Below are 54427 nucleotides of genomic sequence, written 5' to 3' on the forward strand. Positions count from 1 at the left end.
AATGGCCGCATGCCCCAGCGCGATCAGCAACAGGGCCGTGCCGAACAGCCCATGCACATCGCCGTTGTCCATGCCCAGGAACCAGATGCTGATCCCGCCTAAGGGCACCGCGATCATCAGCAGATAGAGGATCCGGTGCCCCCAGTCCGCGGCCCGCACGGCCAGACTGCCCGGCACGCCCGGCGCGGCAGGGGCACCGCGCCGCAGCCGGATCACCAGCCGCAGCAGCACCAGCACCAGGACGGCCATGCCGAAGGCCACATGCGGCACGAAGCCGACGGTCCCGCCCTTCTCGAGCGTCTCCATCGCCGCCTCTGCACCGTCGTGGCTGAACCAGGCGGCGACGATCAGGATGGCGACCAGCCAGTGCAGGGCGATCTGCACGCCCGAATATCCGGTGGCGGTCTTCTCGGTGACCTCCGTCTGCAAGCAAAGCATTCACGGCCCGGCTTGGCGGCTCCGTCGCGGAAGGCTGGCCAGTGCAGGCTGGCGGCCCCGGAAATCAGTGCACGCTGACCGGCGTGTAGTCATGCTCGCGCGCCAGATGGAAAGCAAGCCTGCGGTCGGCGACCAGGGCCAGCTGGCGCCCGTCCGCGCCGTGAACCGACCAGATCACCTTCAGCCCGTCCATCTGCTCGCGCACCTCGTCCGGCAGGTCCGCCACCGGGATCTCGCGGACATAGACGATGCGATCCGCGCCCTGCGGCAATCCTTTGTATGGCGTATTCATCATTTGCCCCCTTTCTGGCTGGCATCCTTGCGACCGATCCGGATCGTCTGCACCACGGGTTCCGGCACATGGCGGCGCAGATCGACGTGCAGAAGCCCGTTCTCCATCGTGGCCCCGGCAACCTCGACCCCATCCGCCAGCACGAAACTGCGCTGAAAGGCCCGGGACGCGATCCCGCGATGCAGGAACACCCTTTCCCCCGCGTCATCCGCCTGGCGGCCGCGCACGACAAGCTGCCGGTCCTCGACGGTGATCGACAGGTCCTCCTCGCGGAAGCCCGCCACCGCGAGGGTGATCCGATAGGCGTTGTCGGCCACCGCCTCGATGTTGAACGGAGGATAGCCCTCGGCCCCCGATTTCGCGGTGCGTTCGACCAGCCGTTCCAGCTGCTCGAACCCCAGAAGATACGGGTGGGCCCCAAAGCTCAGTTTCGTCATCGGACAGTCCTTGGCATAAGCGACGGTTCGGTTTTCGCGGCCCTGTCACAGGCACCGCATGTGCTGAATATGGGGCCCTGCGTTCCGCCCCGCAAGCCCCGGAAAGTCCGTGAAATCCGGCAATCTCTGCACGAATTTGCGCAGAAACCTTCACGCTGGGGCCGGGCTTCCTATATTCTGTCGCAAAGGCAGGAACCGATTCGTCACAGCCATGAACGCCCCCACCGAACTCAGCCATGAAGAGATGCTGGGCATCCGTCTGGAAGTCTTGCGTCGCGAACACCGCGACCTGGACGAGGCCATTCATGCCCTGGAACAGACCGGCCGCCCCGATCAGCTGACCCTGCGCCGCCTGAAAAAGCAGAAGCTGGCGCTGAAGGACCAGATCGTGAAGATCGAGGACATGCTGATCCCCGACATCATCGCCTGACGGTCCGCTCTGGCAGCGCGGCGGCCTCCGGGTCTGCCATCAGCTGCCGCAGCATTGCGCAATCCGTCACTCCGGTCTCGCAGGCAGACGCAAGGTCCGCCAGCGCCGCCTCAAGCCGCAGTAGCTCCTTGACCCTGCGGCGGATCGCGTCACCCTGTGCCCGCGCGATCCGGCCCGCTTCGGAGCAAGTCCCCTGCCCCTCGGCCAGCGCCAGCAGCGCGCGCACCTCGGCGATGGGAAACCCCAGATCCCGGCAACGCCGGACAAAGCGCAGCCGGTCGATCTCCGACCTGGCATACAACCGCCGCCCCGAGGCCGACCGGCCAGGCCGCGGGACGATGCCCTCGCGTTCGTAGTAGCGGATGGTCTCGACCGCCACCCCGCTTTGCCGTGCGGCCTCTCCGATCGGGAACACGGGGCTTGCTCCTGTAGTGGCTACAGGATGCATAAGCATTTCCGACGCGAATCGCGAGAGGTTCGACGATGACGGAAATGCAAGAAGACCCCACCGCCGACAGTGTGACAAAGCCGCCGGCCCTTCTTCTGGGCGGGGCGGCGCTGCTGGCCCTGTTTTCGGCCTCGTGCTGCGTGCTGCCCATCGGCCTGTCGATCATCGGCCTTGGCGGGGCCTGGCTGACGCAGCTTGGCCCCTTCGTCGCCTGGCGTGTGCCGATCCTTCTGGTCCTTGGTGCGCTTCTGGCCTGGGCCTGGTTCGCCATCCTGCGCCCGCGGGCCTGCAAGACCCGTCGTCGGCGCGGTGCAATCCTTGCGGCCCTGGCAACGGCTGCCTTCCTGATCGCCGCCAGCGCCCCGCTCTGGGAGGCGCAGGCCGAAGCGGCGATGTGGTCGCTGTGGCAGGACCTGCGCTAGAACCCGCCCTTTCCCCAAGTCCACGGACCTTCCCGATGACCCCTTCCCCGGCGACACCGATCCTCACCACGGTCCTGACCTGCCCCGCCTGCGGGCACCGGGCGACCGAAACCATGCCGACCGACGCCTGCCAGTGGTTCTACGCCTGCCCGGCCTGCGCCACGACGCTGCGGCCCAGGCCGGGGGATTGCTGCGTCTTCTGTTCCTACGCCACGGTGCCCTGCCCGCCGATGCAGGTGCCCGGCGGCTGCTGCGGCGCCTGACCGGGGCTCTGCCTTGCCCCGCCCGCCCGCTTGCGTATAAGCGGCAGGCAGGGTGACGGCGGGGCGCGCGGGACATGACACAGGTCGGGATCATCATGGGGTCGCAAAGCGACTGGCCCACCATGAAGGCCGCCGCCGAGATCCTCGACGACCTCGGCATCGCCTATGAGACGAAGATCGTCAGCGCGCACCGCACGCCCGACCGGCTGTGGGACTACGGCAAGACCGCCGTCTCGCGCGGGTTGAAGGTCATCATCGCCGGGGCCGGCGGCGCGGCGCATCTGCCGGGCATGATGGCCTCGAAGACCCGGTTGCCGGTGATCGGCGTGCCGGTGCAGACCCGGGCGCTGTCGGGCGTCGATTCGCTCTATTCCATCCTCCAGATGCCCAAGGGCTACCCGGTGGCCACCATGGCCATCGGCGGCGCGGCCAATGCGGGCCTCATGGCCGCAGCGATCCTGGCAACCTCCGACCCCGCCGTCGCCGCGAAACTCGACGCCTGGCGCGACGCCCTCTCCGCCTCGATCCCCGAGGAGCCTTCGGATGACTGACCTCCCGCAAGGGTCCACCATCGGCATCCTCGGCGGCGGGCAACTGGGCCGGATGCTGTCCGTGGCGGCCAGCCGTCTGGGCTACCGCTGCCACATCTATGAACCCGGAGCCGCACCCGCTGGTGACGTGGCTTACAAAGTGACCACCGCCCCCTACGAGGACGAGGCGAGCCTCCGCGCCTTCGCCGCATCGGTCGATGTCATCACCTACGAATTCGAGAACGTCCCGACCTCTGCCCTCGACCTTCTCGAAAGCCTGAAACCCATCCGCCCCAACCGCCGTGCGCTGGCGATCAGCCAGGACCGGATCAGCGAGAAAAGCTTCCTCAACGACCTCGGCCTTCAGACAGCCCCCTGGGCCGCCGTGAACTCCGAGGCCGACCTGAAGGCCGCCGCCGACAGCCTCGGCCTCCCCGCTATCCTCAAGACGACGCGGCTGGGCTATGACGGCAAGGGCCAGGTGAAGCTGGACGACGCGGCCGCCATCCCCGCCGCCTGGGCCGCCATGAACGGCGCCGCCTGCATCCTGGAAGGCTTCGTCGCCTTCGACCGCGAGGTCAGCGTCATCGCCGCCCGCTCCCTCGACGGATCGGTCGCCTGCTTCGACCCCGGCGAGAACGTCCACCGCGACGGCATCCTGCGCACGACCACCGTGCCTGCGCACCTCACCCCCGCTCAACGCTCCGACGCGATCCTCCTCGCCGCCCGCATCCTGAACGCGCTGGACTATGTCGGCGTGATGGGGGTGGAGCTGTTCGTCACCCCGCGCGGCCTTCTGGTGAACGAGATCGCGCCGCGCGTCCACAACTCCGGTCACTGGACGCAGGCAGGCTGCACCGTGGACCAGTTCGAACAGCACATCCGCGCCGTGGCGGGCCTGCCCTTGGGCGACGGCAACCGTTACGCCGATGTGGTGATGGAGAACCTGATCGGCGACGATGTGCTGCGGGTGCCGGAGCTGCTGAAAGCCCGCGACACCGCCGTTCACCTCTACGGCAAGGGCGCCCCCCGACCGGGGCGCAAGATGGGCCATGTGAACCGGATCACCCGGGGATAGCCTCCTCGTGCGCCTTCGGCTTCTCGTCGGATGACCCCAGCGAGGAGGAACGAAGTTCCCGACGAGCGGCCCCTATCTCTCGAACCGCCCGTGCCGCAGGAAGTGGATCACCTGCCGGATCACCGTCGGGTTGACCATCATCCAGGTATGGCTGACCGGAAGCTCCAGATGATCGGCCATCCCCTCCAGCCGCGTGCTCGCCACGGTCACCTTGCCGTCGTCCGGCCCCGGCAGAAGCTGGCTGAACCAGGGGCTGAGCGACCGCGTCCCGGCGATGATCCCCAGCGGATAGTCCGCGGGCGGCAGCCGGTTCGGCCAGCTGTCCGGCCCGGTGCCAAGGCTCATACCCGCCGGGCCGTTCACCATCTCGAAAACCTTCCAGTCGCCCAGCCGATCCACCAGTTCCGACCCGTGGTTCGGCGGCGCCAGCATCACCACGCGGCCCAGCCCCGGCGGATGCCCCCGCGCCAGCAGGTCCCGCACCAGGATGCCGCCCATAGAATGGGTCACGAAATGCGTCCTGCCCGCGAAGGGCACCGCGACCGCCTCGGCCACATGGGCCACCAGCTGATCCGGCGACAGCCTGGTCGAGGGATAGGCCGCATGGCTGACCGCATAGCCCGCGCCGCGCAGGGCCAGCCCCAGCGCCGCCAACGACCGCGCCGACCGTGCCAGCCCGTGGACCAGGATCACCCTTTCGGACGGGGCGCTCCCGGCAGCAAGGTCCGCAGGCAGGCGAAAGGGCAGGTGCAGCTGCATGGCCGGACCTTGCCCCCTTGTCCCCGCCTTGGAAAGGTGCCGCAGACCTGACCCTGCGTCGTGCGGCCACTGGACAAAGCCTTCCGCCCGCGCAAGCCTTGCCCGCATGGCTCGCTTCAGACCCCGCATCGCCGCCCGCGCGCTGATCCTGCATCAGGACCGGCTTCTTCTGGTCAACGCCTATCCCGGCGCGCGGCTTGGCCTCTGGTGCGCCCCGGGCGGCGGTTGCGAGGCCGGGCAGTCGCTCCCCGAAAACCTCGCCCGCGAGGTGAGGGAGGAAACCGGCCTCACCATCTCCATCGGCCCGCCGGTCCTTGTGAACGAATTCCACGACCCCGAGACCGGCTTTCACCAGATCGACCTCTTCTTCCGCTGCACGCTTGTGTCCGGCGACCTCGACCCCCGCTGGACCGACCCCGAAGGCGTCGTCACCGACCGCCGCTTCTTCTCGCGCAGCGACCTTGCCACGGTCCGCTTCAAGCCCGACAGCCTGCTGAAGGCCGCCTGGGGCACCGGGGCCGCGCTCTACGACCCGCTGGAAGTGATCCTGAAATGAGCCGCGCCTTCGTCAACGAGGATGCCGGGAACGACCGCCCCGACCTGCTGGAACTCCCCGTCCCCCCCGGCCCGAACATCGTCACCCCGCGCGGGCTCGCCGCCTTGCGCGAAAGGCTCGCCCAGCGCCAGGCCGACCTTGCGGCCCTGAAAGCCCGCGCCGACCGGCTGGACAAGCTCCCCGAAGCCGCCGCCGAGCGTGACCTGCGCTGGCTGGAGGCCCGGCTCAAGGCCGCCGTCGTGATCGACCCTTCGACTCACGACCTTACCGAAGTCGCCTTCGGTCTGGCCGTCACCGTCGCCGACGAGGACGGGCGCGAGACCACCTACGAAATCGTCGGCGAGGACGAGGCCGACGCCACCCGAAACCGCATCGCGCCGAACTCTCCCCTTGCCCGGGCCCTCCTTGGTGCGCGGGTCGGCGATGTCGTGACCTGGCACCGCCCCGCCGGGGCCGTCGAGCTGGAAATCCTCAGGATCGCCCATGCGCATCCGTGAGCTTTTCCCCTCCGAGACCGCCCTTGTCGCGCAGTTCTACCGCGAGGCGCCGGACTACTGGCTTCTCGCCGAGGGCCGCTGCGACCCCGCCGCCCGGGCGCAGGACTTCTTCACCGACGCCCCGCCGAACTGCGACCCGGCGACCAGCGACCGGCTGGGACTGTTCCTCAACCACCGTCTCTCCGGCGTGGCCGAACTCTCCTACGGCTTCCCCGAACCCTCCGACGCCTATCTCGGCCTGATGATCCTCGGCCCCTGGGCGCAGGGCGCGGGCCACGGCCGCGCCTTCCTTGCCCATGTCGAGACGCTGGCCCGCCGACGCCACGCCCTGCGACTTTGCCTTGCCGTCCTCGATGTCAATCCGCGCGGGCGGGCCTTCTGGGAACGTGAGGGCTTCCGCGGCACCGGCCTGACCCGGAAGGACGGGATCACCGGCCATCTGATCGAACGGCTGGTCAAAAGGCTGTAACGCAAGGCGGCCATGAAAAAGGGCGCCCGAAGGCGCCCTTTCCCCTGATCTTGAGGCGTTGGATCAGAAGTCCATCCCGCCCATGCCGCCACCCGGCGCCGCGGGGGCCGCCTTGGGCTCGGGCCGGTCGGCGATCATCGCCTCGGTGGTGATCAGCAGCGACGCCACCGACGCCGCGTCTTCCAGCGCCGTCCGGGTCACCTTGGCCGGGTCGATCACACCGAACTTGAACATGTCGCCATATTCTTCGGTCTGGGCGTTGAAGCCGAAGTTCTTGTCGTTCGACTCGCGGATCTTGCCCGCGACGACCGAACCGTCCACGCCGGCGTTGTCGGCGATCTGACGCAGCGGAGCCTCCAGCGCGCGGCGGACGATGGCGATGCCCGCATCCTGGTCGCTGTTGGCGCCCTTCAGGCCTTCCAGCGCCTTGGCCGCCTGCACCAGCGCCACGCCGCCGCCGACGATCACGCCTTCCTGCACGGCCGCACGGGTCGCGTTCAGAGCATCGTCAACGCGGTCCTTGCGCTCTTTCACCTCGACTTCGGTCATGCCGCCGACGCGGATGACGGCAACGCCGCCCGCCAGCTTGGCCACACGTTCCTGAAGCTTCTCGCGGTCGTAGTCGCTGGTGGTTTCCTCGATCTGCGCACGGATCTGGGCGACGCGCGCCTCGATCTCCTTCTTGTCGCCGGCGCCGTCGATGATCGTGGTGTCATCCTTCTTGATGACGACCTTCTTGGCGCGGCCCAGCATGTCAAGGCCGACATTCTCCAGCTTCATGCCCAGATCGTCGCTGATGACCTGACCACCGGTCAGGATGGCGATGTCCTGCAGCATGGCCTTGCGGCGGTCGCCGAAGCCCGGGGCCTTGACGGCGGCGATCTTCAGGCCACCGCGCAGCTTGTTGACCACGAGGGTCGCCAGGGCCTCGCCTTCCACGTCCTCGGCCACGATGACCAGCGGCTTCTGCGACTGGATGACGGCCTCCAGCAGCGGGACCATCGGTTGCAGCGACGACAGCTTCTTCTCGTGCAGCAGGATGAAGGCGTCTTCCAGCTCCGCGACCATCTTGTCGGCGTTGGTCACGAAATAGGGCGACAGGTAGCCGCGGTCGAACTGCATGCCTTCGACGACCTCGACTTCGGTCTCCATGCCCTTGTTCTCTTCGACGGTGATGACACCCTCGTTGCCGACCTTCTGCATCGCATCGGCGATGAAGCGGCCGATCTGGGCCTCGCCGTTGGCCGAGATGGTGCCGACCTGGGCAACCTCGTCGCTGTCCTTCACCGGACGGGCCATGGCCTTGATCTGCTCGACGACCTTCGAGGTCGCCAGGTCGATGCCGCGCTTCAGGTCCATCGGGTTGAGGCCCGCGGCGACCGACTTCATGCCTTCGCGGATGATGGCCTGGGCCAGAACGGTGGCGGTGGTGGTGCCGTCGCCGGCCTCGTCATTGGTGCGCGAGGCGACTTCCTTCACCATCTGCGCGCCCATGTTCTCGAACTTGTCGGCCAGTTCGATTTCCTTGGCGACGGTCACGCCGTCCTTGGTGATGCGCGGGGCGCCGAACGACTTGTCGATCACCACGTTGCGGCCTTTCGGGCCGAGCGTGACCTTCACGGCATCGGCCAGGATGTTGACGCCGCGCAGCATGCGGTCGCGGGCGTCGGTGTCGAACTTGACGTCTTTAGCAGCCATTATGACAGCTCCTTGAATGGGTTGATGTCAGGAAAGGCGTAGGTCGGGCTTCGGCCCCACTTCGCCTCAGGAGATGATCCCGAGGATGTCGCTTTCCTTCATGATCAGCATCTCTTCGCCGTTCAGCGTCACTTCGGTGCCCGACCATTTGCCGAACAGCACCCGGTCGCCGGCCTTGACCGACGGCGCGATCAGTTCGCCCGAATCCTTGCGGGCGCCTTCGCCCACGGCGATCACTTCGCCCTCGGCGGGCTTTTCCTTGGCGGTGTCGGGGATGATCAGCCCGCCCTTGGTCTTTTCGTCGGACTGGACGCGCTTGACCAGAACGCGGTCATGCAGGGGTTTGAAAGCCATCTGGAGGTTCTCCCTTGAGTCACCAGGTTTGATCTCGATTAGCACTCAGGTCGCTTGAGTGCTAACGGCGTTCAGTTAGGCAATCCCTCCCGGCCTGTCAACTCCCCTGCCCCTGCGTCAGGCACGGAATTTCGCATTGCCTTTTGCCGGCCCGATGCCACGATGCGGGTGAACTGCCGCAACTGCCCGAAGGTGCCCATGCCCCGTCTTGCCGCTGCCGCCCTTGCCTTTGCCCTGGGCGTTCTGACCGCGCTTCCGGCCGCCGCGATGTGTGGCGGGCGCAACCTGTTCGAAGAGATGGATCCCGCGATGCGCTCCAGCATCGCAGCGGCGGCGGATGCGGTCCCGTTCCCGCGCGGCAACTTCTGGCAGGCGGTGCGCGGGGACGAGGTCATCACCATCGCCGGGACCTACCATTTCGACGACCCGCGGCATCAGGCGAATCTCGACAGGTTGCAGCTGTTCATCGGGGATGCCTCGACGGTTCTGGTGGAATCCGGCCCCGAGGAGGAAAAGGCGCTGATGGACCTTGTGGCCCGCGATCCGTCGCGCATGTTCATCACCACGGGGCCGACGCTGTTCGAACAACTGCCCGCCGATGTCTGGAACAAGCTGTCGGATGCCATGTCCCAGCGCGGCATCCCCGGCTTCATGGCCGCGAAGTTCCGGCCCTGGTATGTGCTGGCGGTCCTTGCCATCCCGCCCTGCGCGATGGCGCAGATGACCGATCCCAAGGGGCTGGACGGCATGGTGATCGACGCCGCGCTTGCGGCGGGCAAGCCGGTGCGCGCGCTGGAACCGTTCGACACGATCTTCCGGATGTTCGACAGCATGTCCGAGGAAGAGATCCTGGCCATGCTGCAATCCTCGCTTGCGCTGGAGGACCGGTCCGAGGATCACGCCGTCACCCTTGCCGACAGCTATTTCGCCGGCCACAGCCGCGAGATCTGGGAATTCATGCGCCACATCAGCTATGATCTGCCCGGCTATACCCGCGAGCAGGTGGATGCCGAATTCGCGCGGATGGAAGAGCTCCTGATGAACGCGCGCAACCGGGCCTGGATCCCGGTCCTGACCGGGGCGGCGGCGGAAGGTCCGGTCGTCGCCGCCTTCGGCGCGCTGCACCTGTCGGGAGAAGAGGGCGTGCTGAACCTGCTGAAGCAAGAGGGGTTCAGGCTGACGGAGCTGAAATGGTGATCCTTCCGGGCCGGATCGAACGGCTGTTCATCCTGGACCTCGGCCTGTTCGAGGTCCGCGGCGGCGAACGGATCATCGGCATCCCCGCCTATCTGATGCAAACCGACCGCGGCCAGCGCATCCTGATCGACACGGGCTTTCCCCCCGCCTATCTGACCGACCCTGACCGCCCCGCGGCGGACGGCCTGCCCGGCTTTGGCCGCCTGCTCGACTTCCGCCCCGACCAGACCGCCGAGGGTGCGCTGGCCCTCCTCGGCCTGAGGCCCACGGACATCGACCTGGTGATCCTGACCCATGGCCATATCGACCACGTCGGCTCGCTGCCGCTGTTCGCCCACGCCCCGGTCGTGCTGACCGCCATCGAACGGGCCGAGCCCGCGCCGCTCTACTTCGGCAGCCTCCGCCCGATCGCCTGGCCCGACACGACCTATCACCGGATCGACACCGACACGGCCGTCTGCGAGGGCCTGACCCTGATCCCCACCCCCGGCCACACCCCCGGCCATCTCTCGGCGCTTGTCGCCCTGCCCGACGGACGCCGCGTGATCCTGGCCGCCGATGCGATCAACCGCGCCTCGGAACCGGCCGAAGCCTTCGCCGATGCGATGGACCCCGCCGCCGCGCAGGCCTCGGCGGCCCGCCTCATGGCCCTCGTCACGCCCGGAACGACGCTGATCTACGGCCACGAACCGGCGCAATGGCCGCTCCTGCCCAAGGCCCCCCGGCCCTGGTGAAGGCTCGCCGCCGCGCCCGCGCGTGACAATCGGCCCGGCCTCGCCTATACCGCGCGCGAACCGCATCGTCCCAAGGGCATCCCATGACCACCCTCGTCTTCGGCCACAAATCCCCCGACACCGATTCCACCGCCAGCCCGATCATCTGGGCCTGGTATCTGACCGAAACCGGCACCCCTGCGAAACCCGTCCTGCTGGGAGAGCCGAACACCGAAGCCGCCTTCGTGCTGCGCCACTGGGGTCTGGACAAGCCCGAGATCATCGCGGACGTGACCGCCGATGACCGCGTGGTGATCGTAGATACCAACAATCCGGCGGAACTGCCGGCCTCGATCAACGAGGCGAAGATCCAGGGCATCATCGACCACCACATGCTGGTCGGCGGCCTCAAGACCCGCGCGCCCATCGACATCACCATCCGCCCGCTGGCCTGCACCGCCACCATCCTGCACGACCTGATGGGCGATGCCCTGACGCGCGCCCCGAAGGCGATCAAGGGCGCGATGCTGTCCTGCATCCTGTCCGACACGCTGCAGTTCCGCTCGCCCACCACAACGCCGCACGACCAGGCGGTGGCCGAGAAGCTTGCCGCCGATCTCGGCGTCTCGATCCCCGATCTTGCCGCGCAGATGTTCGAGGCCAAATCCGACGTCTCGGCCTTCTCGGATGCCGAACTTCTGCGGATGGACAGCAAGGAATACACCGTCGCCGGCAAGGAACTGCGCGTCTCGGTGCTGGAGACCACCGCGCCGAAGGTGCTTATGGACCGCAAGGACAGCCTGATGCGCTCGATGGTCGATGTGGCGCAGGAGGACGGCGCCGATCAGGTTCTGCTGTTCATCATCGACATCCTGAAGGAAGAGGCCACCCTTCTGGTCCCGAACGATCTGGTGAAGCAGCTGGCCGAGGCCTCGTTCGGCTGCACGGTCACGGGGGACACGGTGGTCCTGCCCGGGATCATGAGCCGCAAGAAGCAGATCATCCCGGCGCTGAAACTCTGAACGGGCGCGGCATGTGTCGGGCCTTCGTGCCCGACGCATGCCAGACGCCTGCCAGACAGATGCCAGACGCTTGACCTTTCGTTCACCATGGCCGTTCCGGCCCATCCCGAAGGCCCCGAATGACCGACATCATCCGCTCCCTGTCCGATCTGACCGGCCGCTACGACGCGGTTTTCTGCGATCTCTGGGGTTGCCTGCACAACGGCCAGACCGCTTACCCGGCCGCCGTGTCCGCCCTGCAAGCTTTCCGCAGCACCGGGGGCAGGGTCGTGCTTCTGACCAACGCGCCTCGGCCGAAATCAAGCGTTATCAGGCAGTTGGATGGCCTTGGCGTGCCCCGAGACGCCTATGACCTTGTGGTCACCTCGGGCGATGCCGCGCAGATGGGCATGCTCTCGGGTGCCGTGGGCCGCCGCGTCCACCACATCGGCGCGCCCAAGGATGAGGTCTTCTTCACCGATTTCGCCGAGGATCTCGCCGCCTACGCCGCCACGCAGCCCCCGATCACCCGCGTCCCGCTTCGGGACGCCGAAGGCATCGTCTGCACCGGCCTGCGCGACGACCTGACCGAAACCCCCGACGATTACCGCGCCTCATTGCTGCTTGGAAAAACCCTTGGCCTGCCCATGCTTTGCGCCAACCCGGACATCATCGTCGATATGGGCGACAAGCGGCTCTACTGCGCCGGGGCGCTGGCCAAGGCCTATGAGGACATGGGCGGCACCGCGCTTTACTTCGGCAAGCCGCACCCCCCGATCTACGACCTCGCCCGCCGCCGCCTGGCCGAGACCGGGCTGACCGACGCGCAGATCCTCTGCATCGGCGACGGAATTTTCACGGATATTCAAGGCGGTATCGGTGAGGGTCTCGATACCCTGTTCATCACCGGGGGGCTTGAGGCCGACCGCTTCGGCCCGGATGTCGAAAACCCCGATCCGGCGCGTCTCGACGCCTGGCTTGGGGCGAAGGAACTGTCGCCGACCTTCGCCATGGGCCGCCTGCGCTGATCCACTCGGTAATTTTCAGTCTCAGACTATCGTCTGATTGAACAATTCTTGCGCAAACGATTGTGCCGCAGCGCAGCATGTGCTAGCGTCTCGCCACGCAAGGTAGGGAATCGAAAACCATGCTGGACAACATGCCCCGTGGGACGATCTGCATCGAGGACATCGAAATCGGCATGTCCCGTCATCTGATGAAGGTCGTAACCGACCGGGATATCGAGCTTTTTGCCGAGGTGTCCACCGACCGCAACCCCGTGCATCTGGACGAGCAATACGCCCAGGACACGATCTTCGAGGGCCGCATCGCCCACGGCATGCTGACCGCGGGCCTCATCTCCGCCGTCATCGGCGAGCAACTGCCCGGCCACGGCACCGTCTATCTGGGCCAATCCTTGCGCTTCATGGCCCCCGTCCGCCCCGGCGACATGGTCCGGGCCGAGGTCACCGTCACCGCCATCGACCATGCCAAACGCCGAGTCACCCTTGAAACCCTCGCCTCGGTCGGTAAAACCGTTGTGGTGAAGGGTGAGGCGCTGGTTCTGGCGCCCAGCCGCAAGTTCGACTGACGGGGCAGACGCCCCCTTGAAGGGCGCGGATGCAGATTCATCAGGATTTCCAGTGGCTTGACCCCTCTGCCCGGGGTGCATCCTGCGCCATGGGCAATTTCGACGGCGTTCATCTGGGCCACGCTTCCGTCATCGACCTCGCGCGTGGCCGTGGCCCGTTGGGCGTCATCACCTTCGAACCCCATCCGCGCCAGTTCTTCGCCCCCGACGCCCCGCCCTTCCGCCTGATGAACGCCGAAGCGCGGGCGAACCGGCTGGCCAAGCTGGGGGTCGAACACCTGTTCCAGCTGCCCTTCAACCGCGCGCTCGCCGCCCTGACGCCCGAGGAATTCGCCCGCGACGTGCTGGCCGAAGGTCTTGGCATCTCTCATGTCGTGGTCGGCGCCGACTTCTGCTTCGGCAAGGGCCGCTCGGGCACGGCCCATGACCTCCGCGCCCTGGGCGAACGCTTCGGCTTTGCCACCACCATCGCGCCGCTGGTGCAGATCGCCGGGCGCGAGGTCTCCTCGACCGCCATCCGCCAGGCCCTGACCGAAGGCCGCCCACGCGACGCCGCCGCCATGCTGGGCCACCTGCACCGGATCGAAGGCGAGGTGATCCATGGTGAAAAGCGGGGGCGGGAACTGGGCTATCCCACGGCAAACATGTCGCTTTCCGGCCTGCACCTGCCGCGTTTCGGTGTCTATGCCGTCAAGGTCGATGTCCTGACCGGCCCGCACTCCGGCGCCTACATGGGCGCGGCGAGCCTTGGCGTCCGGCCCATGTTCAGCGGCGAGGTGCCGAACCTTGAAACCTACCTCCTCGACTTCAAGGGCGATCTTTACGGCCACCACCTTTCGGTCGCGCTGGTCGAATTCCTGCGGCCCGAGATGAAATTCGACGGCCTTCCCGCCCTCATCGCCCAGATGGAGGCCGACTGCGCCCAGGCCCGCGCCATCCTGGCGACCGCATGACGCTCCGCCCCCGGTTCTGGGAAACCGTCCCCCTGGCGAAGATGACGCAAGCCGAATGGGAGGCGCTGTGCGACGGCTGCGGCAAGTGCTGCGTGAACAAGCTGGAGTATGAGGATACCGGCGAGGTTGCCTACACCCGTATCAGTTGCCGCCTGTTCGACGGCGACACCTGCCGGTGCCGCGACTATCCCAACCGCAAGCTGCACGTCCCGGAATGTGTGGTCCTGACGCCGAAGACCCTGCCGAAGATCGCCTACTGGATGCCCGCGACCTGCGCCTACAAGCTGCTGTTCCAGAAGAAGAAACTGCCCGACTGGCACCCGCTTGTGACCGGCGACCCGGACAGCACGCACAAGGCGGGCGCGTCGATCAGGGGGTTGACGCTCTCGGAAGCCGACATCCCCGAGGACGACTGGGAAGACTACCTGATCGAGGAAACCCCCTGATGCGCTTTGCCTCGGACAACACCTCGGGTGCGGCCCCCGAGATCATGGCCGCGATCCTGAAGGCCAATGAAGGCTATGAGCGCAGCTATGGCGCCGATGCGGCGATGGCGCGCGTGACCGATCTGGTGCGCGAGATCTTCGAGGCTCCGCAAGCCGAGGTTCGCCTCGTCGCCACAGGCACCGCCGCCAATGCGCTGGCCATCGCGACCCATGTCCACCCCTGGGACGGCGTGTTCTGCCATGCCCACGCCCATATCGCCGAAGACGAATGCAACGCGCCCGAGTTCTATGCCGGCGCCAAGCTGGTCCTGATCCCGGGCGAACACGGCAAGATCACGCCTGACGCCCTGGCCGAGGTCCTTGCCACCACCGGCGAAAGCGGCGTCCACGGCGTGCAGAGGGGCATGCTGTCGCTGACCAATGTGACCGAGGCCGGCACCGTCTACACCCCCGCCGAGATCGCGGCCCTGACCGCGCTGGCCAAAGCCAAGGCCATCCCCTGCCACCTGGACGGCGCGCGGTTCGCCAATGCGCTGATCGCCACCGGCGCGACCCCGCCCGAGATGACCTGGAAGGCGGGGATCGACGTCCTGTCGCTGGGCGGGACGAAGAACGGCTGCCTGGGGGTCGAGGGCGTGGTGCTGTTCAACCCGGCAAAGGCCTGGGAGCTGGAGCTGCGGCGCAAGCGGGGCGGGCACCTGTTCTCCAAGCACCGGTTCCTCTCGGCGCAGATGGAGGCTTACCTCACCGACGGTCTCTGGCTGCGCCTCGCGGCGCAGGCCAATGCCATGGGCCAGCGGCTGGTGCAGGGTCTGCGCGACCGTCAGGCGCATGTTCCCCCTGCCGACGCCAACATGCTGTTCCCCGAATGGCCCGCCGGCCACCATGACCGGCTGGAGGCCGCGGGCGCGCAGTACTACCGCTTTCCCGCGCCCGAGGGCCGCGAGAGGGCGCGCCTTGTCGCGTCGTGGTCCACGACCGAGGCCGATGTCGACGCCTTCCTGAACGCCTTCTGATCTGGCGATTTCACTACCTTCCGCCTCACGCCGGGTTGCATTCGCTTGGCCGGGTGATAAGCGGTGCCCATCTCGAATCCGCTGCCCGGAGCCGCCATGCCCGCTGTCACCGAACCGAAGCTCATCGCCGGTAACGCCAATCTTCCCCTTGCCAAGGCCATCGCCCGGCGGATGTCGATGCACCGGGGGATGAGCGTGAACCTGGTGGACGCGCGGGTCGAACGGTTCAACGATCAGGAAATCTTCGTCGAAGTGTTCGAAAACGTCCGGGGCGAGGACATGTATGTCATCCAGCCGACCTCGAACCCGGCGAACGACAACCTGATGGAGCTGCTCATCATGGTCGATGCGCTGCGCCGGTCCAGCGCCAGCCGCATCACCGCCGTGATCCCCTATTTCGGCTATGCCCGCCAGGACCGCCGCGCCAAGGCCCGCACGCCGATCAGCGCCAAGCTGGTGGCGAACCTGATCGAGACCGCCGGGGTGGACCGCGTCCTGACGCTGGACCTGCACGCCGCGCAGATCCAGGGCTTCTTCGACATCCCGGTGGACAATCTTTACGCCGCACCGGTCTTTGCGCTGGACATCGAGCATCACTTCAAGGGCCAGATGGACGACATCATGATCGTCTCGCCCGACGTGGGCGGCGTGGCGCGCGCGCGCGAACTGGCCAAGCGGATCAACGCGCCCCTCGCCATCGTGGACAAGCGGCGCGAGAAGGCGGGCGAGGTCGCGGGCATGACCGTGATCGGCGACGTGAGGGGCCAGAAATGCATCATCGTCGATGACATCTGCGACACCGCCGGCACGCTGTGCAAGGCTGCCGAAACACTGATGGAGGCCGGCGCGACCGAGGTGCACAGCTACATCACCCATGGCGTCCTGTCCGGCCCGGCGGTGGAGCGGGTGGCGAATTCGGTGATGAAGTCGCTGGTCATCACCGATTCCATCGAACAGGGCGAAAAGGTGAAGGGGGCGAAGAACATCCGCATCGTCCCCACCGCGCCGATGTTCGCACAGGCCATCCTGAACATCTGGGGCGGCATGTCCGTCTCCAGCCTGTTCGAGACCGATACGCTGGTCCCGATCTACGAAGGGCTGTATCAGCGCCCGTGAAGGAAGCGGCGCAGAGCCGCGCGGCTCTTGCCATGACCTCGGGCGGGCCCTGCCGAAGGCAGCGTGAACCCGCCACGGTGTCCCCCGACTGCACGGCTAGGGCACGTCCACGTCCCAGTCCTCTTCGTCGCGGATCGTGCCGATGGCCAGCCAGTCGGCCCGGATGCGCGCGATGCGGGTGTCGGCCCAGGTGCGGAACACGATCTCGAAGCCGGTGGCCGTGGTATTTTCGGCGGTGATGTCAACGCGGCTGTTCGTCTGGTTGGCGATGTCCCACATCGAGATGCTGACCGTCACCACGGGCGGAGACAGGAAGGGCTCGCCGAATTTCTGTTCCTGGCGCACCTCGCGCGGTCCGGACCCGGTCCACATGGCGCCGTCATGGGCGAAATCGGAAAACAGTATCCTCGAACCCTGATCGATGCCGACTACCCCGGAAAACCAACGCATCGTGACTATACCTGCAACTCAAGCTGGCCGGATCATGCCCAAGCATTGGGCAAAGGACCGGACAAATGCAAGAGGCCCCGCCGTGGCGGGGCCTCTGTGAAGGGCTCGGGGCCAGGGCGCTAAAGTCCCGCTGCGGCACGCATGGCGTAAAGATCGGCGACCGCCTTGTCCGCGGAATCCTTGTCCGGATTGACCGCCGCCGCCTCGCAGGCGTCCGCCACCAGGGCGTCCAGCTGCGCGGGCGTCAGTTCGGTCAAGGGCACGGCCTGCTCGGCCAGGACCGAAACGCCACGGGCGCTGATCTCGGCAAAGCCGCCGGTGACGACATAGGCTTTCATCCCGTCCGCCGCCGCCACACGCAGGACGCCCGGCCGCAACGAGGTGATGGTGGGGGCATGCCCCTCCATCGCCGTCAGATCGCCGTCCGCGCCGGGGATCTGGACCTCGGTTGCAGGAAACGACGCAAGGCGCCGCTCGGGGCTGACGAGGTCGAATTGAACCGTGCTGGCCATGTCGCCCCCTTACGCCGCAGCTGCCGCGAGTTTGGCCGCCTTGGCTTTCACGTCCTCGATGTCGCCGACCATGTAGAAGGCGGCTTCCGGCAGGTGGTCGTATTCGCCGTTCACCACCGCCTTGAAGGATGCGATGGTTTTCTCCAGCGGGACCTGCACGCCGTCCGAGCCGGTGAACACCTTCGCCACGTCGAACGGCTGCGACAGGAAACGCTGGATCTTCCGGGCGCGCGCCACGGTCAGCTTGTCCTCTTCGCTCAGTTCGTCCATGCCCAGGATGGCGATGATGTCCTGAAGCGACTTGTAGCGTTGCAGGATACCCTGCACGGCGCGGGCGACGTTGTAGTGCTCTTCCCCGATGACCGCCGGGTCCAGCAGGCGCGAGGTCGAATCGAGCGGGTCCACCGCCGGGTAGATGCCAAGCTCCGAGATCGCGCGCGACAGAACCGTGGTCGCGTCGAGGTGGGCGAAGGACGTCGCAGGCGCGGGGTCGGTCAGGTCGTCGGCCGGCACATAGATCGCCTGCACCGAAGTGATGGACCCCGCCTTGGTCGAGGTGATGCGTTCCTGAAGCGCGCCCATGTCGGTCGCCAACGTCGGCTGGTAGCCCACGGCCGAGGGGATACGGCCGAGGAGAGCCGACACTTCCGAACCGGCCTGGGTGAAGCGGAAGATGTTGTCCACGAAGAACAGAACGTCGGTCCCCGACTGGTCGCGGAACTGCTCGGCCAGCGTCAGGCCGGTCAGCGCCACGCGGGCACGCGCCCCCGGGGGTTCGTTCATCTGGCCATAGACCAGCGCCACCTTCGAGGCGGTCAGGTCGTCGATCTTGATGACGCCCGATTCGATCATCTCGTGGTAAAGGTCGTTCCCTTCACGGGTCCGCTCACCAACGCCCGCGAACACGGAATAGCCCGAGTGCACCTTGGCGATGTTGTTGATGAGCTCCATGATAAGCACGGTCTTGCCCACGCCCGCGCCACCGAACAGGCCGATCTTGCCGCCCTTGGCGTAGGGAGCCAGCAGGTCGATGACCTTGATTCCGGTGACCAGAACCTGCGACTCGGTCGCCTGCTCGCTGAAGGACGGCGCAGGCTGGTGGATCGGGCGCATTTCCTTGGCCACGACCGGGCCCTTTTCGTCCACCGGCTCGCCGATGACGTTCAGGATGCGGCCCAGCGTCGCGTCACCCACGGGAACAGAGATCGGCGCGCCCAGGTCCTTGACCGCAGCGCCGCGAACCAGACCTTCGGTCGCGTCCATCGCGATGCAGCGGACGGTGTTTTCGCCCAGGTGCTGGGCCACTTCCAGGACCAGACGCTTGCCGTTGTTGTCGGTTTCCAGCGCGTTCAGGATCGCGGGAAGCGGGCCGTCGAACTGCACGTCGACGACCGCGCCGATGACCTGGGTCACCTTGCCAGCGCCAGCAGAGGCTTTCGGGGCTTTTGCCATTGTTGTCTACTCCGGGTTCGTCAGAGCGCCTCGGCGCCCGAAATGATTTCGATAAGCTCTTTGGTGATCGCGGCCTGACGGCTCCGGTTGTACTGGATCGTCAGCTTGTTGATCATCTCGCCTGCGTTGCGGGTGGCGTTGTCCATCGCGGACATCCGCGCGCCCTGTTCGCTGGCGCCGTTTTCCAGAAGGGCGGTGAAGATCTGCGTGGCAACCCCGCGCGGCAGAAGGTCGGCAAGGATCGCCTCCTCGCTGGGTTCGTAATCATACAGCGCAGTCGCGCCGGTGGCTTCGAACCTGGCCGGGATCACCTGCTGTTCGGTCGGGATCTGGCTGATGACCGACTGGAAGCGGTTGTAGAAGATCGTGACCACATCCGCCTCGCCCGCCTCGAAGGCCGCCATGACTTCGCGCGCGATGTTCTGCGCATTGGCATAGCCGATGCGCTTCACCTCGCTGAGATCCACATGGCCGACGAAGGCATGGCCCCAGTCGCGGCGCAGCTGCTCTCGGCCCTTCTTGCCGACGGTGAGGATCTTCACAGTCTTGCCCGCCGCAACCAGTTCGTTGGCGCGCGTGCGCGCCAGCTTGACGATCGACGAGTTGAAGCCGCCGCAAAGGCCGCGCTCGCTGGTCATGACCACCAGAAGATGCACCTGATCCCGGCCGTTCCCGGCCAGAAGCTTCGGCGCACCTTCCCCGGTGCCCACGCCCGCCGCCAGCGCAGTCATCACCGCCGTCATCCGCTCGGCAAAGGGCCGGGCAGCCTCGGCGGCCTCTTGCGCGCGGCGCAGTTTCGCCGCCGCGACCATCTGCATGGCCTTGGTGATCTTCCGCGTGCTCTTTACGCTTCCGATCCGGTTCTTGAGGTCCTTCAGGCTGGGCATTTTAGTCCTTCCCCACGGCTTCTACAGCTTCTTGCACTGCTCGGCGGTAGGCCAACGGTGACGAAATAAACCGCGCAGGTGAAGCTGAAAGTCCTGAACCGTTCACAGTCACCGTGCCGTAACCGAACAGGCGACCCAGAATGCTTTGTTGGACCGAGATCGAGTCGACCTTATCCAGTCGCTGCTCAATCGTTGTTCTGCTCACAAGTCCCCACTTTCCCACTACTTTCTTGTTCGTAACCGCCAGTTCTGTTGTCAGATAAGCGATCAAACCGCTCAAAGCAAAGAGCAGTAGCAAAACAAAAAAGAGGCCGTAAACCACAGGGGTGTCTCCAGGTCCAGCATATACAAGGATGGCTAGGGCCGCTGATGGCCAAACGAATGTCATCCAGTGCGCTTTGGCGTGGTGCCTTACCTTCTCACCTTGGGTTAGAGTTTTCTCGACGTAACTCATTGTGAGAAGCTCAAGCGAAGGTCTTGGCGAAGGCGTCAAGTTCCGCGCGGATCGCTTTCTCCAGATCGCCCGCCACCTTGCGGTCGTTCTTGGTGATGTCCTCCAGAAGCGCCTTCCCATGGGTGCGCAGGTGCTTCAGCAGCCCCTGCTCGAAGCGGCCCACGTCCTTGACGGCGATCTTGTCCAGATAGCCGTTGGTGCCGGCATAGATCACGCAGACGATTTCCGCGTTGGTCAGCGGCGAATACTGCGGCTGCTTCATCAGCTCGGTCAGGCGCGCGCCGCGGTTCAGCAGGGCTTGCGTCGAGGCGTCGAGGTCGGAGCCGAACTGCGCAAACGCCGCCATCTCACGATACTGCGCCAGTTCCAGCTTCACCTTGCCCGCCACCGACTTCATCGCCGCAGTCTGGGCCGAGGAGCCCACGCGCGACACCGACAGACCGGTGTTCACGGCCGGACGGATGCCCTGATAGAAGAGTTCGGTTTCCAGGAAGATCTGCCCGTCGGTGATCGAGATCACGTTCGTCGGGATGAAGGCCGACACGTCGCCGCCCTGCGTCTCGATGATCGGCAGCGCGGTCAGCGACCCGGCACCGAAATCCTCGTTCAGCTTCGACGACCGCTCCAGAAGACGCGAGTGCAGATAGAACACGTCGCCCGGGTAGGCCTCGCGCCCCGGCGGACGGCGGAGAAGCAGCGACATCTGACGATAGGCCACGGCCTGCTTGGACAGGTCATCGTAGATGATCAGCGCATGACGGCCATTGTCGCGGAAATACTCCGCCATCGCGGTCGCGGCATAGGGCGCCAGGAACTGCAGGGGCGCCGGGTCCGAAGCGGTCGCGGCGACGACGATGGTATAGGCGTCGGCGCCGGTTTCCTGCAACTTCTTCACCAGCTGCGCCACGGTGGACCGCTTCTGCCCGATGGCGACATAGACGCAGTACAGCTTCTTCGATTCGTCCGAACCGGCCGCGTCGTTGTAGGACTTCTGGTTCAGGATCGTGTCCAGCGCCACGGCGGTCTTGCCGGTCTGGCGGTCGCCGATGATCAGCTCGCGCTGGCCGCGGCCGACGGGGATCATCGCGTCCACGGCCTTCAGGCCGGTCGCCATGGGTTCATGCACCGACTTGCGCGGGATGATGCCCGGAGCCTTCTGGTCGGCGATCCGCCGCTCGGTCGCCACGATCGGGCCCTTGCCGTCGATCGGGTTGCCCAGGCCGTCCACGACCCGGCCCAGAAGGGCGTCGCCCACCGGCACGTCCACGATGGACTTGGTGCGCTTTACGATGTCGCCTTCCTTGATGTCGCGGTCGTCGCCGAAGATCACGATACCGACGTTGTCGATTTCCAGGTTCAGCGCCATGCCCCGGATGCCGCCGGGGAATTCGACCATCTCGCCGGCCTGCACGTTGTCAAGGCCGTGCACACGGGCAATCCCGTCGCCGACCGACAGCACGCGGCCAACCTCGGCCACTTCCGCGTCCTTGCCGAAGTTCTTGATCTGCTCCTTCAGGATCGCAGAGATCTCAGCAGCCTGGATTCCCATCACCCAACCTCTTTCATTGCATTTTGCAGGGCCGCGAGCTTTGCCTTGACCGAAGTGTCGATCATGGTCGAGCCCAGCTTGACGACAAGACCGCCGATGAGGCTTTCATCGACAGTCGTTTTCAGCTTCACGGTCTTGCCGACGCGGGCCTTCAGCGTCTCGGCAAGTTTCTTGGTCTGGGCGGCCGTCAGCGCGCGGGCGGCGGTCACCTCGGCGGTCACTTCGCCCTTCTCCTTGGCGATCATGTCGGCAAGCTGGGTGACCAGCTGCGGCAGCACGAACAGGCGGCGCTTCTCGGCCATCAGGGCCAGGGTGTTCGACATCAGCGTGCTGAGACCCAGCCGGGCGGCAATCGCGGCGATCACCTTGCCCTGGTCCTCGCGGCTGACCACCGGAGAGGCGATCACGCCGCGCAGGTCGTCGCTTGCGGCCAGGGTCTCGGCCAGGGCGGTTGCGTCCGATTCCAGTTCCTTCAGCGCGCCGCCTTCCTTGGCCAGATCGAACAAGGCCGACGCATAGCGTGCGGCAATACCCAGAGAGATCGAAGCTGGTTCTGACACGTCAACCCTTCCGCTGTCTCGTGCCCTGGGCTCTTGCGAACCGGGCGGTCCATCGGCACACACCTCGACCCTGCGGCCGTGGCGAAAGCCATCCGTCGCGGGCGTCCTTAGCAGAGCCTCATCCACCCCGCAACCGAGTTGCACACGCTTTCTTGACCGCGCCGGGACGCAGATCGTCGCTGTTTGCGCAAACGCAGCAAAAGCCGGGAACCCCGATCCCGCTCTGCCCGTCCGGGGCCGCCAACGCGCGCCCCGATGCGGCTGTCAAAGCCGCCCGCCACAGCCCCGGATTCGCCCTCTCGACCGGCCTCACGCCGGCTCGCATGCGTGTCAGCCGGCCGCTTTCGCGCTTGCCGCCGCGCGCGCGGTCGCCGATCACCGTGCCGGACGGGCCGCAGACTGGAAGGAAGAAAGCCGATGACGATGTCGCGACGCAGCATGATCGGGGCCGCCGCCGGGTTCCTCGCCCTGTCCACCCGCACGCGGGCAGAAACCGCTGCGCCCGAAACCGCCGCACCCGTGCGCAGCAACACCTCGGCCTTCGTGATGCACCTTCGTGATGCAGGACTGGCGCGACCACTTCGACGGCCTCGGTGTCGCGACCATCGTCGCCGACACCGGCTCGCGCGCGTTGCATTTCTGGAGCGCGGACGGCACCGACCACCGGGTGTTTCCCACCTCGGTCCCCCTGACGGACGAACTGACCAAGCGCGGCTATACCCGGATCGTGCGCAAGAAGGTCGGCCCCAGCTGGACGCCCACGCCGTCGCAGATGCAGCGCTATCCCGACTGGAAGCCGATCGGTCCCGGCCCGGACAACCCGCTGGGCACCCATGCGATGTATCTCGGCTGGCCCGCCTGCATCATCCATGGCACCCAGGACACGCGAAAGATCGGGCGGCGTTCGTCGGACGGCTGCATCGGGCTGTTCAACGAGAACATCGCCGAGCTTTTCGCGCTCTGCCCGATCGGCACCCGGGTCCGGGTGATCTGACGGCGCATCGGCCCGGGGCTTGCCGCCCGCCGTGCCTATTCCCGGTTCATCGCCGGTTCGGGCGACCCCTTGCCCACCCCTTCCAGCACGCGCAGCGGCTTCTTCACCGCGGCCCGCAGCCCGCCCTGCGTCGGCGCATAGACCTGCTTCGAAGCCTCGACCATCAGCACGCCCCCGGCCAGCCAGGGCATCCGCCGCCCGAAGCCTTCCCAGAAATCCGCCGACCGCAGCCAGAACCGGGTGGCCGACGGCGGTGCGAACAGGACCGAGCAGCTGCGTTCCGGCGTGAACCCGTGCCGCTTCAGCTGCGCCTCGAGCTGCGCCACCGAATAGGGGCGGCCGAAGCCGAACGGCGTCACGTCACGGCGCGCCCAGAGGCCCGACCGGTTCGGCACGATGAACAGGGCCCGCCCCCCCGGCCCCAGGACGCGGCTGGATTCGTCAAGCACCGCCGAGGGGTTTTCCGAGGTCTCCAGCCCGTGCATCAGCACCAGCCGGTCGACCAGCCCCGTCGGCAAGGGCCAGGCCGTGTCCTCGCAAAGAACGCTCACGTTCTCCATGCCCGCAGGCCAGGGCATCACCCCCTGCGGCCCCGGCATCAGCCCGATGACCCGCCGCGCCTCGGACAGATAGGGCCGCAGAAGCGGCACCGCGAAGCCGAAGCCCACCACCGTCTCGCCCGACTGCGGCGGCCAGAGCCGCACGACCTGATCTCGGATCGCCCGCTGCGCCACGCGGCCCAGTTGCGTCCGGTAGTAGAAATTCCTCAGGTCCAGCACATCAAGATGCATTGCGGCGGTCGCCCGTTGCGGTCAATCCTGTGCATCATACGCACGGGGGGACCAAAAACCATGCCGCTTCAGCTTGTCACCGTCCCCTGCCTGGCCGACAACTACGCCTACCTGATCCACGACACTGACACCGGCCACACCGCCGTCATCGACGTGCCCGAACCCGGCCCCGTCCTCGCCGCGCTGGAAGCGCACCAATGGCGGCTGACCGACATCCTGATCACCCACCACCACGACGACCACATCCAGGGTGTCGATTCCCTGCGCGCCCGGACCGGAGCCAGGGTGACGGGCGCCGCCGCCGATGCCCACCGCCTTCCCCGCCTCGATCTTGCGCTGGCCGATGGCGACAGCCTCTCTGTTGGTTCCGAACAGGGCAAGGTGCTCGACGTCCCCGGCCACACGCTCGGCCACATCGCCTTCCATTTCCCGCAAAGCCGCCTCTGCTTCACCGCCGACAGCCTGATGGCCGCAGGCTGCGGCCGCCTGTTCGAGGGCAGTGCCCGCCAGATGCACGCCTCGCTGCAAAAGCTGGCCGCGCTGCCCCCCGACACGCTGATCTGCCCTGGCCACGAATACACCGCGGCGAACCTGCGCTTCGCCGCGACCCTTGAACCCGGCAATCCCCGCCTTATCTCACGTAGCGCCGAGGTCGCCGAACGGCGCGCCAAGGGCATCCCGACCGTCCCCGTTCCGCTTGCAGAGGAACTGGCGACGAACCCTTTCCTGCGGGCGCATCTGCCCGCGCTCAAGACAGCGGTCGGCCTGCCAGATGCCGACGATGTCACGGTTTTCGCCGAAATCCGGGCCAGAAAAGACAGGTTCTAGGCGTCCCGTATCACAAATGGCGTGATGATCCGGGGGAAACCCCGAAATCTGGAAGATTGCGCTTGAAGTGCGGTGAAGAAAACCGAACTTTAAGCATATGAGGCCACGGTTGGTGACGGGCGCTCGTGCCCGGCCGACCCGCAGGACAGGAGCACTGAACGTGCCATCGTTTTCGACCACCCTTGAACAAGCCATCCATAGCGCGCTGGCCCTGGCCAACTCGCGCCGCCACGAACTGGCGACGCTGGAACACCTGCTCCTCGCCCTGATCGACGAACCCGACGCCGCCCGCGTGATGAAGGCCTGCGCGGTGAACCTTGACGAATTGCGCAAGACCCTGACCGACTTCATCGACGACGACCTGTCCACGCTGGTCACGGATGTCGAGGGGAGCGAGGCGGTGCCCACCGCCGCCTTCCAGCGCGTCATCCAGCGCGCGGCGATCCATGTGCAAAGCTCCGGCCGCACCGAAGTGACCGGGGCCAATGTGCTGGTCGCGATCTTCGCCGAACGCGAATCGAACGCCGCCTATTTCCTTCAGGAACAGGACATGACCCGCTATGACGCGGTCAACTTCATCGCGCATGGCGTGGCGAAGGACCCGTCCTATGGCGAATCGCGCCCGGTGCAGGGGGCCGAGGAACAGCAGGAAACCCCCAAGGCCGAGGCCGGAGAGGCCAAGGAATCCGCCCTGTCGAAATACTGCGTCGATCTGAACGTGAAGGCGCGCAAGGGCGACGTCGATCCCCTCATCGGCCGCGAGGCCGAGGTGGAGCGGGCCATCCAGGTCCTCTGCCGCCGCCGCAAGAACAACCCGCTGCTGGTGGGCGATCCGGGCGTGGGCAAGACTGCAATCGCGGAAGGTCTGGCCCGCAAGATCGTGAATGGCGAAACGCCCGAGGTTCTCTCGCGGGCCACGATCTTCAGCCTCGACATGGGTGCGCTTCTGGCCGGGACGCGCTATCGCGGCGATTTCGAGGAACGGCTGAAGGCCGTGGTGAAAGAGCTCGAGGATCACCCTGACGCGATCCTCTTCATCGACGAGATCCATACCGTGATCGGCGCCGGCGCCACCTCGGGCGGTGCGATGGATGCCTCGAACCTGCTGAAGCCCGCGCTTCAGGGCGGCAAGCTGCGCTGCATGGGTTCGACCACCTACAAGGAGTTCCGCCAGCATTTCGAGAAGGACCGGGCGCTGTCCCGCCGCTTCCAGAAGATCGACGTGAACGAGCCTTCGGTGCCGGATGCGATCAAGATCCTGATGGGTCTTAAGCCGCATTTCGAGGAACACCACGACCTGAAATACACCAACGAGGCGATCAAGTCGGCGGTGGAACTGGCCGCGCGCTACATCCACGACCGCAAGCTGCCCGACAGCGCGATCGACGTGATCGACGAAGCCGGGGCCGCGCAGCATCTGGTGACCGAATCCAAGCGCCGCAAATCCCTGGGTGTGAAAGAGATCGAGGCCGTGGTGGCCAAGATCGCCCGCATTCCTCCCAAGACCGTGTCGAAGGACGATGCCGAAACCCTGCGCGATCTGGAGAAGACGCTGAAGCGCGTTGTCTTCGGCCAGGACAAGGCGGTCGAGGCGCTATGCGCCGCGATCAAGCTGGCCCGCGCCGGCCTGCGCGAACCGGAAAAGCCCATCGGCAACTACCTCTTTGCCGGTCCCACGGGCGTCGGCAAGACCGAGGTGGCCAAGCAGCTTGCCTCGTCCCTCGGTGTGGAACTGATCCGCTTCGACATGTCGGAGTATATGGAGAAGCATGCCGTCAGCCGCCTGATCGGCGCGCCTCCGGGCTATGTCGGCTTCGACCAGGGCGGGATGCTGACCGATGCCATCGACCAGCATCCGCATTCGGTGCTGCTTCTGGACGAGATCGAGAAGGCGCATCCGGATGTCTACAACATCCTGTTGCAGGTGATGGACCACGGGAAGCTCACCGACCACAACGGCCGGACAGTGGATTTCCGCAACGTGATCCTGATCATGACCTCGAACGCCGGCGCATCCGACATGGCCAAGGCCGCCATCGGCTTCGGTCGCGACCGGCGCACGGGCGAGGATACCGCCGCGATCGAGCGGACCTTCACGCCGGAATTCCGCAACCGTCTGGATGCCGTGATCAACTTCGCGCCCCTGGGCAAGGAGGTGATCATGCAGGTGGTCGAGAAGTTCGTGCTCCAGCTTGAGGCGCAGCTGATGGACCGCGGCGTCCACATCGAGCTGACCCCCGAGGCTGCGATGTGGCTGGGCGACAAGGGCTATGACGACAAGATGGGCGCGCGTCCTCTGGCCCGGGTGATCCAGGAACACATCAAGAAGCCCCTGGCCGAGGAACTTCTGTTCGGCAAACTGGTCAAGGGCGGGGTGGTCCGGGTCAAGGTCAAGGACGACGCCATCGTCCTGGACATCGAGGAACCGCAGAAACCCCGCCTCACCGGCCAGAAGCCGCCGCTTCTGACCGCCGAATAAGGCGCGTTGCAGAACCGAACCCCCCCCCCCGCCAGCTCCTGGCGGGGGTTTTTCATTGGACGCGTCCGCCTGCCACCGCGTCACGCCCCGCCGGATCCCGGCGACGAGAAGACGAAGTCGCACGAGGAGCCTGCGCGGCGTCAGACCACCGCCGCCCGGTACAGATGCCAGGTCGCATGGCCCAGCACCGGCAGCACCACCACCAGCCCCAGCAACAGCGGCAGGATCCCCAGCACCAGACCGCCCGCCACGATCAGCCCCCAGGTCGCGATCACCCCCGGATTCTCGCGCGCGACCCGGACCGAGGTCATGACGGCGACCGGCAGGCTCACGTCGCGGTCCAGCAGCAGCGGGAACGAGACCACGCTGACCGCCAGCACCGCCGCCGCCAGCACGGCCCCGACGGCGGTTCCGACGACCGTCATCACCCAGCCAGCTGGCGTGGTCAGCGCCGCAGTCACCAGCGCCATCAGGCTTGCCGGCCGCTCGGATCCCAGGGTGGCGGCATGGATCGCATCGGCCAGAAGCAGCCAGGCCATGAAGATCACCCCGTTGAACAAGGACAGCATGAGGATCCGCGGAAAGCGGGGATTGCGCAGCACGTCGAACATCGCGCCCCAACTGGCCTCGAGCCCCGCCTCGCGCCGCCGGCTCAGCTCGTAAAGCCCCAGCGCCGCCACCGGCCCGACCAGGGCAAAGCCCGACAGGACCGGGAACAGCAGATGCGTCAGGTTGCCCTGGCTGGCCAGCGCCAGAAGGACCGCCCCCATCGCCGGGTACAGCATGCAGGCGAACAGCACGTCCGACCGCATCGCGGCCAGATCGTCCCAGCCCTTGCGCAGGGCCGCACGCAGGTCGCCCGGCACCAGCACCCGCGTCTCGGGTCGCAGGTCGGGATCGGCCGCGGCCTGGGTCGCGACCTCGGTCGCATATCCGGCGGCCGAGCCCAGGGCGCCCAGGGTCCAGGACAGGGGGTTTCCAATCGTCTTCGGCATCAGGTATCCTCCCGCAAGGGGGGCGCCCTGGCTGGTCCTGCCCGGGGCGTCCCGGTGGCAATGACGGCAAGCACGACAGTTGACAATTTGACATAGCACGGATCGCCGATCCGGCCAGTCACGGAATGGTGCGTCCTCAGCGTTCGGTCAGCTTCAGCTCGATCCGGCGGTTCAGCGCGCGGCTGGCCTCGTCATCGCCCAAGGCCACGGGGCGGTATTCGCCAAAGCCCGTCGCGGCCATCCGCTCGGGCGGAAAGCCCAGTTCGTTCTGCATGTAGCGCACGACCGAAAGCGCCCGCGCCTGGCTCAGCTGCCAGTTGTCCTCGAAGGCCGCACCCGGAGAGATCGGCACGTTGTCGGTATGTCCATCCACCCGGATGATCCAGTCGATCTCGGGCGGGATGCTGGGGCGGATCTCGTCCAGGATGCGCACCACCCCGGCGATCTGGGCGCGGCCCTCGGGCGCCAGGTCCGCTGAGCCGCGGGTGAACAGGACCTCGGAGGAAAAGACGAAACGGTCGCCCACCACCCGCACGCCTTCGCGCCCCTGCAAGAGCGCGGAAAGCTGGCCGAAAAACTCGGACCGGAAGCGGGACAGATCCTTGTTCTCGGCCGCCAGCCGCGCGGCCTCGGCGGCCTCCAGCTCTGCGCGCCGGCGCTGTTCGGCGGCCACCTGGGCAAGGGCCGCGTTCAGGTCGCGGCCCAGGCTGTCCAGCTGCACCTGTGCGGCTGCGTCCCGCGCCTTCGCCTCGTCCAGCACGGATTGCAGACTGCCCAGCTGGCTGCGCAGCGCCGCGACCTGCTGATTCAAAAGCTCGACCTCGCGCGCCGCGGCAAGCGCCTTCTCATGTTCGGCCAGAAGCGCAGCCTGGGCCGCCGCCAGCGCCGCCTCCTTCGCCGTCGCACCTTCGGCGGCGGCACGGGCTCCGGCAAGCAGGGTCAGCGTCTCTTCGGCGCGCTTGCGTTCCGCTTCCAGCGCCAGGGTCATCGCGGTCAGTTCCGTGTCGGCATTGGCCAGCCGCTCCCGCAGGGCCTGAAGCGCCGCGGCATCGGCCAGCCGGGCGGCCTCGGCCTCGGAAAGTTGAGCCTTTGCGGCCTCCAACTCGGCAGCGCCAGAGGCAGCCTTGGTCCGTTCCTCGGCAAGAAGCGCCTCAAGCGCGTCTCGGCGGGCGGCGGCCAGACGCGCCGCCTCGGCCTTGGCATCCACCTCGTCGCGGGCCTTGGCCAGGGCCAGGGTCATCGCCTCGGCTTCGGAAAGCAGTTTCGTCCGCGCCGCCTCCAGTTCGGCGACCGAAGCCGTCAGCCGTTCGGCATCGCCCCGCGCCCGGTCGCGTTCGACCAGAAGGGCCGCCACCTGGGCCTCGAAATCGGTGATCCGCGACCGGGCGGCCGCCAGTTCGCCTTCGCGCGCGGTCAGGTCGGCGGTCAGCGAGGCGATCAGGCCCGCCTGCCGGTCGCCCTCGGCCAGGGCGGCGGTCAGGCCCGCCTGCAACTCTGCCACCCTGGCCTCGAGCCCGGTAGCCCTGGCCTGCTCCAGACCCAGCGCTTCGGCCAGTTGCGCGACCTGGGCGGTCAGGGCGCTGAGTTCGCTATCCTGCGTGGTGATCGTGTCGCGCAGGACTGACTGCATCACGGTGAAGATGGTCAGCACGAACATCAGCACCATCAGCAGGGTCGTCACGGCATCGACGAATCCGGGCCAGATCAGGCTTTGGTCCCGGCGTCGGGCGCGGGTGGCCATGTCAGCTCCGCCCGGCGCTGCGGCCCAGCTGGCGGATCGCCGCGGTCAGCTGGGCGATGTCGGCGCGCAAGTCGGACAGCGTTTCCTGCCGGCCCGCCGACATTTCCTCCAGGATGCGCAGCAGCTGGACGTCGATCGACCGCAGCCGCATCCGGCTTTCCGGATCGCTGCCACCCGCGCCGCTCTCGCCGTCCTGCAAGGCGGCCAGCAGCTTTTCCTGCCCTTCGGCAATCCGCCGCAGCAGGGCCGACTGGCCCTTTTCCGCGTCGATCCGTTCGGTCAGCTTCGTCATCGCCGCGACCAGTTCGGCGATCTTCGCCTCGGAGTGGAAGCGGTTGGCCTCGGTCTGGGATTGCAGGGCCTGCAACTCTTCCAGTTGCTGCGCCATGTGATCGACCAGCAGCGCCAGCGCGTTCTGGTCGGTGCCCTCGCCGTCGCCCGCATAGCCCAGCCGGGTGATCGAGGACAGCCATTCCTCCAGCTCGCGGGTAAAGCGGTTCTGGCCGTGACCGGCGAACAGTTCCAGAAGCCCCAGCACCAGCGACCCCGCCAGCCCCAGAAGCGAGGAGGAGAACGCCGTCCCCATCCCGCCCAGCTGGCTTTCCAGCCCCGTCATCAGCTTGCCGAAGACATCCATCCCGCTTTCGCCTTCGGTGGGCGCCAGCGAGCGGATGGTCTCGACCACCGCCGGAACCGTGGTCGCCAGGCCCCAGAAGGTGCCCAGAAGGCCAAGAAAGACCAGAAGGTTGATCAGATAGCGCGTGATGTCGCGCGCCTCGTCGATGCGCTGGGCGACCGAATCCTGGATCGAACGCGAGGAGGTCGCCGAAATCGTCAGCCGGGCCGAGTGCGACCGCAGCAGCGCGGCCAGCGGCGCCAGCAGGCGGGGCGGGACGGCATCCTCGGTGCCCGGGGTGCCGCGCACGAAGTTCTCGATCCAGTAGACCGACTGGGCCAGGATCCAGACCTGCCAGAAGCAGGACAGGACGCCGAACAGGAACACCAGCGCGATGATGCCGTTCAGGACCGTATTGGTGTTCAGGATGCCGATGATCTGGGCATGGATCAGCCAGGCCCCGGACCCGACCAGGGCGCAGACCAGAAGCATCGCGGTGATCGCGCGGATCGGTTGCGAGAAGGTCGTCGCGACCTCTGCCCCCCGGTGGTCTGTCTGGGACATGCTGTCCTCTGGTTGCCTTCAGCGTTCCTGCCTGTCGGCGCCAAGACTAGCAGGATGTCGGCAACAGCCAAGCAAAAGGTCAGGTCAGATCGCGCACGTCAGATCGCGCACGCGGGCGGCAAGCCATTCCAGATCGGGGTCGGCGATGCCGAGCTCGGCCAGATGCGCGGCGGTGGACCACAGGTAATCCCGGTTCGCCCCCCGCCCGCCGCTGGCGCGGGCGATGATCTGCGCCTGTTCCTCCAGGGCCAGTCCGCCGCAATACTGGGCGTGGTCGGGGTCGATGACATAGGTCAGCGCCTCCAGCACGCCCGTATCCGTCGCGACGGGCAGCACCTTTTCCAGATAGGCCGACGACACAAGCTCGCGTTCCCGCAGCGCCGCCAGCGTCGCGGCCTCCTCTCCCGGCGCCACGCGAAGGGCGACGCCGGTGCAGCTGGCGCCGTCGGCACGGTCCAGCGCCAGCACAAGGCCGGGACTGGCGACCGTGCCACGATGGTGGATCGACCGCATGCAGAAGCTGCGGTGCCAGCCGTCCGCCCGCGCGATGCGGCGCTCTGCGACCGGAAAGCCGGGATCCCAGATCAGCGATCCGTAGCCGAAGACCCAGAGTGTGGCGTGCATGACTGGCCCTGTTGCCTCCGGCCCTGTAAACACCGGGGCAGCGGCAATGAAAAGGGGCGCCCGGATGCGCAAGCTTCTGATCCTGATCCTTCTGGGCACCGGCCTCTGGTCGGGCTACTGGTTCCTGGGCTCGGGCGCGATCCGGCAGGGGGTGGAGGCCGGCTTTGCCGATGCCGCCCGGCAGGGGTTGGTGGCCGAGAATTCGGGCGTGACGGTGGCGGGCTTCCCCAACCGGTTCGACCTGACGGTCAGCGGGCTGCGGCTGGGCGATCCGAAGACCGGGCTCTTCTGGCAGGCGCCCTTCGCCCAGGTCTTCGCGATGACCTGGAAGCCCTGGCACATCATCGCCGCCCTGCCGCCGGAACAGGTCCTGATCCTGCCCGACGAGGCAGTGACGATCACCTCCACAAACCTGAAGGCCAGCCTGCGCGCGAAACCCGCGACCGACCTGCCCCTGGCCGAGGTGCGGCTGGCGGGGGACAGTCTGGCGCTGGCCTCCGACCGGGGCTGGACGCTGGCGCTGGGGGAATTCACCCTGGGCCTGCGCGCCGAACCGGCCCTGGGTCCGGCGGGCTACGAACTGGGCTTCGACCTTGCGCCCCTGACCCCCGATCCGTCCTTCCCGGCGGCCGTGCGCGCGCTGACGCTGCCCGATCTGCCCCCGGCCGACCTGCCCGATGCGGTGGAAAGCCTCTGGGGCAGCCTCTACCTGACCTTCTCAGCCCCCCTTGACCGGCATGCGGGGGAAAGGCGGCCCTTGCTGACCCGGGTCGAGGTCAACCAGCTGAACCTCGCCTGGGGCGACCTGTCAGCCAGCGCGAAGGGCACGGTCGAGGCCGACGACCAGGGCTTTGCCGCGGGCCGGGTCACGGTCGAGGTGACGAACTGGAACCGCCTGCCCGCGATCCTGGTGACCGCCGGCCTGGTCAAGCCCGAGCTCGCCCCCACCATCGCGCGCGGGATGCAGGCGCTTGCCGCGCAGACCCCCGATGCCAGCATCCTGTCGCTGACCCTGGTGATGGAGAACGGACGGATGAGCTTCGGCCCCTTCCCGCTGGGCCCTGCCCCGCGGATGGTCCCGCCCACTGGCTAGGATCAGCGGCAATAGGCGCCGCCGCTGCGGGCCGAGGTGTCGAAGTGGAAATGGTCCTCGTGATAGCCGTCCGACCCGGGGCCGAGCGTCGTCTTGAAATACCCGCAGCCCGCCTTGTAGATCCGCCGCAGGATCTGATTGTAGTCGCCCGCCACGGAAAGAACCTTGCCGTTCGACAGCACGAAGGCCGAGATGTCCACAGCCCGGCCCTTGCCGTGCTCGCTGATCCGCGCGCCCTTGATCTTGTTTCGGCCACGACAGACGTAATGCGCCGCGATCTGCAACTGCACCAGCCGGCCCTCGAAGGCCGGCTGCGCCACCTCGTCCACCCATGAATTCAGCGCCTTGGCGATCGAACAGTCCACCGTCGCCGCCTGGCTCAGCCGCACCCCGGATACCGAGGTGATCCGCACCGGGTTCTCGACGCCACAGCCACTCACCTTGGAACTGATCCGCGCGATTTCCTCGCCCTTGATCGCCGCGACCCCGCAGACCGACCCGGCCATCGAGGCCTTCTCGCGCCGCTTCTTCCGCTCTTCCTTGCGGGTGGGCGGGGGAATGGCGCCCAGGTCGATCTCGGGCTCTGGCGCGGGACGGGTCAGGTCCAGCCCCGGGGCCTTCGCGGCCGCCGTCCTCAGCCCGGCGATGCGCTGCTCCAGCGCCCGAGGCCGGGGTTGCGGCCGCAGCGACCGCGCCTCGGCCAGGGTCCCGGGCTGCGCCGCCGCCGCGACGGGCGCTGCCCCGACCGCCGCAGCGGCAAGGCCAATCCCCGCGGGGCGCGGCCGGGGGCGAAGCAGGGCGTCCTGCGCCGGGGCCGGTTCGACCGCGGCCGGGGGGACCGGCGCGACCTGCGGCAGCGTGGCAGGGGCGGGCAAGACCAGCGTCGCCAGAAGACGCGGATTGGCCGGAGGCCGCGGCGTGCGGTCGATCCCCTCGGCCTCGGCCACCTGCGCCATGCACAGCAGAACGGCAAGCCAGGCCCGGCGCACCGGCCTCAGCCCTTGTCCGGCGGCGGCGCCGACCGGCCGAAATCCGGCGCGGCGGTGTCCTGACCGGCCTCGATGATGCCCCGGCGGATCGCCCGGGTGCGGGTGAAATAGGCGTGCAGATGGTCGCCGTCGCCCATCCGGATCGCGCGCTGAAGGACGAAAAGCTCTTCGGCGAAGCGGCCAAGGATATCCAGCACCGCTTCCTTGTTGGTCAGGAAGACATCGCGCCACATCACCGGATCGCTGGCGGCAATCCGGGTGAAGTCGCGGAACCCGCTGGCCGAATACTTGATGACCTCCTGCTGCGACACGCGCCGCATGTGGTCGGCCACGCCCACCATCGTATAGGCGATGGCATGCGGCACATGGCTGACCACGGCCAGCACCAGGTCGTGGTGCTCCACGTCCATCTCGTCCACATTGGCGCCCATGGCCACCAGCAGGGCGCGCAGCCGGGCGACCGCATCGGCATCGGCCTCCGGGGCCGGGGTCAGCAGCCACCAGCGGTTCCGGAACAGCGTCGCAAAGCCCGAGCGCGGGCCGGAATATTCCGTCCCGGCCAGCGGATGCCCGGGGATGAAATGCACATCCGCCGGCATGTGCGGGGCCACCGCATCCACCACCGCCTGCTTGACCGAGCCCACATCCGTCACCGTGGCGCCCGGCTTCAGATGCGGCCCGATCTCGGCGGCGATCTCGCCCATAGCGCCGACGGGAACCGCCAGCACCACAAGGTCCGCGTCCCTGACCGCCTCGGCCGCGGTCTCGGTGACGCGGTCGCAGAACAGATCCTTCGCCACGGCCCGCGTTTCGGGCGACCTGGCGTAGCCCACGATCTCGCCCGCCAGCCCGCCGGCCCGCATCGCATGCGCCATGGACGAGGCGATCAGGCCAAGGCCGATCAGGGCGACGCGGGGATAGATCATTTCACCCCCTTGAACTGCCCGACGGCATGGGCGACCTGGCGGCAACTGGCCTCGTCGCCGATGGTGATGCGCAGGCAATGCGGCAGCTTGTAGCCGGCCACGCGGCGCACGATCAGCCCCTGCGCCTGAAGGAAGGCGTCGCAGGCCTCGGCCTCCTCCGCGCTGGCAAAGCGGGCGAGGATGAAATTGGCCATCGAGGTATCTGACGGCACGCCCAGCTCGGCCAGCGCATTGGCCAGCCAGCTGCGCATCCGGGTATTCTCGGCCCGGCACTTCGCCACGTAGTCCTGATCGCGCACGGCGGCCTCGGCCGTCTCCAGCTGCGTGGTGGACAGGTTGAACGGCCCCCGGATCCGGCTCAGCACCTCGATCACGTGGCGCGGCCCATAGCCCCAGCCGATCCGCAGCCCCCCCAGGCCATAGACCTTCGAGAAGGTCCGCGTCATCACCACGTTGTCGCGCGCATCGACCAGCGCCGCGCCGCCGTCATAGCCCTCGACATATTCCGCATAGGCCCCGTCCAGCACCAGCAGCGCCTGCGGCGGCAGGTTCTCGGCCAGCCGCGCGATCTCGGCGCCCGAGATCATCGTGCCGGTGGGATTGTTCGGATTGGCCAGGAACACCAGCCTGGTGCGCCGGTTGCAGGCGGCCAGGATCGCATCGACATCCGCCGTGCGTTCGCGTTCGGGAACCTCGACCGGGGTCGCCCCCACGGCCAGCGCCGAGATGCGATACATCAGGAAACCGTGTTCGGTGAACAGCACCTCGTCGCGCGGCCCGGCATAGGCCTGGCAGAGGAAGGTGATGATCTCGTCGGACCCCGCCCCGCAGATGATGCGCGAGGCATCCAGCCCATGCACCTCGGCAATGGCCGCGCGCAGGTCCGCATGGTCGGTCACCGGATAGCGGTGCAGGCTGTGGACCGTGCGGGCAAAGGCTTCCTTCGCCCGGTCCGACGGTCCGAACGGGTTCTCGTTCGACGACAGCTTGATGACATTGGCCACGCCCGCCACATGCGCCTTGCCGCCCTCATAAAGCGCAATGTCAAGAATGCCTGGCTGCGGCTTGATCTGATCGTTCATCCTGCCCCCCGCGGTTGCCGCCCCGTTTACCCGGCCAGACGCCCCAAGGCCAGAGGCTTCCACCCGGTCCGGCCGCTGTTGAGCGGAGCCCTGGCGCGCAACCCCTTCCTTGTCGTGTCGCAAGCCTGCGCCTCCTCCTCCCGCCTGCGTGCCGCGCGCGCGTATCTTCGAACCGGCGCGAATACTGCTTGCCCATGTCGCAAATACTCTGGGGGTCCGGGGGTGAAACCCCCATCGCCGAGGAGGAGGCGAAGGCCGACGACGAGAGGAAAGTCTCGCGCGCCAGCGCTCCGATTGACGGCCCGGTCAGACCGCGAGGAAGTTGGTGAACTGCCAGGGGTCGTCCTCGTCCCGGTCCTCGGCAAAGCGGTTGATCCGGTTCTGCAAGGGCGTCCAGTCCGTATAGTGGCACTCGATGGACCCCAGGTAGGGACGCTGGACCTCCAGGCAGCGGACATGGTCCATCTCGTCGGCCTCGACGAAGCCCGCCTTCGGGTTCTCGGCCGCCCAGACCATGGCCGCCAGCACCGCACTGGTCACCTGCATCCCGGTCGCGTTCTGATAGGGCGCGAGCCGCCGCGCCTCCTCGCAGGAAAGCCGCGAGCCATACCACATCGCGCCCTTGGCGTGGCCGTAAAGCAGCACGCCAAGATCGTCCCCGCCACTGGTGATCTCGTCCGCCGTCAGGATGTGCTGCGCCTCGGCCAGCTTTCCCGCTCCGTTGATCTCGTGCAGCGAAAGGATCGCGTCGTTGCAGGGGTGGTAGGCGTAATGGCAGGTCGGGCGGTAGACCGCTTTGCCCCCCTCCCAGACGGTGTAGTAATCCGGAATCGACAGCGCCTCGTTGTGGGTGATGACATAGCCGAACTGCGGGCCCACGTCCGGGCACCAGCTCCGCACCCGCGTGTCCGCACCCGGCCGGTCGATCCAGATCGCATAGCCCGGCCCGTGGTCAAAGCGGTGGCCATGGGGGGGCAGCTTCTTCTCATGCGTGCCCCAGCCCAGCTCGGCCGGCTGATAGCCTTCGGACAAAAGCCCGTCCACCGACCAGGTGTTCACGAAGACCCCCAGCGGCTTCGGCCGCGCCGCAACCTGGGTATCGCGCTCGGCGATATGGATGCCCTTGACGCCCAGCCCCTGCATCAGCGCCGCCCAGTCCTCGCGCGATTTCGGATCGGCCGCGACCCCGGTATCCGCCGCCAGCCGCAGCAGAGCCTCCTTCAAGAGCCAGGACACCATCCCCGGGTTCGCCCCGCAGCAGGACACCGCCGTCGGCCCGCCGACATGGGCCTTGCCCAGCTCCCGCACCTTTTCGCGCAAGGGATAGTTCGTGCGCTCGGCATTCGGCAGGGTCGAGCCGAAGTAGAACCCCGGCCAGGGCTCCACCACCGTGTCGATGTACTGGACCCCCAGTTCCTGCGCCAGCTTCATCACCTCGATCGAATCCACGTCCACCGACAGGTTCACGATCATGCCCCGGCCTTCCGGGAACAGCCCGCGCAGAACCTCGGCGTAGTTGTCGGGCGTCAGCGCGACCTGAAGATGGCGGATCCCGTGCTCGCGCAGGATATGGGCGAACTCGCCCGAAGGCTCGATCACGGTGAACCGGCTGCGGTCAAAGCCGATGTGGCGTTCGATCAGCGGCAGCGTGCCGCGCCCGATCGAGCCGAAGCCGATCATCACCAGAGCGCCGTCGATATGGGCGTGAACAGTCGTGGTGGTCATGGTCCTTGGGTCCCCCCGGTTACAGAAGGGCGCGAAAGGCGCCGGAACGGAAAAGGCCGCGCCGGGTGGCGCGGCCCTGGGTCACGATCCCCGCAGGGATCAGTTCTTCGCGTAGTATTCGACGACCAGGTTCGGTTCCATCTGCACCGGATAGGGCACGTCGCCCAGGCCGGGGGTGCGCACGAACTTCGCCGTCAGCTTGTTGTGGTCCACTTCCAGATAGTCCGGCACGTCGCGTTCGGTCAGGGCGATGGCCTCGGCGATGGCGGCCATCTGCTTCGACTTCTGGCGCACCTCGATCACGTCGCCCTCCGACACCCGGTAGGACGCGATGTTCACCCGCTTGCCGTTCACCAGCACATGGCCGTGGTTCACGAACTGACGCGCCGCGAAGATGGTCGGGACGAACTTGGCGCGATAAACCACCGCATCCAGACGACGCTCCAGAAGGCCGATCAGCATCTCGCCGGTGTCGCCGCGCACCCGCTCGGCCTCGGCATAGATCTTGCGGAACTGCTTTTCGGTCAGGTCGCCGTAATAGCCCTTCAGCTTCTGCTTGGCGCGCAGCTGCGTGCCGAAGTCCGACAGCTTGTTCTTCCGGCGCTGGCCGTGCTGGCCGGGGCCATATTCGCGCTTGTTGATCGGGGATTTCGGACGGCCCCAGATGTTTTCGCCCATCCGGCGGTCGATCTTGTACTTGGCAGAGGTGCGTTTGGTCACCGCTGATCTCCTTCATCACATTTTGAAGGGCGTTGTCCTTTCCCCGGGCTTGAACCGGGGCGACAGGCATCCCCTTGCGGGGGCCACCAACACCAATGAAAAGCCCCGGGACCGGCCCGGGACTGGCGGGCTTATACAGGGGAAAGCGGGGGAGTCAACAGGCCCGCGTCAGCCGATCCTGCCCCGCACGCCGCCGGTCTGGGCGCGGTCCAGAAGCAGATGGTCCAGGATCACGCAGGCCATCATCGCCTCGCCCACAGGCACGGCGCGGATGCCGACGCAGGGGTCGTGGCGGCCCTTGGTGATGAGGTCGGTCTCTGCGCCGCCCGCAGTGATCGTCCGACGCGGGGTCAGGATCGACGAGGTGGGCTTGACCGCGAACCGGCACACCACCGGCTGCCCGGTGGAGATGCCGCCGAGGATTCCGCCCGCGTGGTTCGACAGGAACTCCGGCCCCTCCGGCCCCATGCGGATCTCGTCGGCGTTCTCCACACCCGTCAGCGCCGCCGCCGCCATGCCCTCGCCGATCTCCACGCCCTTGACCGCGTTGATCGACATCATCGCCGCCGCCAGATCGCTGTCCAGCTTGCCGTAAAGCGGCGCGCCGAGGCCCGGAGGCACCCCTTCCGCCACCACCTCGATCACCGCGCCCACCGAATTGTGCGACAGCCGCAGCGCGTCGAGATACTCGGCCCATTCCTCGGCGGCCACCGGATCGGGCACCCAGAACGGATTGCGTTCGATCTCGGCGGGGTCGAACCGCGCGCGGTCGATCCCCTTCGTGCCCATCTGCACCATGTAGCCGGTGATCCTCAGCCCCGGCACCAGCGCCGCCAGCACTTGCCGCGCCACACCCCCCGCCGCCACCCGGCTTGCCGTCTCGCGCGCGCTGGACCGCCCGCCGCCGCGATAATCCCGGATGCCGTATTTCTGATGATAGGTGATGTCGGCATGGCCCGGCCGGAAGGACTCGGCAATCTCGCCATAGTCCTTCGACCGCTGATCCGTGTTCTCGATCATCAGCTGGATCGGCGTGCCCGTTGTCCTGCCTTCGAACACCCCCGACAGGATGCGCACCTCGTCCGGCTCTTTCCGCTGGGTGGTGAACTTCGATTGTCCCGGCTTGCGGCGGTCCAGCCAGGGCTGGATGTCGGCTTCCGACAGGGCCACCCCGGGGGGGCACCCATCCACCGTGCAGCCGATGGCCGGCCCGTGGCTTTCGCCCCAGGTGGTGACACGGAAAAGATGTCCGAAGGTGTTCAGGCTCATCGCGGGCTCCGACTGCTGTGGCGGACATAAGCGATCCGCCAGCGACGGGAAACCGGATTCTCGCTCTGCCTCAAGGCTTGTGCCTCACTCGGCAGCCGATCTAGGCTGGCACCGCGCAGCGGAAGGGGTAGGCGACGCCATGCAGATCTGGGGTCATTGCCGGTTCTCCTTCTTCGGCCGCAGCGACACCGGGCGCGAGATCGACACGCCAGAGGCCGCCTTCGGCAAGCTCTGGCATCCCGCGCGCATGGCGGTGCGGTTCCATCTTATGGAAACGATCCTCCTGCCCGCGATCCGGGCGCAGACCGACCCCGATTTCAGGTTCCAGATCGTCACCAGCACGCAGATGCCGGACCTGTTCCAGGACAGGCTGGACCGCGTGACCGCCGACATTCCGCAACTGCGCATCCTGCGCTCGCCGCACGGCGACCTGAACCGCGCCCTGCGTGCGACCATGGCCGAGGCCAGCGGCGACGGGTCCGAGCCTTCCGTGCATTTCCGCGTCGATGACGACGATGCGGTGTCGGTCGATTACATCGCCCGCCTGCGCGGCGCGGCGCGGCGGGTGGACCCCGGCGGGATGGTGACCTTTCCCAGCGGTGTCATCGGCTTCCTGCATCAGGGCATCGCGCGCCATGTGACGTTCCAGAAACATTCCATCGCCATTGGCCTCGCGCTGGTTGTGGCTCCTGGCGGGCGCAACCCCTTCCACATCCAGCACGGCGTGCATGCGACCCTGGTGCCCAGCTTCACCGACCCGACCTTTCCTGCCTACCACTACACGCTGCACAGCGCCAACAACACCTCGGGCTATGACCGGCTGTTCCACCTGGACAGCAGCGACAACCGCCGCATCCAGAAGATCATCGCCCAGAATCCGGGCTTTGCCGCGGGCGAGGTCACGACCCCGAAAGCCGAGGCCGCCCTCGCCGCCGCCTTCCCCCATGTCGCGCCCGAGGCCCTGCGTCGCGCGATCGGCCGGGCGGCCGATCCTCTGGGCCTGGCCGAGGAGATGGGCTTCCCGACCGCGCCCTTCACCCCGCCGGTCACCACGGCCCGATGACAGCGCGATGACGGAAAGTTCAGCGCAGGGGTTGAATTGCCCCGCGGCGACCCCAATCTCCACTGTCGCGGGCCGGGCCCCTCTGACGACACCACTGTCGTGATGTCGGACCGCATCGAGAATCTGCGCTCGATGTCAGCCCGGGATCCGCACCCCAGCGATGGTTGACCTCCCGACGCGCCACCGGAAAGGCAAAGCGGGGATGGAATTCCTCTTCCTGACATTTCTGGCCAAGCCGCTGTGGCTGTGGCTGATGTTCCTGACGATCGTCGTCACGCTGATGGCCTTCGACCTGGGTGTGCTGCACCGCGACAACCACGAACTTGGCGTAGCCGAGAGCCTGAAGCTTTCGGCCTTCTACATCTTCATCGCCATCCTCTTCGGCGGCTACATCTGGTGGGCCTGGTCGAACGGGACGCTGGTGACCTCCGACGGCACCAACCCGGTCGCCAGCTATTTCCAGGGCTACATCATCGAGAAGGTGCTCTCGATCGACAATGTCTTCGTCATCTCGCTGATCTTCGGCTATTTCGCCATTCCGCGGAAATACCAGTATCGCGCGCTGGTCTGGGGCATCATCGGCGTGATCGTGCTGCGCGGCGTCATGATCGCCATCGGAACCGAGCTGATCTCGGCCTACAGCTGGGTGACGCTGGTCTTTGCCGCCTTCCTGGCCTTCACCGGCATCAAGATGCTGGTGATGCCCGAAGGCGAGACGGACATCTCGCAGAACCCGGTCGTGACCTTCGTGTCGCGTCACATGAACGTCACCAAAGAGCTGCACGGGCAGAAGTTCTTCGTCCGTCAGACCAACCCGGCGACCGGCAGGCTGATGCTGTATGCGACGCCGCTCCTGGTCGCGCTGATCGTCATCAACGTGGCCGACCTGATCTTCGCGGTGGACTCGGTGCCCGCGATCTTTCTGATCACCACCGACACCTTCATCGTCTATACCGCGAACATCATGGCGATCCTGGGCCTGCGCGCACTGTATTTCGCGCTGGCCGCCCTGGTGCACCGCTTCCACTACCTGAAATACGCGCTGGCCGTGGTGCTGATCTTCATCGGGCTGAAGGGGTTCTACAGCCATTTCTTCGGCAAGTTCGACCCCTTCCTGTCGCTTGGCATCACCGTGGGCATCATCGCGGCCGGGATCGCCTATTCGCTGTGGAAGACCAGCGGCAAGGGTGACGGGCACGACCCGCAGGTCAAACCGGCAGAGCAGGCGCCCCCTGCCTGATCTGGGCAGAGATGTCGTGGTCAGCGGGCACCCCGGCGATCCGCAGCACCGACAGGCCCAGCGTCACGTCCACCGACCCGTCCGGCCGCCGCGCGATGCGCGGCGGCTTCGGCCAGGCGGTCAGGTCATAGACCTGCCCCTCCTGCCAGCGGCTGACATGGGTCACTCCGCCATAGGCCAGCACGAAGACCACGGCCCCCGGCCCCGGATCGATCAGATTGACGCCGGTGCCCGCATGAACCGTGTCGTTGCCGCCGCCCAGCCGCACCCGGTTCCGCCCCGGTCCGGTATGCACCACGGATGACCCGTCGCCGTCGATGATCTCGTCATTGCCGTGGCCGCCGTAGATCCGGTTGCGCCCTGCCGTGCCGATGATCGTGTCGTCGCCCGTGCCGCCGTCCAGAACGTCCCGCCCGCCGCCGCCGATCAGCCGGTCGTTCCCCGCCCCGCCATAGAAGAAATGCCGCGCGCTTTCGGAAACCGAAATCGCGCGCAGCACGTCGTCGCCCTCGCCGCCGTAGAACGTCGCGCCACCATACTTCGGCCCGATCATCACATCGTTCCCGCGCGATCCGCGCACATCCACCACCACGCGCTCGGTCGTCTCGAAAGTGATCGGGCTGTCGGGATGCGCCACGATGCGCAGCACGCGGGGCGATTTCCTCGCCGCCTCGGGGTCCTCGTGCCGGGCCAGAACGGTGGCGATGCGGATGTTCTCCACGTTCATCGGGCAGTGCAGCACATAGCCATCCGGCCCGCCCAGATACCACAGCGTGTCGGTGCCGCCGTCCTTCGTCTCGCGGATCTTCTCGGCCTCGGCGCCATAGACCCAGTAATTGTCGTTGCCGCGCCGGCCCTCCAGCACCACCGAGCCATCGACGGCCAGCATCGCGTTCACGCCATCCGCCGGATTCTCGAAGCCGCGCAGGTCCAGCCCCAGCTCCAGCGCGCCCTTCACCAGTTCCGCGCGCAGGAACTCCATCGGCGCGGTGGCGACCAGGTTCTCGGTCTCGCCCGGGTCGGCCACCACGTCATAGACATGCTCTTCCCCGTTCGGATAGCGGAAGTATCGCAGATGCCGGTAGCCTTCGACCGAGGGCCGCACCGACAATGTCCCGAAGACCGAGGTGATCGGCGACTTCGAGGTGTCGAAGGCGCCGAAACTCGGGTCGATCAGCGGCAGCAGGCTCTGCCCCGACACCCAGTCGGGCCGGGGCGGCAGGCCTGCCAGCTGCATGATGGTCCTGGGGAAGTTGTGCAAGGACACCGGCAGGTCGATGACGCGGCCTTCCGTCATGCGCGGCGACCAGATGCCCAGGGGCACATGGGCGGCCGAATCCCACTGGCTCATCTTGTGGAAACTGTCGTGGTTCCCGAGGTTGAAGCCGTTGTCCGACAGGAAGATCACCGTTGTCCGGTCGCCCAGCGGCGAGGCCGCCAGCGCATCGAGAAACCGGCCGATCTCATGGTCCACATGGCTGATCGCGGCGAAATAGGCGCGCACCACCTGCCGCCAGCCGTCATCGCCACCCTTCTCGGGCGTCCAGTTGCCGTTGGCGATATAGGCCGCCTCATAGACCGCGAAACCGGGGGGCGGGCCGTAGTAATCCTCGGGCGCGGCGATGTCGGGCCAGCGGATCTCGGCGGGGTCATACAGCTGATAGAACCGGTCCGGGCATTCCAGATTGTAATGCGGATGCTTGAAGCCCAGCTGGATCAGATGCCTCCGCGCCGGATCGGCCCGGCCCAGGAAGTCGATCGCGTTCTGCGCCACGGTGTAATCGTAGAACAGATGGTCCTGCGACCCGTCGTCGTCGGGGTGGTTGATCCCCGCGATCCCCGGCCCGCGATCCAGGTAATACTTCACCTTCTCTCGCCCGCCGCTGTCGAAGGCCGGGACATCCTCGTGGAACAGCACCCGGCGATAGCGTTCGGGCATCGGCTTGTAGGTCGCATCGACCTTGCCGGTGGTGAAGGTGTAGAACCCCGCCCGGCGCAGGTCGTAGGCCCAGGCCTTCTCGGGCGGCAGCACCTGGCGCCAGAAGCGGTTCAGGTCCACCAGCCCGGTGCGGAACGGAGACAGCCCGGTGGCCAGCTCCGCCCGGCAGGGCGCGCACAAGGGGATCGTCGCATAGGCGTTGGAAAAGCGAACGCCCGCGTTCAGCAGCCGGTCCAGGTTCGGCGTCCGGATGCGCAGCCCGAAGGTGTCGCGCCAGGTGTAGACATCGATCATGTCATCCACCCAGATGACACAGATGTTGTCCCCGCGGATGCTGTCGGCGTCGAAGGCCATCAGCCCGTCAGCCTCAGCCGCGCCGGCAGCGCCCAGCGCCGGACCGCACCCGCGCCGAAATCGCCGCGCAGCGCGCCCCGGTTCGCGGGCCAGGGTCCGTCCCAGGGGCTGGCGGCATGGGCATAGGTGACGAAGACCTCGCCCTCGGGCCGGGCCGAGCAGGTCAGGATCACCGCCTTCGGATCGGAAGCGTCGATCCCGACCCCGGCGATCCGCGCCCCGTTCGTCACACCCTCCAGCGCGAAGCCCGCCAGGGGACCGGCCCCGAACGGATCGTCGCCGTCGATCACCAGCCCCTCCTGCGCCTCGCAGATCAGCCGGATATCGTCACCCGCCCGTTCCGCCAGCTGGATCGTCGGGCACAGCCACCTGCCGCCGCCCTGCACCGCCATTAGCGCCTCGGCCAGCAGCAGAGCCTTCTCGGCCCGGCCCTCGTCGGTCAGCCTTCCGGTGTCGTCCATGCGGAAGGCATAGGACGGCGCGGCGAAGACCAACTGGTGGTCGGCATGGTTCCAGGACAGCTCCCACTGACCGTCCAGCGCCGGGCCGCGCGTCACGGCCTGCGTACCGCAGTCGAAGGCCGCAAGGAAGACCGGCCGCGCCAGCCCCTGCTTCGCCATGCCGCGCGTGATCCGCTCCATCAGCGCGATCATCCCGTCGCGGTAGGCCAGCGCATCGCCGGACAGGTCCTCCAGCGTGTAGTCCAGCACCACCGCCAGCACCCGGGCCCCCACGCCCAGCCGACCCGCCGCCGCAACCAGGTTGGCGCAGGCGCGGTCGAGGTTCGCCACCGCCAGCCCGCTGCCCAGATCATGCGCCGAGGCCGCCATGTCGGTTTCCGTCCGCACCATGACCAGCGGCAGGGACCGGCTCCCTGCCCGCCGCCGCGCCAGGATCTCGTCGGCGATCAGCGCCTCGACCGTCAGCTCGCGCAGGGGCTCCAGCGCGTCGGTCGCCACCGCCTCGCCCGCGCCGCCCATGCCCACCGCACCGATGTCGTCGGCAGGGGCCAGCACATGCCAGGGAAACCGCGCCGGACCGGGCGAGCCCAGCCCCGCCCGCGCCCCGCCGATCCCCAGGATCGCCAGCAGCGAGCCCCGTGCCTCGGCAATGATCGCCCCGCCCGAGACATGCCGGCGATAGCCGCGCGGCCCGTCCGCCCCCGGCAGGTTGGCCTGAAACACCACCCAGTCCCCCTCGCGCCGGGGCGCCCAGAGATCGATGTCCTCGGGCAGGTCGGGCAGGGGCGGCGCCTCGACCGGCGCGGCGGGTCCGGGCAGGTCCAGCCGCGCGGCGATGTCGGCGATCACCCGGTCGGACAGCCGCAGCACGAGGCCCGTCTCGTCATAGCGGATCACGTCGCCGTTCTCGGCCCGGATCAGCACGCCTTCAGAGGGAATCCGGCCCGCCATCAGAACAGCACCCTGAATCGTTCCGGCAGACGGTAAACCCCCTTGGGCCGCGCCCCGCCGGGGGCGAAATAGACCACCTTCTTCTCGCGCCAGCCGTCCACCATCTCCTGGCGGAACTCGGGGAAATCCACCGTCTCGGCGCGCGGCGTTTCCTTCGACAGCGCCTTGTAGGTGTCCCAGGCGGTGTCCCAGCCGGTCTTCTGCCGCTCCACCTCTCCCAGAGCGCCGGACTGGATCACCCGCTGCTCGCGCCGCCTGGCCAGCCGCGCCTCGGTCATGTCGTGGTCGATGAAGCGCAGATGGAACAGGTAGAGATGCGGGTCCAGATGCAGCTTCGGATGGTTGGCGAAATGCCCGCCCGGCGCGATGTCGATCCGGTCGGCCGTGATGCAGGGCTTGGCGTAATTCGCGTTCAGCCGGAAGATGCGGCGCACCTCCAGGATGTTGCGCCCCTCGGCGATCGGCTCGGGCTCCAGCACCGGGTTGTGCACCATCTCGATCGCAAAGGGCGTGATGACCTTCGGCCCGCCCTTCACCGCATATTGCGCCAGATAGTCCGGCAGGCTGTCCGACACCGCCGGATCGACGCAGACGATCTCGTCCACATCGCCGACCAGCACCCAGTTGTAATAGTTGGTGAATCCGCTCGTCAGCCGCGACAGCATCTGCCAGCGCCGCTGGTTGAAGCAGTTCCGCGTCTCGTCATAGGGCAGGTAGATGACATTGCAGCCCGCGGCGATCCGCTTGTGTTCCGGGTCGCCGCCATGGGACAGGACAAAGCAGTTCTCCCGCCCCAACTGACGGCCATAGTAATCGACCCAGCGCGAGAGGAAGAAGTGATCCCCCCCCACCATGGTCATCGCCATCATCCGGCCGCGTGTCGTGTCCATTCCTGCTTTCCTGCCCGCCGCCCCCGGCATAGCATGAGGCCGAAGCCGGGGCCTAGGGTCTGCATGCGCCTGCTCGAACACTTCGTGCTCTCGTCGGTGGACCACCCTGAAAGGAGTGCCCGAAGGGCTCGACGAGCCGTCATCCGGGTGCCGCCTTCAACGCCTGCACCGCCGCCCGGCGGGCGCGGCGGATGAACACGGTCTCCTCCTCCGGCAGGTCGGTCCCCAGCCGCAGCATGGCATCCGCCGCCCGGATCACCAGCCCCGGCCGGCCCCGGCCCGCCGCCCCGGCCAAAAGCGCGCGCTGCCACTTGGGCACGCCGCGCCGGGCGCGGAAGGCCCGCCAGAACTCCGCAGGCACCGTATCGCCCGCGATCAGCGCCTCGATCAGCAGCGGGAAGGTCCCGGCCTTCAGCACCACCCGGATCGCCTCGTGCGTGCAGAAGGGCACCCGGACCAGCTGCACGTTCGGCCCGGACAGCCGCGCGGCATGGGCGCGGTCCTCGGGCACGAAGGGATCATAGACCACCACCGCCCGCCGGATATAGGGCACCGCCGCCGCCGCATCCAGGAACGGCATCCCCTCCCAGTTCGACTTGCGCACGGCGAAGGGAAAGCGGCTCTCGAACGGCGCGATGACCTTGTTCATCGTGGACTGCGGGCTGAAGGCCAGCACCCGTGCCTCGGGGATCAGCGGCGCGAAGTTCAGCGCCGCAAAGCCTCCCATCGAAGCGCCGGTCAGCACCACGCGGTCGAAGCGGCGGAAGAAGCCGCGCTCCTCCAGCCCGCGCAGCAGGGCCGGAGCCGTCGGCTGCCGGAACCAGTCCTTCGCATGGCTCTGCACCCCCAGCACGGCATGGCCCAGGGGCTCCAGCCGCGTCCAGGCCCAGGGGGGGCGCGGCCAGCCCTCGTCGATGGTGGCGAGGTTGTCGAAGGACACCACCAGCGCCCCGGCGGGCTTTGCGCTGCGGCCCTCGAACCACAGCTTTGCCTGTGCGCCTTCGACCAGGAAGCGATCGGCCGCCGCCGCCTGGTCCAGCCCCATCCCGGGCGGGATGTCCAGCGGCGCGACGGTCTGCACCATCGGTTCAGAAGCTCCAGCGGACATGGGCATGCAGCGCAGCGAGGGCGGCGCGGTCCTCGGGATCCTCCGATCCCGGCAGGCAGCGGTCGGGCCAGAACAGCACCTCGTGCAGGCGGGACTCTCCCAGGGTCTTGGCCAGGCCCGCCCGGTTCGACCGGCAGCCGATGAAGAAATCCGCCGGATGCGCCAGCCCGGGGATCGCCGCCGCGGCCTCGGCCCACTGGCCGTCCAGACCAAGGTGCAGGCGGCGCCCGTCATAGCCCATCACCGCCAGCCGTGCCCCCGGCACCGGCCGCAGGGGCAGCGAGATCCCGACCGTGGCCTGCCGGTCGGCCACCTGCACCATGCCGTCGCGCTCGGACAGGAAGATCATGTTCCGCGTCTGTCCGGTAAAGACCGAGGCCAGCGTCCGAGCCTCTCCCTGCGAGCGATAGACCACTGCGACCGTGAAAGCCTCGACCTCGGCGGCAAAACCCGGCAGGGTGAAGCCGCAATTCTCGCCCTCCCGGCACAGCATGGCACCCGGAGGGCCGGGGTCGAACCGGCTGTTGCCCGTGTTCGGACCTGCCGGAAGAGCGACGGTCGCCCCCTGCTCCTCGCGCCAGCCGGTGATGGCCGGCCCGTCCTGCACCAGATCGACCGCGCGCGCGATGAAGCGCGCCCCGCCGCTGCGCAGGACGGCCTCGGCCAGGCGCTCCGCATCCCCTCCGATCAGCGCCCCGGGCGGCAGTTTCGCAGCGATCTGAAGCATCCCACCTCCTGTAGCCTGCCATCTTGCCGGTCCGTTCCGGCCGCTGCAAGCCTATCCCTGCCGCGCCAGCGCCACCGCCCGCGCCAGCAGCAGCGCACCATAGGCGGCGTTGCGATGCTCGTAATCCGCCTTCGCCAGGTGGTCGGCGACGGCATAGGCCGGATCGGTGAACAGGCCCGCCGTCACCGTTTCCGCCGGCTGGCGCAAGAGGCGGATCCCGTCTGCGGCCGCGACCTCCTCCAGGATCTCCCAGAAGCGGGGCAGCCGATCGGGGATCAGCCCGGCCATGGCAGGGCTTATAGCCCCGGCGCGCGCCGGAGGGATGGCGGTGTAGAAGGCGACCGGCGACAGCAGAACCCGCGCCGTCCCGGTCGCGGCCAGCCCGGCAGCCAGCCGATAGCCCGACTGCCCGCGCAACCCGTCGGACAACATGCGCCGGGCAAGACCCGAGCTGACGAAGGGCCCTTCGGCCAGCGCCCCCAGCAGCCGGACGAACAGCCCCCAGACATAGACCCGCGCCCCGGTGACATGGATCACGTCGAAGTCCGCCGCGGGCAGGAAGGTCCGGCCCCTGGCGTTGAACTTGGCAAAGCGCCGGGCGGTGAAGTCGTCCAGCGGATGGATGGCGCCGTCGCGAAACGCGAGATACCGGAACCGGGTTCCGACATGGCCCCAGTATTCCAGATCGACGCCCGAGACATCGACCAGCCCCTGCGCCTCGGCCTGTCTCAGGCAGGCGTAGTGGCTGTCGCCGAAGATGCACAGCCGGGGCAGCCGCTCAGCCATGGCGCGGGTCCGGCGCGAAGGCCGCCAGGATTTCCTGTTCGCAGCGCAGTTCCTCGGCCTCGGTCAGCTCGGGTTCCAGAGCTTCCTCTGCCGGGCGCGGCGGCACCTCGGCCACCGGCGCCGCCACCGGCTCGCCCCCGAAGGCCGCCGCCTGATCGCGGAAGAACTGGGCCATCACGTGATCGACGCCCTCGGGCAGCACCGACCGCAGGTTCGGCGCGAAGAAGCGGCCGCGGTAGGCGGGATGGGTGATGATCTCGTAAGAGGGGAAGTAATCCACCCGCGCCTGGGTCTGGGCCAGCTCTCCGGCAACCGCGCGCAAGAGCGCCTTGGAATGGCTGGTCGCGGTCAGGACATGCTGGCCGGAGGCGGTGGCGGTCAGCGGCACCGGCGAGACGGTCAGCAGCACCGACAGGCTGCGGTTGGCCCGGAACATCAGCCGCAAGGCCGCCCGCATCTCGGCCATCAGCGCGGCGAAGCCGTGGTTGACGAACCGGTGCGCCTCGGGGTCGAACCGCCCCGCCACCGTGCCGGGACAGACGGCATATTCCACTCCGCTTGCCCGGTCCGCCCAGGCCTCGGTCAGCCCCATGGTAAAGACGAAGACCTGCGCCCCCCGCACCGCCGCGGCGATGGCGGCCAGCGTTTCCCGGCGCGAGGCGAAAAGCTCCTCGGGGCTGGCAAAGCCGCCGGGCTCCACGCCGGGGCGGAACGGATCGAAGAACCGGCCGTCCCGTTCCCAGACCTCCTCGGGAACCGCTGCCGCGCCCAGCGCCCAGCTCAGCCACTGGCGCAACATGCGCGGGGTGTAGATGTTGCCGGTGCGAAAGCTGAAGGTGCCGTAGTGGTAGTCCTTGCGCTGCTCGGGCGTCAGGCCCGCCGGTCCCGGCTCGAAATCCAGCCAGCGGTAGCACCGCGCCAGCAAGGCCTTCGAGAAATGCTGCGCAAAGCAGGACCCCGCCGTCACGATCCGCGTGCGCCGCCTGACCCGGACCTTCGGCTTCCACAGGCCTGTGATCTCCAGCGCGTCGCGACCGGCCACGGCGCTGCGCCAGAAACGGTCCTCGGGCAGGGTCTCGTAGGGATGCGACATGCGCGGGCGATCCTTCCTTTCCGACCGGATAAGGCGGCAGGGCGCGTGGCAAGGTCAACCGCTTTCGACACCTGCCCTCCACAGCCTGAGGGCGGCGTGGTAGCCTTGCCCACATGCCCAGCCTCTGCCGCGACTGCCTGACCCTGACCGACAGCCCGGTGGCGCGCTGCCCTGCCTGCCGCTCGCCCCGCATCGTGGCGCATGACGAACTGACCGCGCTGTCCATCGCCCACATGGACTGCGACGCCTTCTACGCCAGCGTGGAAAAACGCGACAACCCCGCCCTGCGCGACCAGCCCGTCATCGTCGGCGGCGGGCAAAGGGGCGTCGTCTCCACCTGCTGCTACATCGCCCGCATCAAGGGCGTCCGCTCGGCCATGCCGATGTTCCAGGCGCTGAAGCTCTGCCCCGAGGCCGTGGTCGTCAAACCCCGCTTCGCCGCCTATACCGAAGCCAGCCGCGCCATCCGCGCGATGATGGAGGAACTGACCCCCGCCATCGAGCCCCTGTCGCTGGACGAGGCCTTCCTCGACCTCACCGGCACCGCCCGCCTGCACGGCGCCCCGCCCGCCGTGCTGCTGGCAAGACTGACCAAACGGATGGAGGATGAACTGGGCCTCACCGGCTCCATCGGCCTTTCCCACAACAAGTTCCTGGCCAAGATCGCCTCCGACCTCGACAAGCCCCGCGGCTTCTCGGTCATCGGCAAGGCCGAAACCGAGTCCTTCCTCAAACCCAAACCCGTCCGCATCATCTGGGGCGTCGGCACCGCGACGCAGACCGCCCTCGAACAGGCCGGCATCCGCACCATCGCTGACCTCCTCCGCTGGGACCGCACCGACCTCACCGCCCGCTTCGGATCCATGGGCGACCGCCTCTGGCATCTGGCGCGCGGCCTCGACACCCGACGGGTGAACCGGGACGAGAAGCCGAAGTCGATCTCCAAGGAGACGACCTTCTTCGAGGACACCTCCGACCCCGACCTCCTCGACGGCCACATCTGGCGCCTGTCCGAACAGGTCGCCGACCGCGCCAAGGCGAAACGGCTGTCCGGCCGCACCGTGACGCTGAAGCTGAAGCGCAAGGACTTCCAGCTGGTCACCCGCCGCCACGCGCTGAGCGACCCGACCCAACTCACCGACCGCATCTATCGCGCCGCCCGCGACCTTTTCGACCACGCAGGGATCACCGGCCCGTTCCGCCTGATCGGCGTCGGCATCTCCGACCTCGCCCCCGAGGACCAGGCCGACCTCTCCCAGGACCTCCTCGACCCGGGCGCCACCAAACGCGCCGCCGCCGAACGCGCCACCGACGCCATCCGCGCAAGGTTCGGAGCGGAAGCGATCATCAAGGGCCGCGCCCTGCGCTGACCCGCTCCTCGCTCGCGTTCCGTATCGCTCCTCGCTGATCGCCCGTGCGCCGACGCGGCCCCGTAGGCTGGGCTACAGCGCACCGTTCCTGCACATCATTTCATGGTCGCCGGATGAGACTCACATGTTAACGCGCCGACAAAGGGGAATGTCTGCCGTTCTTCCGGTAGCCGGGCCGATGGCCGGTTCTGCATATGGACCCGACCACCCCGACACCCCCCAACCCGGGCAATACACCCCAACTGCCCCCCGAACCCACCATGCCGCACACCAGCCGTTCGGGTCCGGACCGACAACCTTTCATCTGTCCCCAAATATCCCCGCCGGAGGCCCTCCCGAGCCGGTTGGCCGCAGGCCAGAGGCGAGACAAAAGGCGCGCGCGTCAGCGCTCAATTTCAAAACCGCCCGCAGCGCCAATCCCTAACCTCCGGTAAACGCCCGCAACCAATCCCTTGAAATCATTCACCCGAAGAACCGCGCCGCGCGCGGCGCTTCACTCCGCCGCCAGCGCCACCCCCGGCGGCTGCACCAGCTCGGCCACCACGCCACCGATCAGCTCCCGGAACCCCTCGAACCCCGCCAGCGGCTCCACCCGGACCTCGTCCATGTAGAGCGCCCGGTCGATCTCGACCTGCACCACATGCACCCCCCGCGACGGCCTCCCGTAGGCCTGAGCCACATAGGCCCCGGCGAAAGGCGCGTTCCGGCCGACCCGCAGGCCCGCCCCGACAAAGGCGGCCTCGACCCGGTCCATCACCTCGCGCCCGGCCGCGGCCCCGTAGCGGTCGCCCAGAACCACCTCGGGCCTGGGCTGGCCGGGCCGCGTATGCGCCTCGATCGCCTCGTGCGGCATTGAATGGCAGTCGATCAGCACTGCCTGCCCGAAGCTGGCCCGCACCTCCTCGACCAGTGCGGTCAAGGCCCGGTGATAGGGGTGCCAGAACCGCCGGATCCGGTTCTCGGCCTCTGCCAGTGTCAGCTTGCCGCGATAGATCGCCCGTCCCCCGGCCACGACACGGGGAATCACCCCCAGCCCGGATGAAACGCGCGGATTGTGCGGAGCCCGGGCGATTCCCTCGATGACGGCCGGGTCCAGCTCGTCCGCGGCCCGGTTCAGATCGACAAAGGCCCGCGGCGCCCGCGCAGCCAGAAGCGGCGCCCCGAGTCCCGGCGCCATGCCGAACAGCCGGTCGACGAAGGCATCCTCCGAGGACCGCATCGACCGCCGGTCCAGCACCACCTGACGCAGGAAATCCGGCGCATAGTCGCATCCCGAATGCGGCGAGGCGAAGATCAGCGGCGAGATCCGGCGGGCGGGGCGGGTCAGGACATAGGCCTCGGTCTCGCTGCGCAGCATGGGCGCTCCGTTCGGGATGCATCGACGTCTCGTCTTCGATATAGCCGCTTTCCCGGGAAAGCCAAAACCCCTTGCGGCCCGGAACGCTTGCCAGTATAGACCCCGCCTGACCGACGCGGTTTGCCCCGCGTACTTTTCGTTTCACCGGAAGGGACGATCCCGCAAGGGACGGGGCGGCGCCAAGGACACGGGCGGTTAGCTCAGCGGTAGAGCACTACGTTGACATCGTAGTGGCCACTGGTTCGATCCCAGTACCGCCCACCATTCACCGCCTCCTCCGGGGGGCATGGTTTCAATCTGGCGCGAGGAAGCGCCGCGTAGAAGGAGAGCCGACCATGAAAGTCGCCAACTCGCTCCGCTCGCTGAAGACGCGTCACCGCGATTGCCAGATCGTGCGCCGCAAAGGCCGCGTCTATGTGATCAACAAGACGCAGAAGCGCTACAAGGCCCGTCAGGGCTGATTCGCTTCCGGCAGACGGAATTCAGGGGCCGCAGGGGGAAACCTCGGCGGCCCTTTCCTTTCGGCCTGCGTCGAGACGACGAAGTCGCACGAGAAGCCGTTTCTGGCCACCCTAATCCTTGCGACAGGATTTGCAGACCGCCTGGAAGGATCTTGTCCTTGCCCAACCGTGCACGCCCGGCAGAATCACCCATGCACAGCGACCCCGCCTTCCGGCAGGAACCCCGCGAACGGACCTTCGCCTTCGCCCCCGCGCGCGGATCGCAATGCCCTTCACGACCCACCGCGCCGGAGGCGGCAAGGCCCGTCAGATGGCCGGGGCATTGAACGAATGGCTGCCTGGTGCGGGCCAGCCCGGCCCTTGCTTCCGGGCTGCGGCAGGCCGTCAACCTTCCGTTGCCGGCTGTAGCCAACTCCTTGCACTCGAATGACCTCTCCCGTCTGCCCGGCGCAGACGCCTCGCCGGCCGGTTTACACCCGGCCCCTTCCTCCCCTACAGTCGCCCCACCAGCCCGGAGGTCACCATGCCCCTGCCCCTCGCCCCCCTGCTTCCGCTTGCCATCCGCCTGGGCCTCGTCGCGACGACCACCCTTGCCGTCGCGCGCTGGGTGCGGTCCGGCACCC

General features: G+C 67.5%; 58 protein-coding genes, 1 tRNA gene and 1 pseudogene (2 of these 60 running past the window's edge). 27 read left to right on the forward strand and 33 right to left on the reverse strand.

The window, feature by feature from the left end; all coding sequences use genetic code 11:
* From G8O29_RS07155 to G8O29_RS07165, 3 genes are all read right to left on the reverse strand, one after another.
* Window positions 1-438: the 5' portion of a cytochrome b gene (locus G8O29_RS07155; protein WP_166402555.1), read on the reverse strand. Its footprint begins 63 nt before the window's first position; the window shows 438 of its 501 coding nt (coding positions 1-438); its start codon is at window positions 436-438; its stop codon lies off the left edge, out of view.
* Window positions 439-502: 64 nt separating this feature from the next.
* Window positions 503-730, reverse strand: coding sequence for a DUF1150 family protein (locus G8O29_RS07160; RefSeq protein WP_128516139.1), 228 nt, complete (start codon window positions 728-730; stop codon window positions 503-505).
* Window positions 730-1167, reverse strand: a complete 438-nt coding sequence (locus G8O29_RS07165) for an Hsp20 family protein (RefSeq protein WP_166402556.1) — start codon at window positions 1165-1167, stop codon at window positions 730-732. The genes G8O29_RS07160 and G8O29_RS07165 overlap by 1 nt, the downstream gene beginning before the upstream one ends.
* 211 nt (window positions 1168-1378) lie before the next feature.
* Here G8O29_RS07165 and G8O29_RS07170 point away from each other — a divergent pair, with 211 nt between their 5' ends.
* Window positions 1379-1597 (forward strand): YdcH family protein, encoded by a 219-nt coding sequence (locus G8O29_RS07170; RefSeq protein ID WP_128516141.1) that lies wholly within the window; start codon window positions 1379-1381, stop codon window positions 1595-1597.
* On the opposite strand, the gene G8O29_RS07175 is transcribed toward G8O29_RS07170, so the two are convergent.
* Window positions 1587-2012 carry a MerR family transcriptional regulator gene (locus G8O29_RS07175; RefSeq protein WP_166402557.1) on the reverse strand — a complete coding sequence of 142 codons (426 nt, stop codon included), beginning with the start codon at window positions 2010-2012 and terminating at the stop codon, window positions 1587-1589. The genes G8O29_RS07170 and G8O29_RS07175 overlap by 11 nt on opposite strands.
* Before the next feature lie 68 nt (window positions 2013-2080).
* On the opposite strand from G8O29_RS07175, the gene G8O29_RS07180 reads away from it, so the two are divergent.
* The 4 genes from G8O29_RS07180 to G8O29_RS07195 all read left to right on the forward strand — a co-directional run bounded on the left by G8O29_RS07180 (window position 2081) and on the right by G8O29_RS07195 (window position 4338).
* Window positions 2081-2467 (forward strand): hypothetical protein, encoded by a 387-nt coding sequence (locus G8O29_RS07180; protein ID WP_166402558.1) that lies wholly within the window; start codon window positions 2081-2083, stop codon window positions 2465-2467.
* Window positions 2468-2502: 35 nt separating this feature from the next.
* Window positions 2503-2730, forward strand: coding sequence for a GDCCVxC domain-containing (seleno)protein (locus tag G8O29_RS07185; RefSeq protein ID WP_166402559.1), 228 nt, complete (start codon window positions 2503-2505; stop codon window positions 2728-2730).
* A 74-nt stretch (window positions 2731-2804) separates the two neighbouring features.
* On the forward strand, window positions 2805-3281 hold the full coding sequence (gene purE, locus G8O29_RS07190; protein WP_166402560.1) for a 5-(carboxyamino)imidazole ribonucleotide mutase: 477 nt from the start codon (window positions 2805-2807) through the stop codon (window positions 3279-3281).
* Window positions 3274-4338, forward strand: a complete 1065-nt coding sequence (locus G8O29_RS07195) for a 5-(carboxyamino)imidazole ribonucleotide synthase (RefSeq protein WP_166402561.1) — start codon at window positions 3274-3276, stop codon at window positions 4336-4338. The genes purE and G8O29_RS07195 overlap by 8 nt, the downstream gene beginning before the upstream one ends.
* A gap of 72 nt (window positions 4339-4410) precedes the next feature.
* Here the strand turns inward: G8O29_RS07195 and G8O29_RS07200 are convergent, their stop codons facing one another.
* Window positions 4411-5097, reverse strand: coding sequence for an esterase/lipase family protein (locus G8O29_RS07200; protein WP_166402562.1), 687 nt, complete (start codon window positions 5095-5097; stop codon window positions 4411-4413).
* A gap of 106 nt (window positions 5098-5203) precedes the next feature.
* On the opposite strand from G8O29_RS07200, the gene G8O29_RS07205 reads away from it, so the two are divergent.
* The 3 genes from G8O29_RS07205 to G8O29_RS07215 are packed head-to-tail and all read left to right on the forward strand — an operon-like array spanning window position 5204 to window position 6619.
* Window positions 5204-5653, forward strand: a complete 450-nt coding sequence (locus G8O29_RS07205) for an NUDIX domain-containing protein (RefSeq protein ID WP_166402563.1) — start codon at window positions 5204-5206, stop codon at window positions 5651-5653.
* The gene (locus G8O29_RS07210; RefSeq protein WP_166402564.1) at window positions 5650-6150 is read left to right on the forward strand and encodes a GreA/GreB family elongation factor; all 501 of its coding nucleotides are present in this window, start codon (window positions 5650-5652) and stop codon (window positions 6148-6150) included. The genes G8O29_RS07205 and G8O29_RS07210 overlap by 4 nt, the downstream gene beginning before the upstream one ends.
* Entirely contained in the window at window positions 6137-6619 is a 483-nt protein-coding gene (locus G8O29_RS07215) for a GNAT family N-acetyltransferase (RefSeq protein ID WP_166402565.1), read from the forward strand. Before G8O29_RS07210 ends, G8O29_RS07215 begins: the two co-directional genes overlap by 14 nt.
* A gap of 63 nt (window positions 6620-6682) precedes the next feature.
* Here G8O29_RS07215 and groL read toward each other — a convergent pair whose 3' ends face one another.
* Together groL and groES are read right to left on the reverse strand one after the other, a co-directional pair.
* Window positions 6683-8317, reverse strand: coding sequence for a chaperonin GroEL (gene groL / locus G8O29_RS07220; RefSeq protein ID WP_166402566.1), 1635 nt, complete (start codon window positions 8315-8317; stop codon window positions 6683-6685).
* 66 nt (window positions 8318-8383) lie between these two features.
* On the reverse strand, window positions 8384-8671 hold the full coding sequence (gene groES, locus G8O29_RS07225) for a co-chaperone GroES (RefSeq protein ID WP_166402567.1): 288 nt from the start codon (window positions 8669-8671) through the stop codon (window positions 8384-8386).
* 198 nt (window positions 8672-8869) lie between these two features.
* On the opposite strand from groES, the gene G8O29_RS07230 reads away from it, so the two are divergent.
* The 9 genes from G8O29_RS07230 to G8O29_RS07270 all read left to right on the forward strand — a co-directional run bounded on the left by G8O29_RS07230 (window position 8870) and on the right by G8O29_RS07270 (window position 16704).
* The gene (locus tag G8O29_RS07230; protein ID WP_166402568.1) at window positions 8870-9868 is read left to right on the forward strand and encodes a TraB/GumN family protein; all 999 of its coding nucleotides are present in this window, start codon (window positions 8870-8872) and stop codon (window positions 9866-9868) included.
* Window positions 9862-10602 (forward strand): N-acyl homoserine lactonase family protein, encoded by a 741-nt coding sequence (locus tag G8O29_RS07235; RefSeq protein ID WP_166402569.1) that lies wholly within the window; start codon window positions 9862-9864, stop codon window positions 10600-10602. Before G8O29_RS07230 ends, G8O29_RS07235 begins: the two co-directional genes overlap by 7 nt.
* An 83-nt stretch (window positions 10603-10685) precedes the next feature.
* Window positions 10686-11603 carry a manganese-dependent inorganic pyrophosphatase gene (locus G8O29_RS07240; protein ID WP_166402570.1) on the forward strand — a complete coding sequence of 306 codons (918 nt, stop codon included), beginning with the start codon at window positions 10686-10688 and terminating at the stop codon, window positions 11601-11603.
* Window positions 11604-11722: 119 nt separating this feature from the next.
* The gene (locus G8O29_RS07245) at window positions 11723-12610 is read left to right on the forward strand and encodes a TIGR01459 family HAD-type hydrolase (RefSeq protein ID WP_166402571.1); all 888 of its coding nucleotides are present in this window, start codon (window positions 11723-11725) and stop codon (window positions 12608-12610) included.
* A 119-nt stretch (window positions 12611-12729) separates the two neighbouring features.
* The gene (locus G8O29_RS07250) at window positions 12730-13173 is read left to right on the forward strand and encodes a MaoC family dehydratase (protein WP_166402572.1); all 444 of its coding nucleotides are present in this window, start codon (window positions 12730-12732) and stop codon (window positions 13171-13173) included.
* 29 nt (window positions 13174-13202) lie between these two features.
* Window positions 13203-14126: a bifunctional riboflavin kinase/FAD synthetase gene (locus G8O29_RS07255; RefSeq protein WP_166402573.1), complete on the forward strand. Its 924-nt coding sequence runs from the start codon at window positions 13203-13205 to the stop codon at window positions 14124-14126.
* On the forward strand, window positions 14123-14572 hold the full coding sequence (locus G8O29_RS07260; RefSeq protein WP_166402574.1) for a YcgN family cysteine cluster protein: 450 nt from the start codon (window positions 14123-14125) through the stop codon (window positions 14570-14572). Before G8O29_RS07255 ends, G8O29_RS07260 begins: the two co-directional genes overlap by 4 nt.
* The gene (locus G8O29_RS07265; RefSeq protein ID WP_166402575.1) at window positions 14572-15588 is read left to right on the forward strand and encodes a threonine aldolase family protein; all 1017 of its coding nucleotides are present in this window, start codon (window positions 14572-14574) and stop codon (window positions 15586-15588) included. The genes G8O29_RS07260 and G8O29_RS07265 overlap by 1 nt, the downstream gene beginning before the upstream one ends.
* A 96-nt stretch (window positions 15589-15684) precedes the next feature.
* Entirely contained in the window at window positions 15685-16704 is a 1020-nt protein-coding gene (locus G8O29_RS07270) for a ribose-phosphate pyrophosphokinase (RefSeq protein WP_166402576.1), read from the forward strand.
* Between the two features lie 96 nt (window positions 16705-16800).
* Here G8O29_RS07270 and G8O29_RS07275 read toward each other — a convergent pair whose 3' ends face one another.
* From G8O29_RS07275 to G8O29_RS07305, 7 genes are all read right to left on the reverse strand, one after another.
* Window positions 16801-17076: an H-type lectin domain-containing protein gene (locus tag G8O29_RS07275; RefSeq protein ID WP_367890140.1), complete on the reverse strand. Its 276-nt coding sequence runs from the start codon at window positions 17074-17076 to the stop codon at window positions 16801-16803.
* 197 nt (window positions 17077-17273) lie between these two features.
* Window positions 17274-17666 carry a F0F1 ATP synthase subunit epsilon gene (locus G8O29_RS07280; RefSeq protein WP_166402578.1) on the reverse strand — a complete coding sequence of 131 codons (393 nt, stop codon included), beginning with the start codon at window positions 17664-17666 and terminating at the stop codon, window positions 17274-17276.
* Between the two features lie 9 nt (window positions 17667-17675).
* A complete protein-coding gene (gene atpD, locus G8O29_RS07285) occupies window positions 17676-19118 on the reverse strand; it encodes a F0F1 ATP synthase subunit beta (protein ID WP_166402579.1) in 1443 nt (480 codons plus the stop codon).
* Between the two features lie 20 nt (window positions 19119-19138).
* Window positions 19139-20005, reverse strand: a complete 867-nt coding sequence (locus tag G8O29_RS07290; protein WP_166402580.1) for a F0F1 ATP synthase subunit gamma — start codon at window positions 20003-20005, stop codon at window positions 19139-19141.
* 1 nt (window position 20006) lies between these two features.
* Window positions 20007-20459, reverse strand: coding sequence for a PH domain-containing protein (locus G8O29_RS07295; RefSeq protein WP_166402581.1), 453 nt, complete (start codon window positions 20457-20459; stop codon window positions 20007-20009).
* 10 nt (window positions 20460-20469) lie between these two features.
* On the reverse strand, window positions 20470-22008 hold the full coding sequence (atpA, locus tag G8O29_RS07300; RefSeq protein ID WP_166402582.1) for a F0F1 ATP synthase subunit alpha: 1539 nt from the start codon (window positions 22006-22008) through the stop codon (window positions 20470-20472).
* On the reverse strand, window positions 22008-22568 hold the full coding sequence (locus G8O29_RS07305) for a F0F1 ATP synthase subunit delta (protein WP_166402583.1): 561 nt from the start codon (window positions 22566-22568) through the stop codon (window positions 22008-22010). The genes atpA and G8O29_RS07305 overlap by 1 nt, the downstream gene beginning before the upstream one ends.
* Before the next feature lie 550 nt (window positions 22569-23118).
* Here G8O29_RS07305 and G8O29_RS07310 point away from each other — a divergent pair.
* Window positions 23119-23562 (forward strand): annotated as a pseudogene (locus G8O29_RS07310) (L,D-transpeptidase); the annotation flags it as partial.
* A gap of 35 nt (window positions 23563-23597) precedes the next feature.
* Here the strand turns inward: G8O29_RS07310 and G8O29_RS07315 are convergent.
* Complete coding sequence (locus tag G8O29_RS07315) at window positions 23598-24353, reverse strand: class I SAM-dependent methyltransferase (protein ID WP_166402585.1); 756 nt, start codon at window positions 24351-24353, stop codon at window positions 23598-23600.
* 60 nt (window positions 24354-24413) lie between these two features.
* On the opposite strand from G8O29_RS07315, the gene gloB reads away from it, so the two are divergent.
* On the forward strand, window positions 24414-25181 hold the full coding sequence (gloB, locus tag G8O29_RS07320; RefSeq protein WP_166402586.1) for a hydroxyacylglutathione hydrolase: 768 nt from the start codon (window positions 24414-24416) through the stop codon (window positions 25179-25181).
* Between the two features lie 160 nt (window positions 25182-25341).
* Window positions 25342-27660, forward strand: coding sequence for an ATP-dependent Clp protease ATP-binding subunit ClpA (gene clpA, locus G8O29_RS07325; protein ID WP_166402587.1), 2319 nt, complete (start codon window positions 25342-25344; stop codon window positions 27658-27660).
* Between the two features lie 140 nt (window positions 27661-27800).
* On the opposite strand, the gene G8O29_RS07330 is transcribed toward clpA, so the two are convergent.
* The 4 genes from G8O29_RS07330 to G8O29_RS07345 all read right to left on the reverse strand — a co-directional run bounded on the left by G8O29_RS07330 (window position 27801) and on the right by G8O29_RS07345 (window position 32200).
* Complete coding sequence (locus G8O29_RS07330; RefSeq protein WP_166402588.1) at window positions 27801-28655, reverse strand: DUF2189 domain-containing protein; 855 nt, start codon at window positions 28653-28655, stop codon at window positions 27801-27803.
* Window positions 28656-28791: 136 nt separating this feature from the next.
* Complete coding sequence (locus tag G8O29_RS07335; RefSeq protein ID WP_166402589.1) at window positions 28792-30396, reverse strand: peptidoglycan -binding protein; 1605 nt, start codon at window positions 30394-30396, stop codon at window positions 28792-28794.
* A 1-nt stretch (window position 30397) separates the two neighbouring features.
* On the reverse strand, window positions 30398-31576 hold the full coding sequence (locus G8O29_RS07340; protein WP_166402590.1) for an AAA family ATPase: 1179 nt from the start codon (window positions 31574-31576) through the stop codon (window positions 30398-30400).
* 84 nt (window positions 31577-31660) lie between these two features.
* Window positions 31661-32200 carry a gamma-glutamylcyclotransferase gene (locus tag G8O29_RS07345; protein ID WP_166402591.1) on the reverse strand — a complete coding sequence of 180 codons (540 nt, stop codon included), beginning with the start codon at window positions 32198-32200 and terminating at the stop codon, window positions 31661-31663.
* Window positions 32201-32264: 64 nt separating this feature from the next.
* On the opposite strand from G8O29_RS07345, the gene G8O29_RS07350 reads away from it, so the two are divergent.
* The gene (locus tag G8O29_RS07350; protein ID WP_166402592.1) at window positions 32265-33293 is read left to right on the forward strand and encodes a DUF2125 domain-containing protein; all 1029 of its coding nucleotides are present in this window, start codon (window positions 32265-32267) and stop codon (window positions 33291-33293) included.
* A gap of 2 nt (window positions 33294-33295) precedes the next feature.
* Here G8O29_RS07350 and G8O29_RS18790 read toward each other — a convergent pair whose 3' ends face one another.
* From G8O29_RS18790 to aroC, 6 genes are all read right to left on the reverse strand, one after another.
* Window positions 33296-34282 (reverse strand): extensin-like domain-containing protein, encoded by a 987-nt coding sequence (locus G8O29_RS18790; protein ID WP_166402593.1) that lies wholly within the window; start codon window positions 34280-34282, stop codon window positions 33296-33298.
* Between the two features lie 5 nt (window positions 34283-34287).
* Window positions 34288-35208 carry a prephenate/arogenate dehydrogenase family protein gene (locus G8O29_RS07360; RefSeq protein WP_166402594.1) on the reverse strand — a complete coding sequence of 307 codons (921 nt, stop codon included), beginning with the start codon at window positions 35206-35208 and terminating at the stop codon, window positions 34288-34290.
* Window positions 35205-36290, reverse strand: a complete 1086-nt coding sequence (hisC, locus tag G8O29_RS07365; protein WP_166402595.1) for a histidinol-phosphate transaminase — start codon at window positions 36288-36290, stop codon at window positions 35205-35207. Before hisC ends, G8O29_RS07360 begins: the two co-directional genes overlap by 4 nt.
* Before the next feature lie 306 nt (window positions 36291-36596).
* Window positions 36597-38015, reverse strand: a complete 1419-nt coding sequence (locus G8O29_RS07370) for a homospermidine synthase (protein ID WP_166402596.1) — start codon at window positions 38013-38015, stop codon at window positions 36597-36599.
* Window positions 38016-38114: 99 nt separating this feature from the next.
* Window positions 38115-38735, reverse strand: a complete 621-nt coding sequence (rpsD, locus tag G8O29_RS07375; RefSeq protein WP_166402597.1) for a 30S ribosomal protein S4 — start codon at window positions 38733-38735, stop codon at window positions 38115-38117.
* A 168-nt stretch (window positions 38736-38903) separates the two neighbouring features.
* Window positions 38904-40004 carry a chorismate synthase gene (gene aroC, locus G8O29_RS07380; RefSeq protein ID WP_166402598.1) on the reverse strand — a complete coding sequence of 367 codons (1101 nt, stop codon included), beginning with the start codon at window positions 40002-40004 and terminating at the stop codon, window positions 38904-38906.
* Window positions 40005-40143: 139 nt separating this feature from the next.
* Here aroC and G8O29_RS07385 point away from each other — a divergent pair, with 139 nt between their 5' ends.
* Together G8O29_RS07385 and G8O29_RS07390 are read left to right on the forward strand one after the other, a co-directional pair.
* On the forward strand, window positions 40144-41067 hold the full coding sequence (locus tag G8O29_RS07385) for a glycosyltransferase (protein ID WP_166402599.1): 924 nt from the start codon (window positions 40144-40146) through the stop codon (window positions 41065-41067).
* Window positions 41068-41269: 202 nt separating this feature from the next.
* The gene (locus G8O29_RS07390; RefSeq protein ID WP_166402600.1) at window positions 41270-42307 is read left to right on the forward strand and encodes a TerC family protein; all 1038 of its coding nucleotides are present in this window, start codon (window positions 41270-41272) and stop codon (window positions 42305-42307) included.
* On the opposite strand, the gene G8O29_RS07395 is transcribed toward G8O29_RS07390, so the two are convergent.
* From G8O29_RS07395 to G8O29_RS07425, 7 genes are all read right to left on the reverse strand, one after another.
* Window positions 42276-44600, reverse strand: a complete 2325-nt coding sequence (locus G8O29_RS07395; RefSeq protein WP_166402601.1) for a sulfatase-like hydrolase/transferase — start codon at window positions 44598-44600, stop codon at window positions 42276-42278. The genes G8O29_RS07390 and G8O29_RS07395 overlap by 32 nt on opposite strands.
* On the reverse strand, window positions 44600-46012 hold the full coding sequence (locus G8O29_RS07400; protein WP_166402602.1) for a hypothetical protein: 1413 nt from the start codon (window positions 46010-46012) through the stop codon (window positions 44600-44602). The genes G8O29_RS07395 and G8O29_RS07400 overlap by 1 nt, the downstream gene beginning before the upstream one ends.
* Entirely contained in the window at window positions 46012-46902 is an 891-nt protein-coding gene (locus G8O29_RS07405; RefSeq protein ID WP_166402603.1) for a glycosyltransferase family protein, read from the reverse strand. Before G8O29_RS07405 ends, G8O29_RS07400 begins: the two co-directional genes overlap by 1 nt.
* A gap of 139 nt (window positions 46903-47041) precedes the next feature.
* Window positions 47042-47986, reverse strand: coding sequence for an alpha/beta hydrolase (locus tag G8O29_RS07410; RefSeq protein WP_166402604.1), 945 nt, complete (start codon window positions 47984-47986; stop codon window positions 47042-47044).
* A 4-nt stretch (window positions 47987-47990) separates the two neighbouring features.
* On the reverse strand, window positions 47991-48737 hold the full coding sequence (locus G8O29_RS07415; RefSeq protein ID WP_166402605.1) for a hypothetical protein: 747 nt from the start codon (window positions 48735-48737) through the stop codon (window positions 47991-47993).
* 51 nt (window positions 48738-48788) lie between these two features.
* A complete protein-coding gene (locus tag G8O29_RS07420) occupies window positions 48789-49523 on the reverse strand; it encodes a hypothetical protein (RefSeq protein ID WP_166402606.1) in 735 nt (244 codons plus the stop codon).
* The gene (locus G8O29_RS07425) at window positions 49516-50616 is read right to left on the reverse strand and encodes a GSCFA domain-containing protein (protein ID WP_166402607.1); all 1101 of its coding nucleotides are present in this window, start codon (window positions 50614-50616) and stop codon (window positions 49516-49518) included. The genes G8O29_RS07420 and G8O29_RS07425 overlap by 8 nt, the downstream gene beginning before the upstream one ends.
* Window positions 50617-50729: 113 nt before the next feature.
* On the opposite strand from G8O29_RS07425, the gene G8O29_RS07430 reads away from it, so the two are divergent.
* Complete coding sequence (locus G8O29_RS07430) at window positions 50730-51986, forward strand: DNA polymerase IV (protein WP_166402608.1); 1257 nt, start codon at window positions 50730-50732, stop codon at window positions 51984-51986.
* A 493-nt stretch (window positions 51987-52479) separates the two neighbouring features.
* Here the strand turns inward: G8O29_RS07430 and G8O29_RS07435 are convergent, their stop codons facing one another.
* Window positions 52480-53343, reverse strand: coding sequence for an N-formylglutamate amidohydrolase (locus G8O29_RS07435; protein WP_166402609.1), 864 nt, complete (start codon window positions 53341-53343; stop codon window positions 52480-52482).
* Between the two features lie 189 nt (window positions 53344-53532).
* On the opposite strand from G8O29_RS07435, the gene G8O29_RS07440 reads away from it, so the two are divergent.
* The 3 genes from G8O29_RS07440 to G8O29_RS07450 form a co-directional block, all read left to right on the forward strand.
* Window positions 53533-53607, forward strand: a tRNA-Val gene (locus G8O29_RS07440).
* A gap of 71 nt (window positions 53608-53678) precedes the next feature.
* Window positions 53679-53804 carry a type B 50S ribosomal protein L36 gene (gene ykgO, locus G8O29_RS07445; RefSeq protein ID WP_100196728.1) on the forward strand — a complete coding sequence of 42 codons (126 nt, stop codon included), beginning with the start codon at window positions 53679-53681 and terminating at the stop codon, window positions 53802-53804.
* Window positions 53805-54327: 523 nt separating this feature from the next.
* On the forward strand, window positions 54328-54427 hold the beginning of the coding sequence (locus G8O29_RS07450) for a hypothetical protein (RefSeq protein ID WP_166402610.1). It continues 218 nt past the right edge of the window; only the first 100 of its 318 coding nucleotides appear in the window; the start codon lies at window positions 54328-54330; the stop codon falls past the right edge of the window.

The sequence above is a fragment of the Rhodobacter calidifons genome (genome assembly GCF_011174775.1).
GTDB classification, from domain to species: Bacteria; Pseudomonadota; Alphaproteobacteria; order Rhodobacterales; family Rhodobacteraceae; genus Tabrizicola; species Tabrizicola calidifons.

Excerpts from the sequence above, each read along its gene's own strand:
- G8O29_RS07160 (WP_128516139.1), bottom strand. The coding sequence starts at position 730 with ATGAATACGCCATACAAAGGATTGCCGCAGGGCGCGGATCGCATCGTC.
- G8O29_RS07165 (WP_166402556.1), bottom strand. The coding sequence starts at position 1,167 with ATGACGAAACTGAGCTTTGGGGCCCACCCGTATCTTCTGGGGTTCGAG.
- G8O29_RS07170 (WP_128516141.1), top strand. The coding sequence starts at position 1,379 with ATGAACGCCCCCACCGAACTCAGCCATGAAGAGATGCTGGGCATCCGT.
- G8O29_RS07180 (WP_166402558.1), top strand. The coding sequence starts at position 2,081 with ATGACGGAAATGCAAGAAGACCCCACCGCCGACAGTGTGACAAAGCCG.
- G8O29_RS07185 (WP_166402559.1), top strand. The coding sequence starts at position 2,503 with ATGACCCCTTCCCCGGCGACACCGATCCTCACCACGGTCCTGACCTGC.
- purE (WP_166402560.1), top strand. The coding sequence starts at position 2,805 with ATGACACAGGTCGGGATCATCATGGGGTCGCAAAGCGACTGGCCCACC.
- G8O29_RS07195 (WP_166402561.1), top strand. The coding sequence starts at position 3,274 with ATGACTGACCTCCCGCAAGGGTCCACCATCGGCATCCTCGGCGGCGGG.
- G8O29_RS07200 (WP_166402562.1), bottom strand. The coding sequence starts at position 5,097 with ATGCAGCTGCACCTGCCCTTTCGCCTGCCTGCGGACCTTGCTGCCGGG.
- G8O29_RS07205 (WP_166402563.1), top strand. The coding sequence starts at position 5,204 with ATGGCTCGCTTCAGACCCCGCATCGCCGCCCGCGCGCTGATCCTGCAT.
- G8O29_RS07210 (WP_166402564.1), top strand. The coding sequence starts at position 5,650 with ATGAGCCGCGCCTTCGTCAACGAGGATGCCGGGAACGACCGCCCCGAC.
- G8O29_RS07215 (WP_166402565.1), top strand. The coding sequence starts at position 6,137 with ATGCGCATCCGTGAGCTTTTCCCCTCCGAGACCGCCCTTGTCGCGCAG.
- groL (WP_166402566.1), bottom strand. The coding sequence starts at position 8,317 with ATGGCTGCTAAAGACGTCAAGTTCGACACCGACGCCCGCGACCGCATG.
- groES (WP_166402567.1), bottom strand. The coding sequence starts at position 8,671 with ATGGCTTTCAAACCCCTGCATGACCGCGTTCTGGTCAAGCGCGTCCAG.
- G8O29_RS07230 (WP_166402568.1), top strand. The coding sequence starts at position 8,870 with ATGCCCCGTCTTGCCGCTGCCGCCCTTGCCTTTGCCCTGGGCGTTCTG.
- G8O29_RS07235 (WP_166402569.1), top strand. The coding sequence starts at position 9,862 with ATGGTGATCCTTCCGGGCCGGATCGAACGGCTGTTCATCCTGGACCTC.
- G8O29_RS07240 (WP_166402570.1), top strand. The coding sequence starts at position 10,686 with ATGACCACCCTCGTCTTCGGCCACAAATCCCCCGACACCGATTCCACC.
- G8O29_RS07245 (WP_166402571.1), top strand. The coding sequence starts at position 11,723 with ATGACCGACATCATCCGCTCCCTGTCCGATCTGACCGGCCGCTACGAC.
- G8O29_RS07250 (WP_166402572.1), top strand. The coding sequence starts at position 12,730 with ATGCTGGACAACATGCCCCGTGGGACGATCTGCATCGAGGACATCGAA.
- G8O29_RS07255 (WP_166402573.1), top strand. The coding sequence starts at position 13,203 with ATGCAGATTCATCAGGATTTCCAGTGGCTTGACCCCTCTGCCCGGGGT.
- G8O29_RS07260 (WP_166402574.1), top strand. The coding sequence starts at position 14,123 with ATGACGCTCCGCCCCCGGTTCTGGGAAACCGTCCCCCTGGCGAAGATG.
- G8O29_RS07265 (WP_166402575.1), top strand. The coding sequence starts at position 14,572 with ATGCGCTTTGCCTCGGACAACACCTCGGGTGCGGCCCCCGAGATCATG.
- G8O29_RS07270 (WP_166402576.1), top strand. The coding sequence starts at position 15,685 with ATGCCCGCTGTCACCGAACCGAAGCTCATCGCCGGTAACGCCAATCTT.
- G8O29_RS07275 (WP_367890140.1), bottom strand. The coding sequence starts at position 17,076 with ATGTGGACCGGGTCCGGACCGCGCGAGGTGCGCCAGGAACAGAAATTC.
- G8O29_RS07280 (WP_166402578.1), bottom strand. The coding sequence starts at position 17,666 with ATGGCCAGCACGGTTCAATTCGACCTCGTCAGCCCCGAGCGGCGCCTT.
- atpD (WP_166402579.1), bottom strand. The coding sequence starts at position 19,118 with ATGGCAAAAGCCCCGAAAGCCTCTGCTGGCGCTGGCAAGGTGACCCAG.
- G8O29_RS07290 (WP_166402580.1), bottom strand. The coding sequence starts at position 20,005 with ATGCCCAGCCTGAAGGACCTCAAGAACCGGATCGGAAGCGTAAAGAGC.
- G8O29_RS07295 (WP_166402581.1), bottom strand. The coding sequence starts at position 20,459 with ATGAGTTACGTCGAGAAAACTCTAACCCAAGGTGAGAAGGTAAGGCAC.
- atpA (WP_166402582.1), bottom strand. The coding sequence starts at position 22,008 with ATGGGAATCCAGGCTGCTGAGATCTCTGCGATCCTGAAGGAGCAGATC.
- G8O29_RS07315 (WP_166402585.1), bottom strand. The coding sequence starts at position 24,353 with ATGCATCTTGATGTGCTGGACCTGAGGAATTTCTACTACCGGACGCAA.
- gloB (WP_166402586.1), top strand. The coding sequence starts at position 24,414 with ATGCCGCTTCAGCTTGTCACCGTCCCCTGCCTGGCCGACAACTACGCC.
- G8O29_RS07330 (WP_166402588.1), bottom strand. The coding sequence starts at position 28,655 with ATGCCGAAGACGATTGGAAACCCCCTGTCCTGGACCCTGGGCGCCCTG.
- G8O29_RS07335 (WP_166402589.1), bottom strand. The coding sequence starts at position 30,396 with ATGGCCACCCGCGCCCGACGCCGGGACCAAAGCCTGATCTGGCCCGGA.
- G8O29_RS07340 (WP_166402590.1), bottom strand. The coding sequence starts at position 31,576 with ATGTCCCAGACAGACCACCGGGGGGCAGAGGTCGCGACGACCTTCTCG.
- G8O29_RS07345 (WP_166402591.1), bottom strand. The coding sequence starts at position 32,200 with ATGCACGCCACACTCTGGGTCTTCGGCTACGGATCGCTGATCTGGGAT.
- G8O29_RS07350 (WP_166402592.1), top strand. The coding sequence starts at position 32,265 with ATGCGCAAGCTTCTGATCCTGATCCTTCTGGGCACCGGCCTCTGGTCG.
- G8O29_RS07360 (WP_166402594.1), bottom strand. The coding sequence starts at position 35,208 with ATGATCTATCCCCGCGTCGCCCTGATCGGCCTTGGCCTGATCGCCTCG.
- hisC (WP_166402595.1), bottom strand. The coding sequence starts at position 36,290 with ATGAACGATCAGATCAAGCCGCAGCCAGGCATTCTTGACATTGCGCTT.
- G8O29_RS07370 (WP_166402596.1), bottom strand. The coding sequence starts at position 38,015 with ATGACCACCACGACTGTTCACGCCCATATCGACGGCGCTCTGGTGATG.
- aroC (WP_166402598.1), bottom strand. The coding sequence starts at position 40,004 with ATGAGCCTGAACACCTTCGGACATCTTTTCCGTGTCACCACCTGGGGC.
- G8O29_RS07385 (WP_166402599.1), top strand. The coding sequence starts at position 40,144 with ATGCAGATCTGGGGTCATTGCCGGTTCTCCTTCTTCGGCCGCAGCGAC.
- G8O29_RS07390 (WP_166402600.1), top strand. The coding sequence starts at position 41,270 with ATGGAATTCCTCTTCCTGACATTTCTGGCCAAGCCGCTGTGGCTGTGG.
- G8O29_RS07395 (WP_166402601.1), bottom strand. The coding sequence starts at position 44,600 with ATGGCCTTCGACGCCGACAGCATCCGCGGGGACAACATCTGTGTCATC.
- G8O29_RS07400 (WP_166402602.1), bottom strand. The coding sequence starts at position 46,012 with ATGGCGGGCCGGATTCCCTCTGAAGGCGTGCTGATCCGGGCCGAGAAC.
- G8O29_RS07405 (WP_166402603.1), bottom strand. The coding sequence starts at position 46,902 with ATGGACACGACACGCGGCCGGATGATGGCGATGACCATGGTGGGGGGG.
- G8O29_RS07410 (WP_166402604.1), bottom strand. The coding sequence starts at position 47,986 with ATGGTGCAGACCGTCGCGCCGCTGGACATCCCGCCCGGGATGGGGCTG.
- G8O29_RS07415 (WP_166402605.1), bottom strand. The coding sequence starts at position 48,737 with ATGCTTCAGATCGCTGCGAAACTGCCGCCCGGGGCGCTGATCGGAGGG.
- G8O29_RS07420 (WP_166402606.1), bottom strand. The coding sequence starts at position 49,523 with ATGGCTGAGCGGCTGCCCCGGCTGTGCATCTTCGGCGACAGCCACTAC.
- G8O29_RS07425 (WP_166402607.1), bottom strand. The coding sequence starts at position 50,616 with ATGTCGCATCCCTACGAGACCCTGCCCGAGGACCGTTTCTGGCGCAGC.
- G8O29_RS07430 (WP_166402608.1), top strand. The coding sequence starts at position 50,730 with ATGCCCAGCCTCTGCCGCGACTGCCTGACCCTGACCGACAGCCCGGTG.
- G8O29_RS07435 (WP_166402609.1), bottom strand. The coding sequence starts at position 53,343 with ATGCTGCGCAGCGAGACCGAGGCCTATGTCCTGACCCGCCCCGCCCGC.
- ykgO (WP_100196728.1), top strand. The coding sequence starts at position 53,679 with ATGAAAGTCGCCAACTCGCTCCGCTCGCTGAAGACGCGTCACCGCGAT.